This is a genomic window from Janthinobacterium sp. JF4 (assembly GCF_059617925.1).
In genome coordinates this window covers 1-52,779 of the sequence record NZ_JCAQAV010000038.1, presented here as the reverse complement: position 1 = coordinate 52,779, position 52,779 = coordinate 1, and the positions used below count along the sequence as shown (strand labels likewise).

40 protein-coding genes and 1 tRNA gene are annotated in these 52,779 nt (G+C 64.2%); 27 read left to right on the top strand and 14 right to left on the bottom strand.

Annotated elements, in window-relative coordinates; all coding sequences use genetic code 11:
- Positions 1-3: 3 nt before the first annotated feature.
- From AC54AF_RS21985 to AC54AF_RS21970, 4 genes are all read right to left on the bottom strand, one after another.
- Positions 4-80, bottom strand: a tRNA-Met gene (locus AC54AF_RS21985).
- Between the two features lie 46 nt (positions 81-126).
- Positions 127-1,305 (bottom strand): methyltransferase, encoded by a 1,179-nt coding sequence (locus AC54AF_RS21980; protein ID WP_496638228.1) that lies wholly within the window; start codon positions 1,303-1,305, stop codon positions 127-129.
- Between the two features lie 58 nt (positions 1,306-1,363).
- Positions 1,364-2,227: a hypothetical protein gene (locus tag AC54AF_RS21975; protein WP_496638227.1), complete on the bottom strand. Its 864-nt coding sequence runs from the start codon at positions 2,225-2,227 to the stop codon at positions 1,364-1,366.
- Between the two features lie 59 nt (positions 2,228-2,286).
- On the bottom strand, positions 2,287-2,496 hold the full coding sequence (locus AC54AF_RS21970) for a hypothetical protein (RefSeq protein ID WP_034755039.1): 210 nt from the start codon (positions 2,494-2,496) through the stop codon (positions 2,287-2,289).
- Between the two features lie 178 nt (positions 2,497-2,674).
- On the opposite strand from AC54AF_RS21970, the gene AC54AF_RS21965 reads away from it, so the two are divergent.
- Positions 2,675-2,842, top strand: coding sequence for a hypothetical protein (locus tag AC54AF_RS21965; RefSeq protein WP_496638226.1), 168 nt, complete (start codon positions 2,675-2,677; stop codon positions 2,840-2,842).
- 16 nt (positions 2,843-2,858) lie between these two features.
- On the opposite strand, the gene AC54AF_RS21960 is transcribed toward AC54AF_RS21965, so the two are convergent.
- The 3 genes from AC54AF_RS21960 to AC54AF_RS21950 all read right to left on the bottom strand — a co-directional run bounded on the left by AC54AF_RS21960 (position 2,859) and on the right by AC54AF_RS21950 (position 11,024).
- Positions 2,859-6,617 (bottom strand): AAA family ATPase, encoded by a 3,759-nt coding sequence (locus AC54AF_RS21960; RefSeq protein ID WP_496638225.1) that lies wholly within the window; start codon positions 6,615-6,617, stop codon positions 2,859-2,861.
- Positions 6,618-6,633: 16 nt separating this feature from the next.
- Entirely contained in the window at positions 6,634-7,860 is a 1,227-nt protein-coding gene (locus AC54AF_RS21955) for an exonuclease SbcCD subunit D C-terminal domain-containing protein (protein WP_496638224.1), read from the bottom strand.
- Between the two features lie 143 nt (positions 7,861-8,003).
- Positions 8,004-11,024, bottom strand: a complete 3,021-nt coding sequence (locus tag AC54AF_RS21950) for a sensor domain-containing diguanylate cyclase (RefSeq protein ID WP_496638223.1) — start codon at positions 11,022-11,024, stop codon at positions 8,004-8,006.
- Between the two features lie 282 nt (positions 11,025-11,306).
- Between AC54AF_RS21950 and AC54AF_RS21945 the strand changes: the two genes are divergently transcribed.
- Both AC54AF_RS21945 and AC54AF_RS21940 read left to right on the top strand, forming a co-directional pair.
- The gene (locus AC54AF_RS21945; RefSeq protein WP_034755042.1) at positions 11,307-11,678 is read left to right on the top strand and encodes a YajD family HNH nuclease; all 372 of its coding nucleotides are present in this window, start codon (positions 11,307-11,309) and stop codon (positions 11,676-11,678) included.
- Positions 11,679-11,698: 20 nt separating this feature from the next.
- Entirely contained in the window at positions 11,699-12,370 is a 672-nt protein-coding gene (locus AC54AF_RS21940; protein ID WP_496638222.1) for a response regulator, read from the top strand.
- Between the two features lie 57 nt (positions 12,371-12,427).
- Here the strand turns inward: AC54AF_RS21940 and AC54AF_RS21935 are convergent, their stop codons facing one another.
- Positions 12,428-14,572, bottom strand: coding sequence for a TonB-dependent receptor domain-containing protein (locus AC54AF_RS21935; RefSeq protein ID WP_496638221.1), 2,145 nt, complete (start codon positions 14,570-14,572; stop codon positions 12,428-12,430).
- Between the two features lie 343 nt (positions 14,573-14,915).
- Here AC54AF_RS21935 and AC54AF_RS21930 point away from each other — a divergent pair, with 343 nt between their 5' ends.
- From AC54AF_RS21930 to AC54AF_RS21895, 8 genes are all read left to right on the top strand, one after another.
- The gene (locus AC54AF_RS21930) at positions 14,916-16,199 is read left to right on the top strand and encodes a winged helix-turn-helix domain-containing protein (RefSeq protein ID WP_496638220.1); all 1,284 of its coding nucleotides are present in this window, start codon (positions 14,916-14,918) and stop codon (positions 16,197-16,199) included.
- Positions 16,196-17,188 carry a DUF2804 domain-containing protein gene (locus tag AC54AF_RS21925; RefSeq protein ID WP_496638219.1) on the top strand — a complete coding sequence of 331 codons (993 nt, stop codon included), beginning with the start codon at positions 16,196-16,198 and terminating at the stop codon, positions 17,186-17,188. The genes AC54AF_RS21930 and AC54AF_RS21925 overlap by 4 nt, the downstream gene beginning before the upstream one ends.
- Before the next feature lie 113 nt (positions 17,189-17,301).
- Entirely contained in the window at positions 17,302-19,968 is a 2,667-nt protein-coding gene (locus AC54AF_RS21920; protein WP_496638218.1) for a bifunctional acetate--CoA ligase family protein/GNAT family N-acetyltransferase, read from the top strand.
- A 289-nt stretch (positions 19,969-20,257) separates the two neighbouring features.
- A complete protein-coding gene (locus tag AC54AF_RS21915; RefSeq protein WP_496638217.1) occupies positions 20,258-20,914 on the top strand; it encodes a hypothetical protein in 657 nt (218 codons plus the stop codon).
- Between the two features lie 190 nt (positions 20,915-21,104).
- Positions 21,105-23,687, top strand: coding sequence for a DUF349 domain-containing protein (locus tag AC54AF_RS21910; protein WP_496638216.1), 2,583 nt, complete (start codon positions 21,105-21,107; stop codon positions 23,685-23,687).
- A complete protein-coding gene (moaE, locus tag AC54AF_RS21905) occupies positions 23,684-24,151 on the top strand; it encodes a molybdopterin synthase catalytic subunit MoaE (protein WP_496638215.1) in 468 nt (155 codons plus the stop codon). Before AC54AF_RS21910 ends, moaE begins: the two co-directional genes overlap by 4 nt.
- Positions 24,152-24,272: 121 nt before the next feature.
- Entirely contained in the window at positions 24,273-26,879 is a 2,607-nt protein-coding gene (clpB, locus tag AC54AF_RS21900; protein WP_496638214.1) for an ATP-dependent chaperone ClpB, read from the top strand.
- 279 nt (positions 26,880-27,158) lie between these two features.
- Positions 27,159-28,274, top strand: a complete 1,116-nt coding sequence (locus tag AC54AF_RS21895) for a polyamine ABC transporter substrate-binding protein (RefSeq protein WP_496638213.1) — start codon at positions 27,159-27,161, stop codon at positions 28,272-28,274.
- A gap of 69 nt (positions 28,275-28,343) precedes the next feature.
- Here AC54AF_RS21895 and AC54AF_RS21890 read toward each other — a convergent pair whose 3' ends face one another.
- The 3 genes from AC54AF_RS21890 to ppk1 all read right to left on the bottom strand — a co-directional run bounded on the left by AC54AF_RS21890 (position 28,344) and on the right by ppk1 (position 31,232).
- A complete protein-coding gene (locus AC54AF_RS21890) occupies positions 28,344-28,469 on the bottom strand; it encodes a hypothetical protein (protein ID WP_254926692.1) in 126 nt (41 codons plus the stop codon).
- A gap of 185 nt (positions 28,470-28,654) precedes the next feature.
- Entirely contained in the window at positions 28,655-29,113 is a 459-nt protein-coding gene (sixA, locus tag AC54AF_RS21885; protein ID WP_496638212.1) for a phosphohistidine phosphatase SixA, read from the bottom strand.
- Positions 29,114-29,138: 25 nt separating this feature from the next.
- Complete coding sequence (gene ppk1, locus AC54AF_RS21880) at positions 29,139-31,232, bottom strand: polyphosphate kinase 1 (protein WP_131687332.1); 2,094 nt, start codon at positions 31,230-31,232, stop codon at positions 29,139-29,141.
- A 271-nt stretch (positions 31,233-31,503) separates the two neighbouring features.
- Between ppk1 and pstS the strand changes: the two genes are divergently transcribed.
- The 14 genes from pstS to AC54AF_RS21810 all read left to right on the top strand — a co-directional run bounded on the left by pstS (position 31,504) and on the right by AC54AF_RS21810 (position 45,930).
- The gene (gene pstS, locus AC54AF_RS21875) at positions 31,504-32,553 is read left to right on the top strand and encodes a phosphate ABC transporter substrate-binding protein PstS (protein ID WP_131687331.1); all 1,050 of its coding nucleotides are present in this window, start codon (positions 31,504-31,506) and stop codon (positions 32,551-32,553) included.
- A 293-nt stretch (positions 32,554-32,846) separates the two neighbouring features.
- Positions 32,847-33,818 (top strand): phosphate ABC transporter permease subunit PstC, encoded by a 972-nt coding sequence (pstC, locus tag AC54AF_RS21870; protein WP_496638211.1) that lies wholly within the window; start codon positions 32,847-32,849, stop codon positions 33,816-33,818.
- Positions 33,815-34,711: a phosphate ABC transporter permease PstA gene (gene pstA, locus AC54AF_RS21865; RefSeq protein ID WP_496638210.1), complete on the top strand. Its 897-nt coding sequence runs from the start codon at positions 33,815-33,817 to the stop codon at positions 34,709-34,711. Before pstC ends, pstA begins: the two co-directional genes overlap by 4 nt.
- A gap of 38 nt (positions 34,712-34,749) precedes the next feature.
- Positions 34,750-35,532: a phosphate ABC transporter ATP-binding protein PstB gene (pstB, locus tag AC54AF_RS21860; RefSeq protein WP_010396817.1), complete on the top strand. Its 783-nt coding sequence runs from the start codon at positions 34,750-34,752 to the stop codon at positions 35,530-35,532.
- Positions 35,533-35,580: 48 nt separating this feature from the next.
- Positions 35,581-36,291, top strand: a complete 711-nt coding sequence (gene phoU, locus AC54AF_RS21855) for a phosphate signaling complex protein PhoU (RefSeq protein WP_034778131.1) — start codon at positions 35,581-35,583, stop codon at positions 36,289-36,291.
- 5 nt (positions 36,292-36,296) lie between these two features.
- The gene (locus AC54AF_RS21850) at positions 36,297-36,986 is read left to right on the top strand and encodes a response regulator (RefSeq protein ID WP_034755074.1); all 690 of its coding nucleotides are present in this window, start codon (positions 36,297-36,299) and stop codon (positions 36,984-36,986) included.
- Between the two features lie 11 nt (positions 36,987-36,997).
- Entirely contained in the window at positions 36,998-38,314 is a 1,317-nt protein-coding gene (phoR, locus tag AC54AF_RS21845; RefSeq protein WP_496638209.1) for a phosphate regulon sensor histidine kinase PhoR, read from the top strand.
- Between the two features lie 72 nt (positions 38,315-38,386).
- The gene (gene senA / locus AC54AF_RS21840) at positions 38,387-39,583 is read left to right on the top strand and encodes a selenoneine synthase SenA (protein WP_496638208.1); all 1,197 of its coding nucleotides are present in this window, start codon (positions 38,387-38,389) and stop codon (positions 39,581-39,583) included.
- 33 nt (positions 39,584-39,616) lie between these two features.
- The gene (locus tag AC54AF_RS21835; RefSeq protein ID WP_496638207.1) at positions 39,617-41,563 is read left to right on the top strand and encodes a UvrD-helicase domain-containing protein; all 1,947 of its coding nucleotides are present in this window, start codon (positions 39,617-39,619) and stop codon (positions 41,561-41,563) included.
- Between the two features lie 94 nt (positions 41,564-41,657).
- Entirely contained in the window at positions 41,658-42,572 is a 915-nt protein-coding gene (locus AC54AF_RS21830; protein ID WP_496638231.1) for an NAD-dependent epimerase/dehydratase family protein, read from the top strand.
- A 352-nt stretch (positions 42,573-42,924) separates the two neighbouring features.
- On the top strand, positions 42,925-43,308 hold the full coding sequence (locus AC54AF_RS21825; RefSeq protein WP_496638206.1) for a LiaF transmembrane domain-containing protein: 384 nt from the start codon (positions 42,925-42,927) through the stop codon (positions 43,306-43,308).
- Complete coding sequence (locus AC54AF_RS21820) at positions 43,298-44,107, top strand: LiaI-LiaF-like domain-containing protein (RefSeq protein ID WP_496638205.1); 810 nt, start codon at positions 43,298-43,300, stop codon at positions 44,105-44,107. Before AC54AF_RS21825 ends, AC54AF_RS21820 begins: the two co-directional genes overlap by 11 nt.
- Before the next feature lie 6 nt (positions 44,108-44,113).
- The gene (locus tag AC54AF_RS21815; protein WP_496638204.1) at positions 44,114-45,190 is read left to right on the top strand and encodes a sensor histidine kinase; all 1,077 of its coding nucleotides are present in this window, start codon (positions 44,114-44,116) and stop codon (positions 45,188-45,190) included.
- Positions 45,191-45,201: 11 nt separating this feature from the next.
- Entirely contained in the window at positions 45,202-45,930 is a 729-nt protein-coding gene (locus tag AC54AF_RS21810) for a LytR/AlgR family response regulator transcription factor (protein ID WP_496638230.1), read from the top strand.
- On the opposite strand, the gene AC54AF_RS21805 is transcribed toward AC54AF_RS21810, so the two are convergent.
- From AC54AF_RS21805 to AC54AF_RS21795, 3 genes are all read right to left on the bottom strand, one after another.
- Complete coding sequence (locus AC54AF_RS21805; protein ID WP_496638203.1) at positions 45,927-48,188, bottom strand: ATP-dependent DNA helicase; 2,262 nt, start codon at positions 48,186-48,188, stop codon at positions 45,927-45,929. The genes AC54AF_RS21810 and AC54AF_RS21805 overlap by 4 nt on opposite strands.
- Positions 48,185-49,837: a VRR-NUC domain-containing protein gene (locus AC54AF_RS21800; protein ID WP_496638202.1), complete on the bottom strand. Its 1,653-nt coding sequence runs from the start codon at positions 49,835-49,837 to the stop codon at positions 48,185-48,187. The genes AC54AF_RS21805 and AC54AF_RS21800 overlap by 4 nt, the downstream gene beginning before the upstream one ends.
- A gap of 84 nt (positions 49,838-49,921) precedes the next feature.
- Positions 49,922-50,626 (bottom strand): SMI1/KNR4 family protein, encoded by a 705-nt coding sequence (locus AC54AF_RS21795; RefSeq protein ID WP_496638201.1) that lies wholly within the window; start codon positions 50,624-50,626, stop codon positions 49,922-49,924.
- Between the two features lie 160 nt (positions 50,627-50,786).
- Here AC54AF_RS21795 and AC54AF_RS21790 point away from each other — a divergent pair, with 160 nt between their 5' ends.
- Both AC54AF_RS21790 and AC54AF_RS21785 read left to right on the top strand, forming a co-directional pair.
- Positions 50,787-52,004, top strand: a complete 1,218-nt coding sequence (locus AC54AF_RS21790; RefSeq protein ID WP_496638200.1) for an MFS transporter — start codon at positions 50,787-50,789, stop codon at positions 52,002-52,004.
- Complete coding sequence (locus AC54AF_RS21785) at positions 52,001-52,642, top strand: helix-turn-helix transcriptional regulator (RefSeq protein ID WP_496638199.1); 642 nt, start codon at positions 52,001-52,003, stop codon at positions 52,640-52,642. Before AC54AF_RS21790 ends, AC54AF_RS21785 begins: the two co-directional genes overlap by 4 nt.
- Positions 52,643-52,779 lie beyond the last annotated feature (137 nt).

The window sequence follows — 52,779 nt, the reverse complement described above, 5'->3', positions numbered from 1 at the left end:
TATTGGTTGCGGGGACAGGATTTGAACCTGTGACCTTCGGGTTATGAGCCCGACGAGCTGCCAGACTGCTCCACCCCGCAGGCGAATTATAGCGGGGTTTGCTGCAATGCGCAATGGCTGACTGGATTAGGCTGCCGCCAGGCGCCACAGCGACGTGATTTCCTTCGAGCGGGCCGCATGCAGGCTGTCCGTCGCATCCTGCGCGCGCGGGTGCGTGGGTTTCACGTCCAGGCGGTCGATCACTTTCAAGCCCGCTTGCGCTATCCATTCCAGCAATTGCGCGCGCGGGCGCAGGCCCAGGTGCTCGGCCAGATCAGACAAGATCAGCCAGCCTTCGCCGGCCGGCTCCAGATGATCGGCCAGGCCGGCGAGGAAACCGCGCAGCATGCGGCTGTCCGGATCGTAGACGGCGTATTCGATGGGCGAGCTTGGGCGGGCCGGCAGCCATGGCGGATTGCACACGACGAGCGGCGCGCGTCCCGCAGGGAACAGGTCGGCCTGCACCACGTCGACCTTGTCGATCAAATCGAGGCGGGCCAGGTTTTCGCGCGCGCAGGACAGGGCGCGCGGATCCTGGTCGGTGGCGACGATGCGCTGGACGCCGCGCTGCGCCAGCACGGCGGCCAGCACGCCCGTGCCCGTGCCGATATCGAAGGCCAGCTTGGCGCGCGCGGGCAGCGGTGCGTCCGCCACCAGGCCCACGTATTCGCCGCGGATGGGCGCGAACACGCCGTAATGCGGGTGGATGCGCTGGCCCAGGGCCGGCAGTTCCACGCCCGTGCGGCGCCATTCGTGCGCGCCGATGAGGCCCAGCAGCTCGCGCAGCGAGGCGACGAACGCTTCTTCGCCGCGGCCATACGCTTCGTTGCAAGCCAGTTTCACATCCGGCGCGCGGCGCAGCGGAATCGTGTAGTCGGCGTCAAAAGGCAGCAGCAGCATGGCCAGGGTGCGGGCGCGCTGCGACTGGGCCTGGCGGTGCAAGTGGAACGCTTCCGTGGCGGACGGTTCCGGCTTGGCCAATTTGGCAGCCTTGGCCTTCTTGCTCGGCTTGTCGTTCTTGTGGTCGGCGCGCCGCGCCAGCGCCTGCAGCAGCTGGCGCGCGTTCTGGAAGTCGCCGCGCCACAGCATGGCCGTGCCTTCGCAGGCCAGGCGGTAAGCCTGGTCGGCCGTCGTGCGGTCATCGGCGATGACGACGCGCTTGGGCGGCGGCATGCCGCTTTCCGAGCGCCAGCGGGCCGAATGCTCGGCGCCGTTTTCGCTCCAGTGGATCTGCGGATGAACGGTAGGGGAAGAAGTGTCGGACATGGGTTTCAATCGATAGAAGGGGGCGCGCGGCATGGTCGCCTGCGCAGGCCGTCTTCCATTATACGTCGCTGGCCGTGCCGTCAGCAGTGTCGGTGCCATAGGCGAGAGCCAGTGCGCGGGCGCGCGCCTGGTCTTCGGGCGTGGTTTCCACGGCTTTCCTGTCGACTTTGGCAGTCTCGGTGGCATGCTCCGGCTGCACCAGCTTGAGCAAACGCAAGCTCAGGCTGCCCGCCAGGTCGCCATCCTTGCCGCTGGCGCTGGCGCCATCGGACTGGTGATTGAAGATGCTGCTTTGCAATTGCTGGCCCAGCAGCTTGAACAGGTCGTGCAGATTGCCGCCGAAGTGGGTGGCGGGCAACTCCTTGGCGGGCAAGGCGGCGTCATCGGCGGAGATGGCTTCCTCGCCTGCCTCTTGCGTTTGCTCAAGGACGCCCGCGCTGATGTTCGATTGATATTGCACTTCCACTTCGAAGTCGAAGGTCTGGCCATCGGCCGTCGTGATCTTGCCCTTGCCGATGAAGTGCGCGTTTTCATCGAGGCTGAAGGCGGCCGCGCGGCTGCTGCCTTTGGCGCCCGAGACGCTGGCGCTGCCACCGCTGAAGCTGGAGCCGGCTTGAAGGTCGACCGAATCGAAAGCGACCGTGGCGCCGTCGCCAAACAGCTGGCGCGTCATGTTGCTCAGAAAATCCTGCGCCACGTCGATGGTGGCGTTGCCCAGCGCGTCGGTCCGTTGCGACAGCCCCTTGGCCGACAGGTCCAGGCCATTTTTCGACAGGGCCACTACGTCTTGCGCCGTGCGCTGCATCAGGGGCGAAGCGGCCAGTCCGGACGCGCCGGCGCCCGCTTTTTGCGGCGTTCGGCCTGCCAGGGTATTGGCGGCAGGCTGGCGCGAGCCGGAGGCGAGGGCGGGGAGCTGGGACATGGCAGGGTCAAATGGGGAAGATAAGCAATTAACGGCAATATCGCCCCATTCTTTAACCATTAGTGGTGGTGCGACCAGCTACCGTCTGCCGACTCCAGGTAAGACTTGACGGCATCGGCCTGGCCCGTGGCGTGGCGCTTGAGTTCGCCGCATGCGCAAATGCCCTGATACGGCTGGATATGCGAGCAGGCGGAGACCTTTTGCAGGTAGACCTGCATGGATTTGTGACATTTTACGCACTTGAAGGTGAGGCTGCGGGCGGCTTTCATGGGTTTCCTTGAACTGTTGCGGGGCGTAGGCGGTGCCTGCGCGAAGGCGGCGATTTTAACGTACTCCGGCCATCGTTACACGTTGTTGCATCTGCGCCACGCGCACGTCAACTGAATCCGCGCCATGACGTTGAGCGTATATAGGAGGTCGTCTGACCGCCATTGAAGAGGTAGCACCATGGACAAGCATGACAAGGAAAAGCCTGTACCGCCCGCCAAGGAGCTGGTCAGGAAGTGGCTGAAAGCGGAATTGGAACAGCGCCGGCCGCCGCCCGACCCCGAGCAGATTCGCCGCGAACTGGGCTGGGATTTGCTCAGGCTGGGACGGGAGCCTCTACCGCGCTGACGCCCTTGCCATGCCGTTAGCGCACCGTCACCACGCTCTTGCCGCCGGACCCGGGCTGCACGAGGATGCGGGTGGCGATGCGCTCCGTCATTTCCTGCACGTGCGAGATGACGCCCACCTTGCGGCCCATCGCCTGCAAGCCGTCGAGCGCATCCATGGCCACGCGCAGGGTTTCCGTGTCGAGGCTGCCGAAGCCCTCGTCGATGAACAGCGATTCGACGCGCACCCGGTTCGAGGACAGCGAGGCCAGGCCCAGCGCCAGCGCCAGCGAGACGAGGAACGATTCGCCGCCCGACAGCGAGTGCACGGAACGCAGCTCGCCGCCCATGTCCTGGTCGCGCACCATCAGGCCCAGCGACGGATTGTTCGGGTTGTCGATGCGTTCGAGCTGGTAGCGGCGCGCCAGGTGGTTCAGGTGCGCGTTGGCATAGCCGAGCAGCACTTCCAGCGTGAATTGCTGCGCGTAGTTGCGGAATTTCTTGCCATCGGCCGAGCCGATCAATTCATTCAGGCTGGCCCAGCGCCGCTCGATGACGGCTTGCGCCTCGATCTGCGCCAGCACCGCTTGCGCGCTGTGGCGCCGCGCGTCGTCCTGCGCGATGGCCAGGCGCAAGCGCGTCGCTTCCTGGTTGGCCGCCTGGCGTTCCTGCCCCAGTGCGTCGAGTGCCGACTGCAGCACGGCCACATCCATTTCCAGCGCCTGCGGCGGCTGCTGCACATGCGCTTCGAGTTGCTGCCGGCGCTCAGCCAGCACGGAAACGGCCGCCGTGTGGCGGTCGGCGATCACTTGCAGGGCGTCGCGTTCGGCGCGCATGGCTTCCGGCGCGATGGTCAGGCGCGCGCGCAAACCGGCCATGTCGGCGGGCGCGTGAGCAGGGTGGGCGTGCTGGAACTGGCGCAGCCAGTCGTGCAGGGATGCCGTGGCGCCGACTTCCTGCTCACGCAGGGCGGCCAGGCGCTGTGCCAGCTGCGCGCACGCTTCTTCCAGACGCGCGCGCTGCTGGCTGGCCGACTGCGCCGCCGTTTGCTGCTGCGCCAGCAGCTCTTTGGCTGCAGCGATGGCGCTTGCCAGGCTGCGTTCCACCTCGGCCACGCTCTGGCCTTGCCATAGCGCGTTGCGCTGCGCTTGCAGTGCCGTGCGCTGTTTGTCTGCGGCGGCAAAGGCGGCGTGGGTCTCTTGCGCCGTTTGCTGCGCCTTGCCAGCGGCCAGCAGCGCCGCTTCCAGCTGCGCGGCCAGGGTCGCCAGCGCGTGGCCGCGCCTGTCCTGGTCTGCCTGCTGTTTCAGCCATTGGCGGCTTTCCGCGTCGCGCGCCGCGCGGAAGGCGGCGGGGCCGGCGCGCCAGCTGTCTTTCCAGCCTTCGGCGCCTTCCACGTCGTCAAACGCGGCATCTAGCTGCGCCAGCAAGCCGTCAAGCGTGGCGCGCGACGTTTCCGCCTTGTCCAGACTGGCCGCCTGCTGCGCCTGCAACTGCGCCAGCCGTGTCTGCGTTTCGGCGACGGTGCTTGTGCAGCGCGCGTGTTCGGCGCCGGCCAGTTCGTGCGCCGCCTGCGCTTGCTCGCGCCGCGCGCTGGCCTGGCGCAGCGCCGCCTCCTGCTGCGCCAGCGCCTGCCGGGCTGCCGCATTGGCCGCCAGCTGCTGTGCGAACCAGTCCGCGCGCGGGTGTTCCGGCGGCAGCTGCAGGGTGTCGGCCTGCGGTTGCCATTGCGCGTGCAAGCGCTCGATGACGGGCGGCAGGGCTGCCAGTTCGGCTTCTGTTTGTGCCTGTTCGCGCGCATAGCCGGCCAGCGCAGCCTTGTGCGTGGCCAGTTGCTCCAGATTGCCGCGCGCCTGTGCGCGGCAAGCCAGGACGTCATCCTGCAAGCTGGCCAGCATCGCCTGCAGGGCGTCGTCGGCATGGCTATACGGGTGTTCCAGCGCGCCGCAGACAGGGCAGGGCTGCTCGTCCTGCAAGGTGGCGCGCAGCTGTTCGACGCTGGCCGCGCATGCCGCTTCGGCGCCTTTCAAGGATTTTTCCGCCTGCGCCAGGCGCGCTTCCAGCAGCGCCGTTTGCGCCGCATGCGCCGCCAGCGCCGTGCTTTCCGTGTGCGCGGCCTGGGCCAGTTGCGCGGCCCGCGCTTGCCCGTGCGCCAGCGCCTGCTGCTGGCGTGCCAGCTCCGTCCACGTCTTTTCCGCCGTAGTCAACTGGCGCGCTTGGTCTTCCAGCTGGCCGCGCTGTTCCTGCAGCAGTTGTGCGTCAATCGCTTGCACGGCGGACAGCGCCTCGCGCCGCTGCGCATCGTGCGCGGCGAGGGTGCTGGCGGCGGCCGTCAGTGCGGCTTGTGCCTCGTGGCCCGCTTTGCCCGCCGCGCGCACCAGCTGCGCCGCTTCGGCCACCCTGGCATCGGCCGCATCGGCTTGCGCGGCAGCCTGGCCGGCCTGGGCGAACAGCTGGTCCGACAATTGCCACGACGTGGCCAGCGCCTGCCAGTGCTGGTGCGATGCCAGCCACAGGCGGCCCGTTTCCTGCTCCGCCTGCATGGCGTGCTGGCGCTGCTGCAGATCGTGCAAGGTGGCGCGCGCCGTTTCGTTGGCCTGGTCTGCCGCCAGTGCCGCCTCCCTGGCCCGGCGGTGCGCCGGCAAGTGGGCTGCAATGCCGGCATCGAGCGCCTTGGCTTGATCGAGCAGGGGCGCCGCGTCGCGCTGTGCCGCTTCTCCTGCCTGCAAGGCCGCTGCCGCCAGCTGCACGGCCTGCGCCAGTTGCGTTGCGCTGGCCACGGCCTGCGCCGCCTGCAGGCGCGACGCTTCCAGCGCGGTGCCGCTGCTGGCGATGTCGCTCGCCAGGCGTGCCAGGTCATCGATCAGGGGCCGCGCCGGCTGCAGCAATTCCCACTGCGCCAGCGCCGCGCGGCGTTCTTCGGCAGCGGCCCGTTCGGTATCCGCGCTATCGAGCGTCTCCTGCGCCGCCGCTACCTGGCTTTGCAGCTTGTGCGTCTCCTGGTGCCAGCGCTGCTGCAGTTCCAGCACCGTCTTGCGCAAGTCGATGGTGTGCAGGGTGGTCTCGGCCGCGCCGCACAGCGCCTCGGTATCGGTCCGTTCTTCCGGCGACATGGGCCGCTGGTCGGCCAGTTTTTCGCCCAGGCGTTCGAGCACCTGCTTTTCCTTTTTCGCCCGCTCGAAGGCGCGCACGGAAATGTCGGTATAGATGCTGCTGCCCGTCAGGGTTTCCAGCAATTCGCCCCGTTCATTGTCTTCCGTCTTCAGGAAGGTGGAGAATTCGTTCTGCGCCAGCAGCACGGCGCGGGTGAACTGGTCGAAGGACAGGCCGATGCGCTTTTCGATCTCTTCCTTGACTTCCGTCTTGGTGCCGCCGATGGGCTGCAGCGCGGGCAGCTTGTGCAAGCTCATGGCGGTCGCCTGCAGCGCCCCTTCGGCGCGGGTGCGCGAGCGGCGCACGCTCCAGCGCGCGCGGTAGTGACCGCCGTCGTTGCCGACGAAGTCCACTTGCGCATAGCCGTCCGGCGTGCCGCGGCGCAGCAGGGTGCGCGTATCCTGGGCGTTGACGGTTTCCTTGCCCACGTCGGGCAGTGCGCTGCCCCGGCCCAGCACTTTCAGCAGGCGCGGCGTGGCGTCGTACAGGGCCAGGCACAGGGCGTCGAGCAGGGTGCTCTTGCCCGCGCCCGTGGGCCCGCTGATGGCGAACAGGCCTGCGGACGCCAGCGGCTCCTGCTGGAAGTCGACTTCAAATTCGCCGGCCAGCGAGGCCAGGTTCTTGCCGCTGATGTTCAGGATTTTCATGGTTTTTCAGGAGTGCTCAGGCGCCGGGCAGCAGCAGTTCGGCCAGGGCCGACAGTTGTTCGGGCGGTGCGGGCCGGCCGTATTTTTGCAGGTACAGGCGGCGGAAGATGTCGTCGGGCTGCAGCTGGCCTAATTGGTCGAGCGTCATGTTCTCGGTCGCGCTGCTGCGCGCGGCGCTCGACGTCTCGATCTTCGCCAGGCGCACGTGCTTGCCATCGAGCGCCGTCTCGATGCGCGCGCGCAGGCCCGGTTCGGGGGCATCGAGGCGCACGCGCACTTCCAGGAACGGTTGCGCTTCCGTGGGTGCATCGGGCACGTCGAGGGCGGCCAGCTGCGCCAGCACCTCGGTGATGGGCGCCGGCGCGGCGGGCACGCGCAGCAGGGGCACGGCGCGCGGCACGGCGATGGCGCGCACGGACTGCAGCGTGTCGCCATCGATTTCGAGGCACAGCACCTGGTGGCGGTAATTCACTTCCGCGAACGACAGGGGAATCGGGCTGCCGCAGTAGCGGATGCGTTCCTGGCCGCCCACGGCCTGCGCCTTGTGCAGGTGGCCCAGCGCCGCATACGCGATGGCGGTATCGAACATCCCCGATGGCAGCATCTCGGTGCCGCCGATGACGATGCGGCGTTCGGAGTCGTTCGACATTTCGCCGCCCACCATGTGGCAGTGGCCCATGGCGATGATGGCCTGGCCGGGCTGGCGGCGCGCCAGCGCCAGGTCCGCCAGCTGGCGGTACAGCAGGGCGATGCCGCCCAGGTAGGCGTCCTGGGTATCGCCGGCCGGCAGTTTCGGCACGTCGCCGGGGCGCAGGAAAGGCACGGCCAGGCACCAGGCCCGTACCTGGCCATCGCTGCCGGTGAGCGGCAGCAGCAGGCGTTCCAGGTCGATGTCGCCATCCTCGCCGCGCAGCAAATGGCCGATCACGTGCGTGCCATGCGCGGCCAGCAGGGGGCCGGGCGCTTCCAGGCGGCCGGCCGAATCGTGGTTGCCGGCGACGACGACCAGCTGCAGCCCGGGCAGGCGCGCGCGCGCCTGCTGCAGGAACACATACAGCTGCTTTTGCGAGGCGGCCGACGGGTTGGCGTTGTCGAACACGTCGCCGGCGACGAGCAGCACGTCGACCTGTTCGGCGACGAGCGTGTCGAGCAGCCAGTCGAGGAAGCGCTGGTGCTCGTAGCCCCGCTCATAATTGTGCAGGGTCTGGCCCAGATGCCAGTCGGAAGTGTGCAGCAGGCGCATGGTGGGGCAAGGGTAGGGGAGGACAGGCGCCAATATAGCAGGAATGATAGGGGGCAGACCCGTTGGGGGAAAGTTTCCAGGTAGGGAACTTGCCGATCGCGAAGCGACTGACCCCAGCCTTCAGTTGGGCTTGCCCTCAGCCATCAAGCCGTCAATGCGCCGGCTCTGTACGTATTGCGCCCATCCTGTTTCGCCTGGTACAGCAGCACGTCGGCCCGCTGCAGCAGCACGGCGGGCGAGATGTCTTCGTCGCGGTAGAAGGCCAGGCCGATGCTGGCGGAAATGCGCACGGTGATGCCATCGAGTTCGAACGGCTGCTGCATGGCGGCGACGATTTTTTCCGCCAGCACGGCCGCGTCGTCGGGCCGGGTGATCTGTTCCATGATGATGGTGAATTCGTCGCCGCCCAGGCGGGCGATGATGTCGGTGGCGCGCATGGTCTGCGTCAGGCGCTGGGCGAAGGCGCGCAGCAGGGCGTCGCCGGTGCCGTGGCCGTGCGTATCGTTGACGGGCTTGAAGCGGTCGATATCCATGTACATGACGGCCATCAGGTGCTGCTGCCGGCGGCTCGCGTGCATGGCGTCGCTGAGTTTTTGCTGGAAGCCGGCGCGGTTCGACAGGCCCGTCAGCACATCGACCTGGGCCAGCTTCAGCAGGCGCTGCTTCTCGCGCTTTTGCACGGTGATATCCTGGCGCATCACGTGAAAACCCACCACCTGCAGCTTGTCTTCGCCGATCTGCGGGATGTAGATCACCTCCATGCAGCGCTCGATGCCTTCCTTGTCGTCTTCTTCCTCGAAGCTCAGGGTTTCGCCGGCCAGCACGCGTTCGATATACGGCGCCACCGCGCGGTAGCGCGCCTCGCCCACCGTGTCGCGCACGCTCTTGCCCAGCGCCTGCTGGCCCGTCAGGCCGAATTCGCGCTCATAGGCGATGTTCAGGAAGCGGTAGACCTGGTCGGCGTCGATGTACGCGATCATGGCCGGCAAGGTGTCGGCGATGGTGCGCAGGCGCGCTTCGCTTTCCAGCAGCGCCACTTCCGATTCGCGCAAGGTGGTGATGTCGTCCAGGCTGCCCACATAGCCTTCGATCCGGCCGTCGATAAGGATGGGGGCAATCTTGACGGAGACCCAGGCCAGCCTGCCGTCGCGCTGCAGGCAGCGCAGGGTGGACTGGAATGGGGCATGGCTGCGCGTGAGCTGTTCCAGCGCCACGTGCATCAGCGGATAGTCGTCCGGGTGCACGGCGCTGGTCCAGCCGGCGCCCAGGGCGGCGGCGCGCGGCAGGCCCGTGATCGATTCGAAGGTGCGGTTGACGTAGGTGCAGCGGCGCTGGCGGTCCAGGCGCACCAGCCCGAGCGGCGAGGCGTCGTTGACGGCGGCCAGCTCGGCCTGTTTCTGGCGCAGTTCCAGTTCCTGCTGGCGGCGCTGCGAGATATCCTCGGCGATGCACAGGATATGTTCGATCTGCTGGCGCTCGTCGAACACGGGCACCGAGACGGCGCGCAGGTAGCGCAGGCTGCCGTCGCGCAGTCGCAACGGCTTTTCCGTATGGTCGATGACGCCGCGCTCGGCCAGGATGGCGCGGTCGTCCTCGGCGTCGTGCAGGCCGAAGCCGGGCGGGAAGGCCTGGCAATCGGTCTTGCCGATGACGTCGGCGGCCAGGTGGCCGGTGATGTCCTCGGCCGCCTTGTTCCACACTTCCATCTGGCCGAAGTTTTCCGGGCGCGCGCTTTTCACGTAGACCAGCACGGGCAAATGGTCGATCAGCGATTGCAGGAAGCTGCGGTTGTCCTGCAGCGCCAGTTCGTCGTGCTTGCGCGCGCTGATGTCGCGCGAAGTGACAGCCACGCCGTCGGCGATGGGCACCACCTGGTGGCGCAGCCAGCGCGTGCCGCCCGAGGCCAGCGGCAGCTCGAATTCATCTTCCAGCGGCTGGCCCGTTTCCATCACCAGCACGAAGCGCTTGAAGAAACGCTCGTCGCGCAGCAGCGGCACCCGCGGCAGCACGCGCTGGCCCAGCAGTTCGGAGCGTGGCTTGCCCAGCATGTCGGCGGCCCGCTCGTTGACGTCGGCGAAAATGAAGTCTTCCACGGGCTTGCCCGGCGCGGGACGCCAGGCTTTCAGCAGCAGCACGGCATCGAGGCTGCCCTGGTGCGCTGCGCGCAGCAGCGCCTGGGCTTCCTTGGCCTGGCGGATGCTGCGGCGCAGGCGCGCGCTCTGGCGCATCAGCATGGCCGTAAAGCTGGCAATGAGCACGCTGGCGGCGAGCAGTGCGCCGACATATACGAGGCGGCGGTGTTCGAAGCGCGCCAGGGCGACCGCGCGGTTCACGCCCACCACGGCCAGCAGCGGGTAGCGCGGCAGCTCGTGGTAGCTGTAGATGCGGGACGTCGCGTCGACGGGTGGTTCGATCAGCAGTTCTTCCGGGGCGTGCTGCGGCGGTCCCGGCATGCGGAAGTCGATGCGGTCGCTGAGGATCAATTGCTCGCCGATGCGCCCCACCGTCAGCCCGCTGTCGCGCGCCACCAGCATCAGCGCGCCCTGTTCATCGAGGTTCAGGCGGTCGTAGTCGTCGACAAAATACGTGGGGTCGACGAGGATGACGATGGCGCCGGCGAAGCGGCCGTGCGCGTCGTTCAGGCGGCGCGCCAGGCGGATGGCCCAGCGCTTGCTGCCTGCATCGAGCATGGGCGTGTCGACCAGGGCCGTGTCGGACGCATTCGCGGCCAGCGCCCTGAAAAATGGCTGCATGGCCAGGTTTTCCGGCAGATAGGCGTGGGCGCTGTCGAGCACATTGCCGTGCGCGTCGATGAGGGCGATCGGCAGTTCCAGCTTCGATGGCAGCACGCTGTCGAGCAGGCCCTGGCGGCGCGTGAATTCATTCAGGCGCAGGCCGCCGTCCGTTTCCTCGTATTTGAGCTTGAACAATTGCGTGGCGTGGTCGGTCTGGCGCAGGATGAAGCTGGTATGGTCGGCCAGGGTGCGGGCCAGCGACTGGCTGATGGCCACGGCGTCGCGCACGGCGCTGGCCCGTTCCTGGCCCACCTGGTAAAAGACGGCCGCCCACAGCGCCAGCAGCAGGATGAGCGCGAACAGGGGCACCAGGCTGAGAGGGTACAGGCGGCGGGCAAGGCGTTGCAGGGGTCTTGTTATCGCTATCACGGGCGCTTGCAGGCTATATTCATGGAAAAGGGGAGGGGCGGCGTGGCGCGCATGATAGCCGAAATCGGCCGCCTTGCGCGTCAGCGTGTTGCCGCCGCTGCCATCGTCTGTTCGCGGTCTGTCGCTGGGCTTATTTTGCGTTAAATCAAGTATTTGTGGTGCCGCGCACGCTAAAAAAAGCACGCCGGCGGCGACACGGGCGGGCGCCGTGGCAGAAAAAGTACAAATACGCGCCCATCCTCATTAAAATGGACACTTCTACCTCCCATATCGAAAGTTGTCATGCAGAGCAAAAAGCCCGACGCGGCAAGACTGGACAAGATTGTGGCCGAAGCGCGCCGCGCCGCCGACCAGCGCGAGAGCGGCTACCGCGAGCGCTCGCTGAAGATGTACCCGTGGGTATGCGGCCGCTGCATGCGCGAATTTACGCGCGCCAACGTGCAGCAGCTGACGGTGCACCACCGCGACCATAACCACGACAACAATCCGCCCGATGGCAGCAACTGGGAACTGCTGTGCCTGTATTGCCACGACAATGAGCACTCGCGCTACCTGGAAGCGGACCGTGGCGCCGGCCTGCTGTCGGCCGAGGTGGCGCCTGCCACGCACAATCCGTTTGCCGCGCTGGCGGGCCTGATCAAGAAAAAGGACTGAGCGGGCCGCGCCGCTTTTCCATGCGCATCCTGCTGACCGAAGACGACCCGCAACTGGGCCGCGCCACGCAGATCGGCCTGGAACAGGGCGGCTATGCCGTCGACTGGGTCACGAGCGCCGAGCACGCGCACACGGCCGTGCGTCTGCACGACTATGGCTGCATCCTGCTCGACCTGGGCTTGCCGGGGCAGGACGGCATGCAGGCGCTGGGCGTGCTGCGCGACAATGGTTACAGCGGCGCCGTGCTGGTCGTCACGGCGCGCGACCAGGTGGGCGAGCGCATCGCCGGGCTGGACGCGGGCGCCGACGATTTTTTGGTGAAACCGTTCGACCTCGACGAGCTGGCCGCGCGCATCCGCAGCGCCTGCCGCCGTGCCGCCGGCCGTCTGCGCGAACACCTCGTGCACGGCGAGCTGGTGCTCGATATCGCGCACCGGCAGGTGACGCAGGGGGGATTGCCCGTGATGCTGACGGTGAAGGAATTTCGCATCCTGCAGCTGCTGCTGGAACACGGCGGCCGGGTGCTGAGCCGGGAACAGCTGGAGAAAAACCTGTACAGCTGGGGCGGCGAAGTGGAAAGCAATGCCGTGCAAGTGCATATCCACCACCTGCGCAAGAAGCTGGGACGGGACGTGATACGCACCGTGCATGCGATCGGCTACTGCATCGACAAGCCAAAAGCCGCTGGATAAAAAACGGGCTACCGTGAGGCAGCCCGTTGCGGTCATGGCCGGCAGACCATCACATCATCAGAAATCGACAGTGGCTGACAGCCACAGGCGGCGGCCATCCAGGCTGTTGACATAGCGGTTGGCGTAGGTCAATGCCGGTGCGCGGTAAGGCTGGTAGTCGATGAAGTCCTTGTTGAGCAGGTTGTACACGGCCGCGTTCAGGGTCACGCGCTGGTTCAGCTGATAGCTGCTGCCCAGGTGCAGCATGGTGTAGCCCTTGTAGTCGCCCAGCGCGGCCTTGGCGGCGCGCGTGGAAGCCGAGGTGCCCGGATCGCGGAAGCGCTCGCTGCGGTACTCGGCGCGCAGCCAGCCGTTCCATGCGCGCGAAATATCCCACGACAGGCGCGCGTTGACGGCGTGCTTGGGCGTGTCGCTCAGGGGCTTGCCCGCGTTGCTGCCGCTCTTCTGTTCACTTTCCGTGTACGTGTAGTTGGCGCTGGCCGACAAGGTCTTGCCCAGCGGGAAGCGCGTGTTCAGCTCGACGCCGCGTGTGACGGCCTCATCTACATTGACCGACTGGCCGAACGCATCGACGTTGGGCCAGTTGCCGAAGCTGACGCAGCCGGGGCGGTTCGGGGACGGACGGTAAGCGCAGTTGATGAGGCCCGTGCCCGTGGTGATCTTGTCCTTGAACGCATTGTTGAACAGGGAACCGCTGGCCGTCCAGCCAGCCAGGTTGTCGAAATACGCGCCGATTTCCGTCGTCGTGCTCGTTTCCGGCTTCAGATTCGGACTGCCGACGAGGGGGATCGTGCCCTGGCCGCCGAAACCGTTGATGCCTGGCGACAGTTGTTCCACGCGCGGAGTCTTGTAACCCTTGCTGACGCCGCCTTTGATGGTCCAGCTTGGCGTCGCATTCCACACGGCATAGGCACGGGGGCTGGTCTGGCCGCCGAAGATGCTGTGATCGTCATAACGGGCGCCGAAGGTCAGCGCGAGATGCTCCAGCACCTGCCATTCGTCCTCCACGAACAGGGCTTTTTGCGTGAACTCGAATGTCTTTGGCGCCACGCCGTCCGTCATTTCTGCCTTCCACCATTGCGCGCCGACGGTAGCCATGTGTTTGCCCAAAGGCAGGACCAATTTGGTGTCAAACACCCGGCTTTCCACTTCCAGGGTGCGCGCGCTGCCGGCGACGGCGCCTGGCGTGCCCGGTGGAATCGTGCGGCCCAGGGTTTCCGTCTGGTTCACCATGTAGCTGCTGTCGAGCGTGCCGAAGCCGAAGCGGCCCGTGTGCGACAGGGTCCACTGGTCGCGGTTGTACTTCTGCTCGGGGCCGTATCCGCCCTGCAAGCCCAAGGTGCCCAGTTGCTTCTTCGAATTGTCGTAGGTCTGGCGGCCTGCGTCCGCGTCGAGGATGACGGTGTGGAAACGGTTGGGTGTGAACGCCAGGCGCGCGCCAAAGTTTTCAATGTCCGCGCGCACGGGGTTGGCGCCCATGCTGGCGGAAACTTGCTCGCCGGCCGCATTGCTGTGGCGGATGTCGGCCGCATCGCGGCGCTGCTTGCTGCCGCGCAGGGACAGGCCCAGCAGGTCGGTGGCGAGGGGGCCGCTCAGGTAGAAGCGGCCGTTTTTCACGTCGCCGAAGTCCGCTTCCTGCTGCAAGGTGTAGTCAGCCGCGACGGAACCCATCCATTGCTTGCCCACCTTGCGCGTGATGATATTGATCACGCCGCCCATGGCGTCCGAGCCGTACAGGGTCGACATGGGGCCGCGGATGATTTCGATGCGCTCGATGGCGGCCAGCGGCGGCATGAAGCTCGTCTGCGTGCCGCCGAAGCCGTTCGGCGTGACGTTGCCGGCCGCGTTCTGGCGGCGCCCGTCGATCAGCACCAGCGTGTAGTCGCTGGGCATGCCGCGGATGCTGATGTTCATGCCGCCCGTCTTGTCGCCCGCCGCGCCCACGTCGATGCCTTCCACGCTTTCCAGCGCCTGCGTCAGGTTGCCGAAGCGCTCCTTCGACAGCTCTTCGCGCGTCAGCACGGTGATCGAGGCGGGCGCCTGTTTGATATCCTGCTCGAAACCGGAGGCGGAGACCACTACTTCCGGCAGGCTGGCAGGCGCGCCCGTCTGGGCGTGAGCCGGCAGGCAGGACAAAGCGGCCACGGCCAGGGCCAGGGTGGTGGGGCGCGGCAGGCGCGCGCGGCGGGGGCTGTTGGACATGCAAACTCCTGGAGAATGGATCAGTGATTGGTCTGGACTGCATTGGTAATGGGAATCATGAAAATAATAAGAATCATTCACAATTACAGACATGGCTACCCAAACAATATTTCGCCGTGCAGCATGCGCAGAAGTTCTTAAGAGATTCTTAACAAGCGCGCCAGCATGCGAACGCGGCACCGGTCCCGCCATGCACCGTGTCTTCGGTGAAGACCGGCGGCCGCTTGCAGGGACGGCGGCTGGCCGTGACGGCCGTGTTGCCCCGGGTAGCGGCGCCAGCGGCGGCGCGCTCCGATAGCGAGAAAACGCACAAGGCAGGTGCGGAATGCGGTATCTTTCTGCTATGCACAGCCCACATCAGCCCCTTCCTCCCGACGCCCCTGCCTTGTCCCTGGCCGCCGCGCGCGCCTTGCACCTGGCCGCGCAGGGTTTGCTGCAGGCGCGGCGTAAAAAAGCCGTGAAGGCCGACGTGCTGGCCGCCGTGCGGCAGATGGGCGTGCTGCAGATCGACACCATCCACGTGGTGGCGCGCAGTCCGTATCTGGTGCTGTGGAGCCGGCTGGGCGACTATCCGCAGCCGTGGCTGGAGCAATTGCTGGCCGAGGGCGCGCTGTTCGAATACTGGGCGCATGAAGCGTGCTTCGTGCCCATCGAAGACTATGGCCTGTACCGCCACCGCATGCTCGACCCGGCCGCCATGGGCTGGAAGTATTCGGTCAAATGGATGGCCGAGCAGGGCGAGGCTGTAGCCACCGTGCTGGAGCATATCCGCGCCAATGGCGCCGCGCGCTCCGCTGATTTTGAGCGCACGGATGGCCAGGCGGGCGGCTGGTGGAGCTGGAAGCCGGAAAAGCGCTCACTCGAAGTGCTGTTTACATCGGGCGTGCTGATGATCGCCAAGCGCCATCAGTTCCAGCGCTATTACGACCTGGCCGAACGGGTGCTGCCGGGCTGGCACGACGGCTTGCTGCCGTCCGAGGAGCAGGTGCGCCGGCGCCTGCTGCTGGCCAGCGTGAAGGCGCTGGGCCTGGCGCGGGCCAGCTGGATCAGCGACTACTTCCGCACCAAACAGCCGCGCGCCAGCCTGGCGCACGATCTGCACATGCTGGTGGAAGAGGGCGCGCTGCTGCGCTGCGCTGTCGATGGCTGGGATGATGCCGTGTACGTGCATGCCGGGCATGGGCAATTGCTGCGCGACGCGGCGGACGGCAAGCTGGCGCCCACCCTGACGACGATCCTCTCGCCGTTCGATCCCGTCGTCTGGGACCGGCGCCGCGCCCTGGAACTGTTCGGCTTTGACTACCGGCTCGAATGCTATACGCCCGCTGAAAAACGCCGCTATGGCTATTTTACGCTGCCGATTTTGCGCCGCGGCGCGCTCGTGGGGCGCCTGGACGCCAAGGCGCACCGCGCGCAAGGGCGCTTCGAGATCAAGTCGCTGGCGCTGGAAGAGGGCGTGCGCCTCAGTGCCCGCCTGGTGCAGGACGTGGCTGGCGCCGTGCAGCGGCTGGCGCTCTGGCATGCGTGCCCGGATATCGAGATTGCGCAGGCGCAGCCGGCGCTGTTTGGCGCGCAGCTGGCCGAGGCGCTGCAAGACGGCGGCGCTGCCGCAAGGCGGGCCGCATGATGCTGCCGCCGGCGCCTGCCCACCTGCTCGACGCCGATGGTGTGCCATGTTTTGGCCGCTACACGGGACAATTGAGCGCCTTCGACTGGGCCGCGCTGGCGCCGCCGCACGCGCGCCGCGCCCTCTGGCGCCTGTTCCACCACAAGCGCTGGCATTACGTGGCCCTGTCCACGCCGACCCTGTTCTGCGGCGTGGCCATCGTCGACCTGGGCTGGACCAGCACGGCCTTCGCGTATGCCTTCGACCGCCACAAGGGCAAGATCGTGGCGGCCTTTTCGCAGGATGGCATCGCCGGCCTGTGCGCGTCGGTGGCGCCGCATGCGGGTGCCAGCAGCCGCTTCCGCTTCTTCTCGCAAGTGATCTCCATCGAGGCGCAGCCGCAGCAGCGCTACCGTTTGCGGCTCGATTGCGGCCATTTCGGCATCGATGCGGAATTCGGCCCGCCCGTGGCACCGACCTTGCTTGCCGTGGGGCCCGTGGGCGAGGGCGGCAGCGTGCATGCGACGCAAAAGTCGGGCGGCCTGCCCCTGTGGGGCAGCGTGCGCTGCGGCGCCATGGGCTACAGCTTGGACGACGGCGTGGCCAGCTTCGATTATTCGAACGGCTTGCTGGCGCGCGAGACGGAATGGCGCTGGGCCTCGGCGCACAGCCTGGATCTGGGTTTCAATCTGCAGGCCGGCTATTTCGGCGCGCATGAAAACGCGCTGTGGCTCGATGGCCAGCTATACGGGCTGGGGCGCGCGCATTTCGACTTCAATCCCGACAACCCGCTGGCGCCGTGGCATGTGTGGACGGACGACGATCTGCTGGACCTGCACTTCAAGCCGGAAGGGGCGCGCCGCGAGGATAAAAACCTGTGGATTGCCGCCAGCCGCTACATTCAGCCGATCGGCACGTTCAGCGGCTGGGTGCGCGCCAGCGCGGACTCTCCCAAGCGCATCGTGGCGCAACTGGCGGGGGTGACGGAAAGCCACCGCTCGCGCTGGTAGGCGCGTGCGGTTTTTTCGTGAAACGCTTCGCAAAGTCAAATTTTTTTGGCAACGCATCCTATACACTGGGATGTGACCAAGTAAGCCACTCCGGCAAACCATGAGGCCAGAACATGAGTATCCGAAATCTCGACAAGCTGTTCAAGCCGGCCTCGGTGGCCCTGATCGGCGCCACGGCGCGCGAACGCAAGCTGGGCGCCATCGCCCTGTACAACCTGCTGGGCGGTGGCTACCAGGGTGAGATTTGGCCAGTCAATCCCAAGTACGACGAGCTGATGGGCCTGAAATGCTACCGCAAGCTGGCGCACTTGCCGAAGGCGCCGGACCTGGCCATCATCTGCACGCCGCCTGCCACCATCACGGCGCTGATCCGTGAACTGGGCGCGCTGGGCACGCGCGCGGCCATCGTCATGACGTCGGGCCTCGATCCCGTGCGCGAGCAGTCGCTGCGCCTGGCCATGCTGAAAGCGGCCAAACCGCACCTGCTGCGCATCCTCGGCCCCAACAGCATGGGGCTGCTGGTGCCGAAGCTGGGCTTGAACGCCAGTTTCGCCCATGTCGGCGCCACGAGCGGCAAGATCGCCTTCGTGTCGCAATCGGGGGCGCTGGTGTCGGGCGTGCTCGACTGGGCCAACGCGCACGGCGTGGGCTTTTCCAAGTTCATTTCGCTGGGCGCCAGCTATGACATCGATTTCGGCGACCTGCTCGACTACCTGGCCGGCGACATCGACACGGCGGCCATCCTGCTGTACATGGAAGACATCCAGGCGGCGCGCAAATTCATGTCGGCGGCGCGGGCGGCTGCGCGCAGCAAGCCCGTCATCGTGCTGAAAGCGGGGCGCGAGGCGGAAGGCGCGGCCATGGCGGCCTGGCACACGGGTGCGCTGGCCGGTTCCGACGCCGTGTATGACGCTGCCATCCGCCGCGCCGGCATGCTGCGCGTGTATTCGGCCGAGGAACTGTTCGACGCCGTGGAAACGCTCACGCATATCCGCTCGCAGCGCGGCGAGCGCCTGGCGATTTTGTGCAATGGCGGCGGCCTGGGCGTGATGGCCACCGATGCGCTGGTGAGCAGCGGCGGCAAGCTGGCCGAACTGTCGCCCGATACCGTGATCGCGCTGGAAAAGGCGCTGCCGCGGGGCTGGTCGCACGACAACCCCGTGGGCTTGCCCGGCGACGCGGCCGTGCAGCGCTATGCCGACGCCATCAAGCCGCTGCTCGACGAGCCGCAGGCGGACGCCTTGCTGCTGCTGCACGCGCCCACGGCCATGGTCTCGTCGATCGACATCGCCGAAGCCGTCACGCCGTTGATCAAGGCCACCTCGCGCACGGTGCTGTCGTGCCTGCTGGGCGGCACCACCGTGGCGCCCGCGCGCCAGGTCTTCAACCGCGCCGGCATTCCCACCTACGACACGCCGGAAAAGGCCGTGCATGGCTTCATGCAGATCGTGCAGTACCGGCGCAACCAGGAAACCCTGATGCAGGTGCCGGCGCAGTTGCCCATGTCGGCCACGCCGCGCCGCGCGCGCGTGCGCGAAATCGTCGCCGCCGCGCTGGCCGCCGGCCAGACGGTGCTCGGTGAATGCCGCTCGAAAGAAATTTTGGCCGCCTACGGCATTCCCGTCGCCACCACGCGCATGGCGGCCGACGTGGAAGAGGCGCTGGCCGTGGCGGCGGACATCGGCTATCCCGTGGCGCTGAAGATCCATTCGCCCGACATCGCCCACAAATCCGACGTGGGCGGCGTGGCGCTCGACCTCGACACACCCGACATCCTGCGCACGGCGGCCGCCGCCATGCTCAAGCGCGTGCGCCGCATGCGCCCCGATGCGTTGATCGACGGCTTCACGGTGCAGCAGATGGCGCGCCGGCCGCAGTCGCATGAATTGATCGTCGGCGTGACCACGGACGCCGCCTTCGGCCCCGTGATATTGGTGGGGCAGGGCGGCATCGCCGTGGAAGTGACGGCCGATCACGCCATCGGCCTGCCGCCGCTGAACATGGTGCTGGCGCGCGACATGCTGGCGCGCACGCGCGTGTCGAAACTGCTGGCCGGCTACCGCAACCAGCCGCCGGCCGACATCGACGCCATCTGCTATACGCTGATCCAGGTGGCCGAGCTGGTGGCCGACATCGGCGAGCTGGCCGAACTCGACATCAACCCGCTGGTGGCCGATGCGGACGGCGTGATCGCCCTCGACGCGCGCATCCGCCTGCAGCCGGGCCAGAAGCGCGACCGCCTGGCCATCCGCCCGTATCCGCAGGAACTGGAAGAGCAGGTGACGTGGATGGACCAGTCCATCCTGCTGCGCCCCATCCGCCCCGAAGACGCGCCGCAGCACATGGATTTGTTCCACGCGCTGGACCCGGACGACGTGCGCCTGCGCTTCTTCACGTCCATGCGCGAGCTGCCCGTGTCGCAGCTGGCGCGCCTGACGCAGATCGATTACGACCGCGCCATGGCCTTCATTGCCACCCACACGGGGCCGGACGGCAAGCCGGAAACCCTGGGCGTGGTGCGCGCCGTGGCCGACCCGGACAATATCCACGCCGATTTCGCCATCGCCGTGCGCTCGGCCCTGAAAGGCAAGGGCCTGGGCCACATCCTGTTTGAAAAGCTGGTCGACTACTTCCGCAGCCGCGGCACGGAAGCGCTGGTGGGCGAGGCGATGGCGCGCAACAAGGGCATGCAGCGGCTGGTGAAAAGCTTTGGCGGCGAGGTCACGCCATCGGAAGAGCCTGGCGTCGTCAACCTGCATATCGGCTTGCGCGCGCCGTAAAAGAAAGCGCGGCTGGCTAAAGCAACCCCAATAAATTATTGTGATTTCTGACTTCCATAACCGGCGCTCTGCAAGGTGGCCGACGAGGCTTGCTCACTGCTAGCAGTGCCCGCACGGCGTCGCAGCGAGCGCCTTGCATAGCATCCGCTTCTGTTCGTCATAAATTCACACTCATTTCCCGAGGATTACTTAGCTGCGGGTTTGTGCAGGATCAAACCCGCCCCTGTCGGTAGTCTTTACACTTTCACTTCCAGGATCAGACATCCAGCGCGTTTTCGGGAGTGAGTGCATGCTTACGGCAACATACATATTGGTTTCCCTGTCGGTGGAACAGGCCAGCATCCGCATGAGCTTGTTAGCTTTTCAAAAGTACATGCATGTGCAGCTGCGCCAGCAGAGCCGGCTCAGCCTGGCGCAACTGCAATACGCGGGCGACTGGCTGAGCCGGCTGTACCAGGGCGGCTACTGGCGCAAGGTGGAGATGTATCTGATCCCCGCCATTCGCCAGGCCGCGCCGCATGCCGACGGTTTGCTCAATGAGCTCAATGGCTTGAACCACGCGGCGCTGGAAAGCATCAATGTCGTGCAGCAGCGCGCGGGTGCCGCCATCGACCATTCCGAATTGCAGGCCGAGCAGCTGTGCGCCGCCATCGACGCCTTTTGCGCGGCCTTGCTGCAGCGCCTGGAAAAAGAAGAGCGCGAGCTGTTTGCGCTGGCGTGCAAGGTCATCGTCGGCGAAGCGTGGTTTGCCATCGCCTACCAGTTCCTCGCCCACGATGCGCGCGCGCAGGAAGCGCGCCGTGGCAAGGCGCAGGTGCTGCCCTTTGTTATGCCAGTGCCTTTGCCGGCGCCCGGTACGCCTGACGGCACCGTCGCTGCCACCGGCAACGCTGTCGCCGCAGACGCCTTGCCGGTCGAGCCACAGCCGCTGCGCGCGCGGGCTTGAACGGGGAAGCGAGCGCCCACCCCATCTCCCGTTTGCGCCTGGGGCGCCGCCCCGATTTTGTGCTGGCGCTTTCATGGGGGAAATGCGATGCTACTCACGATGTTACTCATTTCGTAACTTGTACAGACCTGTCCGATGCAATACCCCGGGCTTTGTTATGATGGTGGTTTTGATCCACGCGAAACCCGTCATGTTCGAATTTCTCTTCAAGCGTTCTGCCAGCAAGACTGCCGTCCCCGATCCTGTCGTGGCAGAACAGGCCGCCGCCTCGGCGCAGAGCGCATCGCGCCGCGCCGAACAGGTTGCGCGTGCCCATGCCGTGGCGGGCGACGAAGCCGCCGCCGTTGAATTCATTGTGTCCAGCGAATTTGCCGATGCCCGTCTGATCGCGGCCGAACACGTCCATGCCTTGCCCCTGCTGGAAAAAGTCCACCACGCCATGCGCAACACGGACCGCCGCGTGGCCAAGCTGATGCAGGGCCGCATTGACCTGATCCGTCATCAGGCCGCCGAGACGCAACGCGCCCAGGCCAGCATCGATACGGCCCAGCGCCTGTTGAACGATGAAAAGCTGAGCCCCAACCAGGTAGCCGAGCTGGACCGCCAATGGCAAGTCATCAAGGCCACGCCCGAGCTGGCGACCGTTTTTGCCGCCGCGCGCGCGGCGCTGGCCGCCCGCCTGGAAGCGCAAGTGGTGCTGCAGCGCGCCGTGATCGACGCCGTCGCCGCCGCGCGCGCGCTGGCCAGCAATGGCCAGGGCGCCGGGGAGCTGGCGCAGGCGCTGGCCAGCCTGGACGCGGAGCATGCGCTGCATGCGCACTCGCCCGAGCGCGCATCCTTGCCGAAACACCTGGAGAGCGATTTTCTCCAGGCGCGCGAGCAGGCGCAGTCGGCCTTGCAAGCCCTGCTGCAACACCAGGCCGTGTTCGATGCGCGCCAGGCCGCGCTGGCCGAATGGCAGGCGCTGGACGCCGCCACGCTCGACGTGGATGTCTTGAAGCGCGCGTGGCAAGCCCTGCCGCGCCTGCCCGAATCCGCTTTGTCCGACAGCTTGCAGCAGCAATTTGCGGCCCTGCTGGCCAGCGCGCCGGTGCCCGTGCAGGCGGCGCCGGAGGCCGCACCGGCCCATGCCGACCCGATGCCTGTACTGCGCAAGCCGCGCCAGGAACACGCACCCGTGTCGAAGGAAGCGACGCAGCAATTCTTCAAGACGCTCGACGCCATGGAGGCGGCTCTGCAGGATGGGTTATTGCACGTGGCGTCCGAGCACGACAAGACCTTGCGCGACAGCAAGCACGGCCGGCTGACGCCTGCGCAAGCGGACCGCCTGGCCCACGTGCGTGCGGAATTCAAACGCCTGGCCGACTGGGCGCGCTGGGGCGGCAACGTGTCGCGCGAGGAGCTGGTCAAGGCGGGCGAGGAATTGCCGGCGCAAGAACTCCCAATGGCCGAACTGGCCAAGAAAGTGGGCAGCCTGCGTGAGCGCTGGAAGTCGCTCGACACCTTGTCCGGCCCGGCTCCGAAATCCCTGTGGGAACGTTTTGACGCGGCCTGCAGCGTGGCGTATGCGCCGGCGGCCCAGCATTTCAAGCAACTGGCCGAAGAGCGCCACGGCAATGCGGCCAAAGCCCAGGAATTGATCGCGGAAACGGCGGCCCTGGCGGCCGAAGAAAGCACCGACTGGAAACATGTCGCGTCAAGCTCGCAGCGTTTGCGCCAGGCGTGGACGCGCCTGGGCACCATCGACCGCAAGGAAAAGAAACGCCTGGACGCCGAGTTCGGCGCCGCGCTGGACGCCCTGTCGAAGCCGCTGGACACGCAGCGCCAGATCGAGACGGCGCGCCGCGAACAATTGATCGTCGAAGTGGGCTTGCTCAAGCCATCGGAGCGCAACACGGTCGACATGCTGAAAGCCTTGCAGGATAAATGGCAGGAACTGGCGAAAGCCCTGCCGCTGGAACGCCGCGCGGAACAGGCGCTGTGGCAGCGCTTCCGCGCCGCCTGCGACGATATCTTTGCCAAGCGCAAGGAAACGGCCCATGCGGCCGACCACGAACGCCGCGAACACCTGCATGCGCGCGTAGCGCTGTGCGCCGCGCTGGAAACGGCCGTCGTGCCCGAGGGCGATGACAAGGCCCGCACGGCCTTCATCCACCACTTGCTGCGCGACACGCGCGCCGCCTGGAACGCCACGGGCCCCGTGCCGCGCGCCAGCGAAGCGAAGATCGAACAGCGCTACCAGGCGGCCGTGGCCGGCGTGCAGGCGCAGGCGGACGCCATCGCCGAACGGGCCGGTGCGGCGCAGGCCAACGCCTTGCGCGACAAGCTGCGCCTGGCGCAGGCGCTGGAAACGGCCCTGATCGAGGGCGATGCCAGCGCCGATGCGGCTACCTGGTCCGAACGGTGGAGCGCCTTGCCGCCGCTGGACACGCAATATGAACGCAGCCTGCAGCAGCGCTTTGCCGCCGCCCAGGCCGCGCTGGGCGAGGGCGCCGGCGCCTACGTGCAGCAATTGCAGGCCAACCACGAGCGCTTGCGCGATGAAGTCTTGCGCCTGGAAATCGTCGCCGGCGTTGACAGCGGCGCCGAATTTGCCCGCGACCGCCTGAAAATGCAGGTGGAAGTACTGCAATCGTCGCTCAAATCCGGCCAGAAGCCGCTCACGCAAGTGTCGCAGCTGATGCAGCTATGCGCGATTGCCGCCGCCACCGATGCGCGCACGGCCAGCCGCATCGAAACGTTGCTGCGCCGCATCGGAGGCCACGCCAAATGACCACTTCCGTCCGCGTCCAGCACGCTGATTTTGACTTGAGTCAAGAAATTGCACAATTGCGTGCAGGCAACCCCAAGGTGGGCGCCGTCGTCGGCTTTGTCGGCACGGTGCGCGACATGAACGAGGGGCAGGACGTGGCCGCCATGGAGCTCGAGCATTATCCGGGCATGACGGAAAAGTCGATTGAAGCCATCGTCGAGCAGGCGCGGGGCCGCTGGCCCCTGTCCGGCGCGCTGGTGATCCACCGCGTGGGCCCCCTGCTGCCGCAGGAGCAGATCGTGCTGGTGGCGGTCTCGTCCGCCCACCGGGGCGAGGCCTTCGCCGCCTGCGAGTTCATCATCGACTACCTGAAGACGGAAGCGCCATTCTGGAAGAAGGAAGACACGCCCGAAGGGGCGCGCTGGGTCGATGCGCGCGACAGCGACGAGACGGCACTGGACAAGTGGACGGCACGCCCCACCTGAGGCGCCTCTGCCGCGCACGTTAGCATTTTCTAAAGTGCATCGATTCCTTGCATTGTGTATCCTTGAAAAGCACTGCCTCACCCCAATTTGGTTAACAACTAATTAACCGGGAGCGCTTTTCATGCGACAAGACAAACTCACTACCAAATTACAGGAAGCCCTGGCCGATGCGCAAAGCTTGGCCGTGGGCAACGACAACCCCTATATCGAACCAGTCCACCTGCTGACGGCCCTGCTGAACCAGGACGACGGCGGCGCCCGCTCGCTGTTGCAGCGGGCCGGCGTCAATGTGGGCGGCCTGTCCAAGGCCCTGGGCGCCTCGCTCGAACGCTTGCCGAAGGTGTCCGGCACGGGCGGCGACGTGCAGGTCAGCCGCGAATTCGTGGCCTTGCTGAACCTGGCGGACAAGGAATCGCAAAAGGCGGGCGACCAGTTCGTGTCCAGCGAAATGGTCTTGCTGGCCATGACGGACGACAAGTCCGATTGCGGCAAGCTGGCGCGCGAAAACGGCCTGACCCGCAAGGCCCTGGAGGCGGCCATCGACGCCGTGCGCGGTGGCAACAAGGTCGATTCGCAAGAGGCCGAAGGCCAGCGCGAAGCCTTGAAAAAATACACCTTGGACCTGACGGAACGGGCGCGCAAGGGCAAGCTCGACCCTGTTATCGGCCGCGACGATGAAATCCGCCGCACCATCCAGATCCTGCAGCGCCGCAGCAAGAACAACCCCGTGCTGATCGGCGAACCGGGCGTGGGCAAGACGGCCATCGTCGAAGGCCTGGCGCAGCGCATCGTCAATGGCGAAGTGCCGGAATCGCTGAAAGGCAAGCGCGTACTCTCGCTGGACATGGCCGCCTTGCTGGCCGGCGCGAAATTCCGCGGCGAATTCGAGGAGCGCCTGAAATCCGTGCTGAAGGAACTGGCCATGGATGAGGGGCAAACCATCGTCTTCATCGACGAGATGCACACCATGGTGGGCGCGGGCAAGGCCGAAGGCGCGATGGACGCCGGCAATATGCTCAAACCGGCGCTGGCGCGCGGCGAGCTGCACTGCGTGGGCGCGACCACCCTCGACGAGTACCGCAAGTACATCGAGAAGGATGCCGCGCTGGAACGCCGCTTCCAGAAAGTGCTGGTCGATGAGCCGACCGTGGAAGCGACGATCGCCATCCTGCGCGGCTTGCAGGATAAATACGCGCTGCACCACAAGGTGGAAATCACGGACGCTGCCATCATCGCCGCCGCCGAGCTGTCGCACCGCTACATCACGGACCGCTTCCTGCCGGACAAGGCGATCGACCTGATCGATGAAGCGGCGGCGAAGATCAAGATCGAGATCGATTCGAAGCCGGAAGTGATGGACAAGCTGGAGCGCCGCTTGATCCAGCTGAAGATCGAGAAGGAAGCCGTCAAGAAGGAAAAGGACGAGGCATCGTTGCGCCGCCTGGCCCTGATCGACGAGGAAATCGTCAAGCTGCAGCGTGAGTACAACGACTTCGAGGAAATCCTGAAGGCGGAAAAAGCCGTGGTGCAGGGCAGCACGCACATCAAGGAAGAGATCGAGAACGTCAAGCTGCAGATGGAGCAGGCCACGCGCGAGAGCAACTGGCAGAAAGTGTCGGAGCTGCAGTATGGCAAGCTGCCGCAACTGGAAGCCCAGCTCAAGCAGGCTGACAGCGGCATCCCGAAACGCGACCCCGATCAGCCGAAATTGCTGCGCACGGAAGTGGGCGCCGAGGAAATCGCCGAAGTGGTGTCGCGCGCGACGGGCATCCCCGTGTCGCGCATGATGCAGGGCGAACGCGACAAGTTGCTGCACATCGAAGAGAAGCTGCATGAGCGCGTCGTGGGCCAGGATGAAGCGATCACGGCCGTAGCTGACGCCATCCGCCGTTCGCGCGCCGGCCTCTCCGACCCGAACCGTCCCTATGGTTCCTTCATGTTCCTGGGGCCGACGGGCGTGGGCAAGACCGAGCTGAGCAAGGCGCTGGCCACCTTCCTGTTCGATACGGAAGAATCGATGATCCGCATCGACATGAGCGAGTTCATGGAGAAGCATTCCGTGGCCCGCCTGATCGGCGCGCCACCGGGCTATGTCGGCTACGACGAAGGCGGTTACCTGACGGAAGCCGTGCGCCGCAAGCCGTACAGCGTGATTTTGCTCGACGAAGTGGAAAAGGCGCATGCCGACGTCTTCAACGTGCTGTTGCAAGTGCTCGACGATGGACGCATGACGGATGGCCAGGGCCGCACGGTGGACTTCAAGAATACCGTCATCATCATGACCTCGAACCTGGGTTCGCATAAGATCCAGGCCATGGAAAGCGATGATCCCGGTGTCGTGAAGCTGGCCGTGATGGCCGAGGTACGCTCGCACTTCCGTCCCGAGTTCGTCAACCGTATCGACGAAATCGTCGTGTTCCATGGCCTCGACGAGAAAAACATCGGCGCGATCGCGAAGATCCAGCTGAAGATCCTCGAAGAACGCCTGGCGCGCATGGACATGCAGCTGAGCTTGACGGACGCGGCCTTGCAGCAAATCGCCGAAGCGGGCTACGACCCGGTGTATGGCGCCCGTCCTTTGAAGCGGGCGATCCAGCAGCAGATCGAAAATCCGCTGTCGAAGCTGATCCTGGAAGGCAGGTTCGGCCCGAAAGACGAGATCCGCATCGACGCCCAGAACGGCAACCTGGTATTTACGGGCGCGCAGGTGGGGCTGGACAAGGTGTAATGTTGACAGGTCAGTCCCTGCGGGATTGGAAGCTATTCCATTGGGGGTAGCTTCCCCCGTCGAAGATTTGCGAGGTCTAACAAAACCGTAGCCAGCGGCAGTGATTTGTGGCAGAGAAGCGCAACCGTACTCTAGTACGGTGAGCATCGCAGGCCGCAAAGCGCGACGCGCAGTAGGTTTTGATAGACGTCCTCAGGCAGGGCGCGATCAGGCTAGACCTGATCGCGCCCTTCTTGTTATGATCGTCACTATTTTCTGACTAATTCCGGAGGCGGTACGATGGCAAACACATGGCAAGCAGGGCGGCGCATTGGAGTGGGATTGACCTTGGTGGCAGCCGTGCTGGCCTTGCCTGCGCACGCCCAGGAAGAAAAAGTCCTGAACATCTATAACTGGTCGGACTATATCGGCGACGATACGATCAAGAATTTTGAGAAGGAAACGGGCATCAAGGTCCGCTACGATGTTTTCGACAATAACGAAATCCTCAATGCGAAACTGGTGGCGGGCAAGTCCGGCTACGACATCGTCGTGCCGACGGCCCAGTGGGCGCGCCTGCAGATCGATGCGGGCCTGCTGCGCAAACTCGACAAGAGCAAGCTGACGAACCTGGGTAACCTGGACCCCAGCCTGCAGGCCAAGCTGTCGAAGATCGACCCGAACAACGATTACCTGGTCGACTGGCTGTGGGGCTACACGACGGTGGGCATCAACGTCAACAAGGTCAAGGCCGCACTGGGCGGCATGCCCATGCCTGACAACGCCTGGGACCTGATCTTCGACCCGAAATACGCGGCAAAGCTGAAATCGTGCGGCGTGTCCTTCCTCGACTCGCCGTCGGAAGTGCTGCCGGCCGCCCTGCAATACCTGGGCAAGCCCGCGTATTCGAAAACGGCCGCCGACTACCAGGAAGCGGGCAAGGTGCTGCAAGCGATCCGTCCCTACGTGACCCTGTTCAGCTCGTCCGGTTACATCAATGACATGGCCAATGGCTCCGTCTGCGTGGCGCTGGGCTGGTCGGGCGACATCAATATCGCGCGCCAGCGCGCCATCGATGCGAAGAACGGCAATGTGATCCAGGTGCTGGTGCCGAAGACGGCGGCCCTGATGTTCGACACCATGGCCATTCCTGCCGATGCCCCGCATCCGAACAATGCGCACCTGTTCATCAACTACATTTTGCGTCCGCAAGTGCATGCCAGCCTGAGCAACAAGGTGTTTTACGCGAATCCGAATCTGGCCAGCATCAAGTATGTACGCAAGGACATCGGCGAGAACAAGGCCATCTTCCTGTCGGATGCCGACAAGCAGCGCATGGCCGCACCGGAAGCGACTACGGCCGATATCCGCCGCCTGATGACGCGCATCTATACGAAGTTCAAGACGGGAGTGTAAATACGATGATGGCGCGAGAGACGGGCTGGTGGCCGTCGCTGGCGCCATGCGATAGTGCCGAGGTGAACACTACTCGTGGTAGCGGTCCATCAGCTTGTGGTGACTGCCGCGCATTTCTTCGATCAGTTCAAAGGCGACGAAGCCGATGATGGCGGCGAAGATGGCGATGAAGAGAAAAACGAGGAAGGTTAACATGGTCTTTCAGCCGCCGTTGGACGGCTGTCCGCTGGGTTGCTCAAGGTGCCAGAGCAGCGCTCCGACACGTAGTTGATGCAATTAAACTCTAGCAGATCGGCAGCGCTTTGCAAGGCTGCCGAGTTGTAATTCCTGCCAGTATTTGTCCCAGCGCACTTTTTGCGCATTTCCCTGCTTGACCACCCTTATTTCACCACAAGATCATGCGCCATCACGGCTTTCAAATAAACGCTGATCGGGTCGCCCGGTTCGCGTTGCGAGAACCACCACGCGCTGGCCTTGCGCATTTCCCATTCCTGCTCTTCGCCCGTCAGCAGCAGGGCGGCCGCCTGCCCCAGGGTGGGCTGGTGGCCGACGATGAGCACGGTTTCCTTGCCGGCGGGCCAGTTGGCCGCCTTGATGATATCTTCCGCCTCGGCGCCGGGCGCCAGTTCCGGCATCAGCTTGAACTTGCGGCCCAGTGCTTCGGCCGTTTGCAGGGTACGCAAGGCGGGGCTGACGAGGATACGGCAATTTTCAGGTAGTTGCGAAGCGAGCCATTCGCCCATGCGGCGCGCCTGTTTCTGGCCTTTGACGGTCAGGGCGCGTTCGAGGTCGGGGACGCCCGGCTCGGCTTCTGCGTGTCGCCACAAGATGAGGTCCATGCTGTGCTCCTGTGTGTAGAGTTGCCTATTCGCCGACCTCCGCGCCCGGCGTGCCCAGTGTATGCATCAGGTATTGCTGGGCGCTGAACGGCGTCTGCTTGCCGCGCGGCTTGCGGCGCGCGTAATGGCCCGTCGGCTCCAGTTCCCATGCATTGGTATTATCCTTCAAATACGGGTTCAGGCCCTCGGCGATCACGCGCCGCTTCAGCGCCCGGTCCAGCACGGGGAAGGCCACTTCCACGCGGCGGAACAGGTTGCGGCTCATCCAGTCGGCGCTGGCCAGGTAGACATCGTGCGCCAGGTCGTTGCGGAAATAGTAGATGCGGCTGTGTTCGAGGAAGCGGCCGATCACGGAGCGCACCTTGATGTTTTCCGACAAGCCAGGCACGCCTGGCTTCAGGGTGCAGGCGCCGCGCACGATCAGGTCGATCTTCACGCCATCGGTCGAGGCCGCATACAGGGCGCGGATCACGGATTCGTCCACCAGCGCGTTGACTTTCACGATGATGCGCCCGCGCCGGCCGGCACGGGCGATCTTCGCCTCGTTGCGGATGGCCTTGATGATCTCGCTTTGCAAGCCGAACGGCGCCAGCCACAGGTGGTTCAGGTTGTGCGGCTTGGTCAGGCTGGTCAGGTGGATGAAGACTTCATTGACTTCCACGGCCAGGTCCTGGTTGGCCGTCAGTAAACCAAAATCGGTGTACAGCTTGGTGGTGGTGGGGTGGTAGTTGCCGGTGCCCAGGTGGGCGTAGAAGCGCAGGGCGCCTTCTTCGCGGCGGATGACGAGCGCCACCTTGGCGTGGGTTTTCAGTCCCACCACGCCATACACGACTTGCGCGCCCGCTTGCTCGAGCTTGTCAGCCCAGTTGATATTGGCTTCTTCGTCGAAACGCGCCATCAATTCCACGATGACGGTCACTTCCTTGCCCATCTTCGCCGCCGTAATCAGCGACTCCATCAAGTCCGAGTTCATGCCCGTGCGGTAGATGGTTTGCTTGATGGCCACGACGGACGGGTCGTAGGCGGCACTGCGGATGAAGTCGATTACCGTCTGGAATGACTGGTAGGGATGGTGCAGCAGGATGTCGTGCTTGTTCAGCGCGGCAAAGATGTCGTTGCCGATGGCTTTATGCGCGAGACCGGGGAAGAAGGGCGGAAAGCGCAGCTCGGGCTGCTTGACGTGGTCGATCATTTCCGACAAACGCACGAGATTCACGGGGCCATTGACGCGGTAGAGGCGGCTTTGGTCCAGGCTGAACTGGTCGAGCAGGAATTGCGACAATTCTGGCGGGCAATTGCGCGCCACTTCCAGGCGCACCGAGGTGCCGAACTGGCGACCCACCAGTTCGCCTTTCAGGGCCTGGCGCAAATTCTTCACTTCGTCCTCGTCCACCCACAGGTCGCTGTCGCGCGTGACGCGGAATTGTGAATAGGCGATCACTTCGCGCCCGGCGAACAGGTCGGAGATGTGCGCGTGGATGACGGACGACAATAAACAGAAGGACACGCCATCGCCGGAAATCTCGTCCGGCAGCTTGATGACGCGCGGCAAGACGCGGGGGGCCTTGACGATGGCGATCGCCGTGCCGCGGCCGAACGCATCCTTGCCGCTCAGCGAGACGATGAAATTGAGGCTTTTATTCACCACTTGCGGGAAGGGGTGGGCCGGGTCGAGGCCGATCGGTGTCAGCAGGGGGCGCACTTCGCGGTCGAAATACTGCTTGACCCACGCGCGCTGCGCCTCGTTGCGGTCGCTGTCGCGCAGCAAATGCACGCCCGCTTCGCGCAGGGCCGGCAAGACGTCGTTATTCAATATCTCGTACTGGCGTTCCACCAGCGCATGGCATTCCTTGCCGATGCGCTCCAGGTTGGCCGCCAGGGCAGGGTGGCCGGCCAGCGAACCGCCGATGCTGCCGGCCGCCAGCAGGCTGGCCACGCGCACTTCGAAGAACTCATCCATGTTACTGCTGACGATGCACAAGTAGCGCAGGCGCTCGAGCAGCGGAATGTTCGGGTCTTCCGCCTGGGCCATCACGCGCCGGTTGAAAGTCAGTTGCGACAGCTCGCGGTCAAGCAGGATGCCCGATTTGGTCACTTCCGTGTGCAGTTCAGGTTTCATATTCTTTTGTCTTTGCAGATAGTTAATTCTAGCCGTATTTCATCATGTATGACGCGCTGTGAGTGTAATCATGAAATATGACATAAGCGTGACATATACTGTCATAAAGCGGCGCCCACCCTGTCATTTTTCGCGGAGGAAATGGCACTTCCCGGGGCGTAGGCAAATATTTCATGAAATCTGGCGCATGTCATAAAGCTGTCATATTCGCTTGCTAGACTGCGCAGCATTCAACCGGGACTTTGAGCCCTAACAACCCTGAGGACTTGATATGCAAATGAAGCAAATGTTCAAATTTATCGTCGTGGGCGCTTCGGCAGCGATGGCATTTTCTTCCGCTTCCGTCATGGCGGCAGATATGACAGGTGCTGGCGCAACTTTCCCGTACCCGATCTACGCCAAATGGGCTGAGACGTACAAAGCCAACACCGGCAACGGCCTGAACTACCAGTCCGTCGGTTCCGGCGCCGGCATCAAGCAAATCAAGGCCAAGACTGTTGAATTTGGCGCCTCGGACATGCCTTTGAAGGCAGAAGAGCTGGAAGAAGCGGGCCTGATGCAGTTTCCGGCCATCATGGGCGGCGTGGTCACCATCGTCAACCTGGACGGCGTGAAGCCAGGCCAGCTGAAAATGACGGGCAAGGTCGTTGCCGACATCTACCTGGGCAAGATCACCAAGTGGAGCGCGCCGGAAATCGCCGCACTGAACACGGGCGTCAAGCTGCCAGACACGGAAATCACCGTGGTGCACCGCGCCGACGGTTCGGGCACCTCGTTCCTGTTCACCGACTTCCTGTCGAAAACCAACCCGGAATTCAAATCGAAAATCGGTGCTGGCTCGGCTGTGAAATGGGCCGTGGGCGTGGGCGGCAAGGGTAACGAAGGCGTCGCCGCCAACGTACAGCGTATCAAGGGTTCGATCGGCTACGTCGAGTGGGCTTACGCCAAGAAAAACAAGATGTCGCACACCCAGCTGCAAAACAAGGACGGCAACTTCCTGCAACCTGACGACGAAAATTTCAAGGCAGCAGCCGCTTCGGCACCTTGGACGCAAACCCCAGGCTTCGGCGTGGTCCTGACCGACCAGGCTGGCAAGAACAGCTGGCCTATCACTGGCGTGTCGTTCATCCTGATGCACAAAGTCCAGGCTGACGCAGCCAAGGCAAAAGAAGTGCTGAAATTCTTCGACTGGGCCTACAAGAACGGCGGCGCCGCTGCCGTTGAACTGGACTACGTGCCAATGCCGGCATCGGTCGTGAAACTGGTGCAGGAATCGTGGAAAGCTAACCTGAAAGACGCATCGGGCAAAGCCATCTACTAATAAACCTACTGCGCGGCGCTATTTGCGGCCTGCGATGCTCACTGTGCTAAAGCACGGCTCCGCTTCTCAGCCACAACTAGTTGCCGCTCGCTACGGTTTATTCAAGCAAGAATGTCCTTGTCCCCGCCAGCAGCACGGCGGGGCAGGGAGTTAGCCAGGACCGCCCGCAAGCCTTTGCAGGCGTTCCCGGCTAAAAGAGCAAGATAAAAATAGCAGTACCTGCAGTACCACCCATATGGCACACTATGAGCGCACAATCTACCTCCTCCACGATCCCCATGCCAGGCGGCACCATGACCGATTCCATCAGTCACGCGCAAATGCTTTCCACCATGCGCAAGCAGCGCTTCCAGGATTTCATGTTCCACAAGGTGACGATGCTGTTCGCCCTGTCGGTGCTGATCGTCCTGGTCGGCATCATCATTTCGCTGATCATGGAATCGATACCGGCCTTCAAGACCTTCGGCCTGCATTTCATCGTGTCGGCGGAATGGGACCCCGTCAATGACCAGTACGGCGCCCTGATCCCCATCATCGGCACCCTGGTGACGTCCGTTATCGCCTTGCTGATCGCCTTTCCCGTCAGCTTCGGCATCGCCCTGTTCCTCACGGAAATCTGCCCGGTCTGGCTGCGTCGCCCGCTGGGCACGGCTGTCGAGCTGCTGGCCGGCGTGCCATCGATCATTTACGGCATCTGGGGCCTGTTCGTGTTTGCGCCCCTGTTTGCCGACCACGTCCAGCCTGTCCTGAAAGCCACGCTGGGCAACGTGCCCGTCATCGGCCAGCTGTTCAGCGGCCCCATGATGGGCATCGGCTTGCTGACGGCCGGCCTGGTGCTGGCCATCATGATCATCCCCTTCATCGCGTCGGTGATGCGCGACGTGTTCGAGATCGTTCCTGCCGTGCTGAAGGAATCCGCATACGGCCTGGGCTGCACGCGCTGGGAAGTCGTGCGCAAGATCGTCTTGCCATACACCAAGACCGGCGTCGTCGGCGGCGTCATGCTGGGCCTGGGCCGCGCGCTGGGCGAAACCATGGCCGTCACCTTCGTCATCGGCAACGCGAATAAACTGTCGTGGTCGCTGTTTGCCGCCGGCAACAGCATCACCTCCTTGCTGGCGAATGAATTTGGCGAAGCGCAATCCGAGCTGCATGTGTCTTCCCTGTTCTCGCTGGCCCTGATCCTGTTTGTCATCACCTTTATCGTCTTATCCGCCGCCAAGCTGATGCTGGCTGGCATGTCCCGCAAGGAAGGCACGAAATGAGCCAGCTCAGCCAAGTTAGCACCCACGAAGCGCCGGCCAAGCCGGCCATGAATCCCGTCTACCGCAAGCGCCTGCTGATGCACCGCATCGGCATCGCCCTGTCGGTGGCCGCCATGGCCCTGGGCCTGGCCGTGCTCGTGTGGATCCTGTTCACCCTGGTGATCAAGGGTTTCGGCGCCTTGTCCGTCGACCTGTTCACGCAAACGACGCCGGCTCCCGGCAGCGAAGGTGGCGGCTTGATCAATGCCATCGTCGGCAGCGCCCTGATGGTCGGCCTGGCCACCGTGGTCAGCACCCCGATCGGCATCCTGGCCGGCATCTACCTGGCCGAGTACGGCGAAGAAAACAAGCTGGCGCAAGTGACGCGCTTCGTCACCGACATCATGCTGTCGGCGCCATCGATCGTCATCGGCCTGTTCGTGTATGCGCTGTACGTGGCGCATGTGAAACACTTCTCCGGCTATGCGGGCGCCATCGCCCTGTCCCTGATCGCCGTGCCGGTGGTGGTGCGCACGACGGACAATATGCTGCGCCTGGTGCCGAACAGCCTGCTGGAAGCCGCGTTTGCCCTCGGTGCGCCGCGCTGGAAGGTCGCCACCCTGGTGCGCTTGCGCGCCGTCAAGGCCGGCGTCATCACCGGCGTGCTGCTGGCATTGGCCCGCATCGCCGGCGAAACGGCGCCGCTGCTGTTCACGGCCCTGAATAACCAGTTCCAAAGCTTCAACATGAATGCGCCGATGGCCAACTTGCCGTCCGTCATCGCATCGTTTGCGATGAGCCCGTACGACAACTGGCGTTCGCTGGCATGGGGCGGCGCACTGCTGATCACCTTCAGCGTGCTGGCCTTGAATATCCTGTCGCGCACCGTGTTCAGCCAAAAAGTCCCTAATTAAACAGATACCGAGCGAAGCGAACCCATATGAATACGCAAATGAATCCAGCCCAAGACCTGGCACCAAAGAAAAAAACCATCGAGATTTCGGGCCTGAACTTTTTTTACGGCAAAACGCAAAGCTTGCATAACGTCAACCTGGACATTCACGAAAAGAAGGTCACGGCTTTCATCGGCCCGTCCGGTTGCGGCAAGTCAACCCTGCTGCGCACCCTGAACCGCATGTACGACCTGTATCCGGGCCAGCGCGCGGAAGGCTCGATCCTGTATCGCGGCCGCAACGTGCTCGACGCCGACCAGGACGTCAACATGCTGCGCGCCAAGGTTGGCATGGTGTTCCAGAAACCGACGCCGTTCCCCATGTCCGTGTACGACAACATCGCCTTCGGCGTGCGCCTGTATGAAGACTTGTCGAAAGGCGAGATGGACGAGCGCGTCGAGTGGGCCCTGAAAAAGGCTGCGCTGTGGGGCGAGGTCAAGGACAAGCTGAGCAAGAGCGGCCTGTCGCTGTCGGGCGGCCAGCAGCAGCGTCTGTGCATCGCGCGCGGCGTGGCCGTGAAACCGGACGTCTTGCTGCTCGATGAGCCGACCTCGGCGCTGGACCCGATCTCGACCTCGAAAGTGGAAGAGCTGATCAGCGAACTGAAACAGGATTACACGATCGCCATCGTGACGCACAATATGCAGCAGGCGGCGCGCTGCTCCGACTACACGGCGTATATGTACCTGGGCGAGCTGGTGGAATTCGGCGAAACGGACCAGATCTTCATGAATCCGGCCCGCAAGGAAACGCAGGATTACATCACGGGCCGCTTCGGCTGATCCGCGCCGCATCGCTATACACAAGACAACTGAATACGGAGAGACAGCATGATAGGCGAACATTCATCCAAGCAATACGACAACGAACTCGAAGCGATCCGCTCGAAAGTGCTCCTGATGGGCGGCATCGTTGAGACCCAGTTCCTCGACGCGATGACGTGCTTTCGCATCGGCAATCCGGAACGCGCCGACCGCGTGATGCGCGAAGACGACGTCGTCAACCAGCTCGAAGTGTCGCTGGACGACGCGTGCAGCCACCTGATCGTGCGCCGCCAGCCGGCCGCGAACGACTTGCGCACCATCATGGCCACCATCAAGGTGATTACCGACCTCGAGCGCGTAGGCGACGAGGCGACGAAAATCGCCCGCGTGGCGAAGAATCTGCACAAGCGCGGCAACGGCGTCGTCAACCATTACGAGATGGTGCGCGGCATTGCCAACACGGCCACCGACATGCTGCACGACGCGCTCGACGCATTCGCGCGCAACGATGGCAAGCAGGCCTTACAATTAATTGCACAAGACGCCATCATCGACCACGAGTTTCGGTCTATCATGCGCAACCTGATCACCTTTATGATGGAAGACCCGCGCACGATTTCGGCGGCGCTCGATACCCTGTGGGTGGCCAAAGCCATCGAACGGATCGGCGACCATGCGAAAAACATCGCCGAATACGTGATTTACGTGGTTGAAGGCAAGGACATCCGCCACACCAAGGTGGCTGCTCCCGCCATTTCCGAGGAGCTCCCTGAGTAAGCTTTATGGCATCTGATAAAACCACGGTATTGATTGTTGAAGATGAGCCGGCCATCGTTGAACTGGTGACCTATTCGCTGCGCGAATCCGGCTGGAATTGCTGTTCTGTACAAAATGTCGCCGATGCCTGGGAATTCATCCAGCACCGCACGCCGCACCTGATCCTGCTCGACTGGATGTTGCCGGACCAGACGGGCTTGCGCCTGCTGTCGCGCATCCGCGCCGACCGCAATTTCGCCGCCATCCCCGTCATCATGCTCACCGCCAAGAGCATGGAAGAAGACAAGCTGGCCGGCCTGAACAGCGGGGCCGACGATTACGTCACCAAGCCGTTCTCGCCGCGCGAGTTGCTGGCCCGGGCCAAAGCCTTGCTGCGACGCAAGAGCCCGGAACACGCGCAGGCGCCCATGCGCGCTGGCAACGTGGCTCTGGACCCCGTCAGCTGCACGGTGATGATGGATGAACAGAAGATCGATATCGGCCATGCCGAATACAAGCTGTTGAAATTCCTGCTGGCCCATCCTGAGCGCGTGTTTTCGCGCAGCCAGCTGCTCGACAAGGTGTGGGGCGACCATGTGGTGATCGAGGAACGCACGGTCGACGTCCACGTATTGCGCTTGCGCAAAGCCTTGAAAGAGGCGGAAAGCCTGATCAAGACGGTGCGCAGCGTCGGCTACATGTTGTCTGAAAAGTAAAGCCTGACTCTATGAATCCGAAATTGCTGTTCTGGGTGCCGGCCGCCTTGCGCATGGTGCTGGCGCTGCTGGGCGTGGCCGTCGTCTGGTATCTGTTCGGCGCCACGTATGCGCTGGGCATCGCCTTCGTGCTGATGGCCATGATGGTGTTCGTGCAGCTGTCGTATCTGTTCCAGCTGAGCAACTGGCTGGACAATCCGCAAAGCGCCAAGCTGCCCGACGGCTGGGGCGCCTGGACCAGCATCTTCGCGCGCCTGTACCGCATGCGCCGCGACGACGAGAAAAACCAGGCCGAGCTGACGGAATGGCTGGCGCGTTTCCGCCAGGCCATGCATCTGCTGCCCGACGGCGTCGTCATCATGGACGACGTGCTGTTCCTCGAATGGTGCAATCCGGCCGCCGAGAAACACCTGGGCCTCACGCACGAGCGCGACAAGGGCATGCGCGTGACGAACCTGATCCGCAGCCCCGAGTTCATGGATTACATCATCCTGGGCCGCTACGACCAGCCGCTGACGATCACCTTCCGCAACCGCAAGCTGATCGTGCAGATCATCCCGTTTGAAAACCGCCGCCAGATCCTCGTCACGCACGATGTGACGGAGACGGAACGCATCGAAATGATGCGCCGCGACTTCATCGCCAATGCCTCGCACGAACTGCGCACGCCGCTGACGGTCATCGTCGGCTTCCTGGAAATCGCGTCTGCCGAGCTGGACCTGGATGCCGCCACGCGCGCCGCCCACCTCAAGCTGATGACGGAGCAGGGCCACCGCATGCAGCATCTGATCGAGGACATGCTGACCCTGTCGCGCCTGGAATCGGTCGACTATCCGCTGCGCCCCGAGCCCGTGGACATCAAAAAGCTCATGCAACAAGTCGTGCGCGACGCCAAGGGCTTGTCGGCCGGCAAGCACGAGATCAAGATGGAATGCAACGGCCCCGACGTGCTGGGCAGCTACGACGAACTGTACAGCGCGTTTGGCAACCTGGCGTCGAATGCCGTGCGCTACACGCCGGCCGGCGGCTGCATCACTCTGCGCTGGCAGGATGGCCCGGCCGGACCGCAATTCATCGCGCAAGATACGGGCATCGGCATCAGCCCCGAGCATATCTCGCGCCTGACGGAACGTTTCTACCGCGTCGACAAGAGCCGCTCGCGCGAAACCCAGGGCACGGGCCTGGGCCTGGCCATCGTCAAGCACGTGCTGCTGCGCCACGGGGGAACTCTGGCCATCCAGTCCGTGGCCGACAAGGGCAGCAGTTTTATCGTCAGCATGCCCAAGTCCGTCGTCACGCCGCTGCAGGGCGAGTTGCTGGTCAAGTAGGCGAGGGGGCATGCGCCCCCTTGTTTCCTGTGCGACTAGTGCGATGTTGGCATAAGTCGTTACAATCAGGCCATGACTTTAATCAATGCCTCTTTTCGCCACGCCGGCGCGCAGCAACTGGCCCAGTCGCTGCAGGCTGCGCGCCAGGATACGCTTTCCCTGTTCGACTGTTACGTCACTGCCGGCCTGGACGTGGTGGCCGGCTTGCCCCGCCATCCACGGCTCAATCCGCCCTTATGGCAACTCGCGCAGATCGCCTGGTTTGCCGAGTGGTTCATCCTGCGCGAAGCCGCGTCCAGCCATCCGGCCGACGCCATTTATAACTCCCTGCTGACGCGCGGCGACGACCTGTTCGACGCCAACATGGTGGAGCATCGCGCGCGCTGGAAGCTGGAACTGCCCAGCCCGGGCGCCGTGAAAACGTATTGCCGCGAAGTGCTCGACAGGGTGCTCGATAAACTCTCGCGCGAAGCCAATGCCGACGGCGCCCTGGCGCCATACCGGCTGGCCTTGGCGCACGAAGACTTGTGTGGCGAGGAAATGCTGGCCGGCTTGCAATGGCTGGGCCTGGAAGCGCCGGAATCCCTGGCGGCCAGCCCGGCCTTGCCGCCAGGCGCGGGGCAGATAGCGTTTGCTGGCGGCGCCATCGAACTGGGCTCGCCGCGCGGGGCCGGTTTTGCCTTCGACAATGAATCGCCGCCCTACAGTTGTTACGTGGCGCCGTTTTCCATCGATGCCTGCGCCGTATCCAACGCCCAGTTTGCCGACTTTGTCGCCGACGGCGGCTACCAGAACCGCCAGTTCTGGAGCGCGGCCGGCAGCGCCTGGCTGATGCGGCAGGAGCGCTCGTCGCCTTTGTACTGGCTGCGCGAAGCGACGCAGTGGCGCACCATGCGTTTCGGCCAGCGCACGACCTTGCCGCCGAATGAAGCCGTGCGCCACATCAATCTGTATGAAGCGCAAGCGTACTGCGCCTGGGCGGGGCGCCGCCTGGCGACCGAGGCGGAATGGGAGTATGCTGCGCTGTCCGGCCATCCCCGTTTTCACTGGGGCCAGGTGTGGGAGTGGACGGCGACGCCGTTCGAGCCGTATCCTGGCTTTGCGGTGGACGCCTGGCGCGAATATTCGGCGCCGTATTTCATGCAGCACCAGGTGCTGCGCGGCGCCGCCTTCGCCACGCCGCCGCGCCTGCATTCGGCGCGCATGCGCGCCTTCCATGCGCCCGAACGGGGCGACATCTTTGCCGGCCTGCGCACCTGCGCCTGGTAGCGCGCCGAGAACAGACATCATTTCAGGATACCCTTGAGTACAGACAACGCCCCGCAGTTCATTCCCAAACGCATCACGCCCACGCCGGAGCAGGTGGCCATCCAGACGGCGCAAAAGAAAGTGGTGCTGATCGACGCCAATGCCGGCGCGGCCAAGACGACGACCCTGGCCCTGCGCCTGGCCGAGGCGTTGCACCGGGGCCGCGCGCCCGAGCGCATGCTGGCCCTTGTGTTCACGGAAGCGGCGCGCGTGGCCCTGCGCCAGCGCCTGCTGGAAGTGGGCGTGCCGCTCGGCGTCGTCAAGCGCCTGACCGTCGATACCTTCGACGCCTTTGCCGCCAAGGTGCTGCTGCAGCTGGAAAACATGCAGGTGGCAAGCATGCGCAGCGATGAAGAGTTGCGCCCGGTGGCCTGGGAAGCACTGGAAGTCGTGTCGGAAAAGTACGCCCACCGCTACCCGCTGGAAATCAACACGACCAACGGGGCCATCGCCGAATTCCTGAAGTTACAATTGCGCACCAAGGCGCGCCTGGATTTCCAGAATCCTGACTTCGAGAGCAACTCCCTGGACGACAATCTGGAACTGCTGGGCATGTCGCGCACGCACTATCTGTGGCTGCGCGAATACGAAGGCTTGCGCGGCGCCGACACAGGCGATATCCAGTTCCGCGCGCCATTCGATGCCACCTACGACCTGGTGCGCATGCTCGATGGCGACGAGCCGTTGCGCCAGCAATTGCCGGCCTTCCAGATCATCGTGGCCGATGAATTGCACGATTTGAACGAAGCATCGTTCCGCCTGCTGACCATGTTGATACGCCGCGGCAATGCGTTTTTCTGCGGCGCCGGCGACAAGGATCAAGTCATCTACACGTGGTCGGGCGCCGACCACCGCTTCCTGCGCCAGCGCTTCGAGCAGGAGTTCCCCGCCTTGCAGCGATTGCCGCTGACGGCTTCCTATCGCTACGGCCCGCAGCTGGCGCAGGCAGTGGGCGTGCTGAAAAACAAGGCCAGCGTGTCGGCCCTGTCGCGCGCCACCCACATCGAACTGCTGGAATATGACCATGCGCAGCCGCAAGCGTGCAGCGCCCAGCTGATCGCCGCGCTCGAACACGCGCATGCGGGCACGACGGCCATCTTGCTGCGCGACCGCGACCAGGCCATCCGCGTGGAAACGGCGCTGTTCCAGAGCGGCATCGCGTATGGCCTGGTGGACATGAACAGCTATCTGCTGAGCCTGGAAGTGCTGATGCTGCGCGGCATGGTTGCCATCGCCCGCAAGGATTTACATGCGATCAAGAGCGGCCCGCGCCGCGGCGACATCCTCGAAGCGCTGGTGGCCTTCGCGGAAATCCCGTTTACGCGCGCGGAATTGCAGCAAGCCAAGGCCGACGTGGCCAATTACCCGGACTTGCTGGAAGGCTTTTTGACGAACCAGCTGGCCAAGTCGCACAACCAGGACAAGGCGGCGCTGACCCTGGCCGCCGTCGATTACCTGCGCGCGCTGCCCGCCGATGCCTTGGCGGGCGACGCACTGCAGCACATCTTCGGCCTGATGCAGCTGGAACAGACGGCCCGCCGCATCTATGTCGACCCGGCCCAGGCGCGGGTCGTCGCCCGTTCCCTGCACGGTTTTATTGCCGTGTGCCGCGAAGCGGGCGTGGCGCTGGGCGGCTTTGCCGGCTGGCTGGGCGAGATGGAAGAAGCCGTGACGGTCTCGACGGGCAAGGCCAAACTGGTGATCGCCTGCATCGACCAGATCAAGGGCCTCGAATACAACCACGTGATTTTGCCCTACCTGGCCGTCGATGAATTCCCGCGCAGCAAGACCGACCCGCTGGAAGAGGAGAACCGCTTCTATGTGGCCGCCACCCGCGCGCGCGACCGGCTCACCCTGCTGACGCCGGAAGACCCTGCCTACCGGAGCCGCTACATCGCCGCCCTGCAGCTGAAAAACAAGACTGTTGCGCCCAAGTCATAAATCCTTTGCTGCGCGGCCGCTTTTTGCGAAAGATGAAAGCGGGCATACTTTGTCGGACTGATCACAATTGATCTGAACTTACAAAGGAGCAATGATGCGAGTATTTTTGACAGGCGCAGCAGGTTTCATCGGCAGTTCCGTCGCGGCGGGTCTCGTGCGCGCCGGCCATCAGGTGACGGGTCTCGTGCGCAAACAGGAACAGGTGGCCGAACTGGCGACCATAGGCGTGCTGGGTATCGTCGGCACCCTGAACGACCGCGCATTGCTCATCGAGCAGTCGAAGGCGGCCGATGCCGTCATCAATGCGGCCAGCAGCGACCACCGGGGCGCCGTCGAAGCCATTCTTGAAGCGCTGGCCGGCAGCAACAAGCCCTTCCTTCACACCAGCGGCTCGTCCATCGTGGGCGACGCGTCGGGCGGCGAAGGCACGGAGCAGATTTACTTTGAAGACAAGTTGCCGGCCCCCACGGCCGACAAGGCGGCCCGCGTCGCCATCGATGACTTGATACTGGCCAGCGCACGCCAGGGCGTGCGCGCGAGCGTGTTGTGCAATACCTTGATCTACGGCCATGGCGCCTTGCCGCGCGACAGCGTGCAACTGCCCCGTTTGCTGAAACAGGCGCGCAAGAGCGGCATCGTGCGCCACGTGGGGCCGGGCCGCAACATCTGGTCCAATGTGCATATTGACGACGTCGTCAGCCTGTATTTGCTGGCGCTGGAAAAGTCGCCGGCAGGTACGTTTTACTTTGTCGAGTCGGGCGAGGCGGCCTTCCGCGACATGACGGCCGCCATCGCCCAGGCACTGGACATCGATCCCGCGCAGGACTGGCCGCTGCCCGAGGCGATCGCCGAGTGGGGCTACGAGATGGCGTCCTACGGCCTCGGCTCCAACAGCCGCGTGCGCGGCGAACGGGCGCGTACCCAGCTGGGCTGGCAGCCGCAGGGGCCATCGGTGCTGGAGTGGATCAGAAACGACATGCTCCATCCGCCGCACGCCGTCGCCGTTTGATATAGCGCAGCAAAACCGCATCGGTGTGCGCTAGCGAACGGTGCTATGTGGCGATCAGGAGTATGATGGCCTTGCTTGGTTGAGACGCACTGCCGTGAGGTTGGCGGCATGTTCGATCTTCCAGCAGGTCAGCCGGTCGCCTCGAGGATCGGCACCAGATTTCTGCCCGCGTTTGCGCCCTGCGCCACGCGGCTGTGTACTGCAAACCCCTTCGAGGCCGGCCTAGCCGGCCTTGCCTGTCGTTTCCGCCGCCGCGCCATTCACCGCCACCTGTCCGCCATTCGCCGAAGCGGTGTTTTCCCCTCCCCGAAATCCGCGTATCTTTACGATCAACCAACTTCAAGGGGGGACCGTGAAACCTGAGCCAGCTTATTGCCGCCGTACCCAGCTGCTGTGGGGCGTGCTGCTGATCGCCATCGGCGTCATTATCCTGCTGGACCGGCTCGATGTGATCTATCTCCACGACTACTATTCACTATGGCATTATTGGCCGGTGATACTGGTCGTCTTCGGCCTGAACAAGCTGCTCACGCCCGTCTCCGCCAAGCAGGTGCTGAGCGGCCTGTGGCTGATCTTCTTCGCCGCCTGGTGGTATGTGTCGTATGAAGAACTGTGGAATCTGAGTTTTTATAACAGCTGGCCCGCCTTGCTGATCGCCTGGGGCGTGGGCCTCGTGCTGGAACCGCTGTTGAACAAACATTTTATTGCCTACCGGGAGTCCGAGCATGAAAAATAGACCGCCGCTGCACTCGCCATCGCAGATCGTGCTGGGCGTCATCGTCATCGGCCTGGGGCTGCTGTTTCTGCTCGATAACCTCGGCTTCATCAATGTGCGCTATACCTTCCGTTTCTGGCCCACCATCCTCATCATTTTCGGCTTGCTGAAAATATCGCAAAGCCATACCCGCTCCGGCTACATCCTCGGCGGCGTGATGGTCTTGCTGGGCCTGAGCTGGACCTTGAAAGCCATGGGCTTGTTCTATATCAACTGGAGCATGCTGTGGCCGCTGCTCATCATTGCCGCCGGCGTGGCCGTGGTGGCGAAATCCTTGCCCGGCGGGCAGCAGCGGCAGCGACGCCGGCACTTTGCCGCGCCGCCCGATGGTAGCGCTGCGCCTGACGCATTCGGCCAGCCCAGGAATGGCGCCGTGTCGCTGGACAAGGAAGCAGTGTCGGCAGCGCCCGGCGCCAGCGGCCAGGCGGACGACGACAGCATCATCGAGGTGACGGCCATCCTCGGTGGCTATGTGCGGCGCGTGTCATCGCAGCGCTTCAGGGGCGGCGATATCAATGTCATCATGGCCGGCTGCGAAATCGACTTGCGCCAGGCCTCGATCGAAGGCGAAGCCGTGCTCAATGTGTTCGCCCTGTGCGGCGGCGTCACCATCAAGATTCCGCCCGACTGGAGCGTGGTGCTGCAGGGCACGCCCATCCTCGGCGGCTTCGAAGAAAAAACCATCGTGCCGCCGAACCAGGCCAAGCGCCTGTACGTGACGGGCTACGCCATCATGGGCGGCCTGGAAATCCGCAACTAGGCGCGCATGTCGGGGCCCTTGTCGAAGCGGCGCGGCGCCGTGGTGGTGTTCCTGGTCTGCATCGCGCTGGGCCTGGCCCTGGCCTTTATCTTGGCCAGGGTGGCCCACGCGCCATGGCTCAATGCTATCTTGCTGGTGGTGCCCGCCACGCTCGTGTATGCGATCGGTTCGGGTTTTTCCGCGTTCTACCTGTGCCGCGCCTATCCCTTGCACGCCCGCCATCCGCTCGCCATCGCCGGCGTGATGGGTGTGGCGGCCCTGTTCGCGGGCTTGCTGTGGGCCACCCTGCTGCAATTTTTGAACAGCGTCAGCCTGTTGCTGGAGCTGCGCTGGCTGGGCGTGAACCTGACGCCATCGCTGCTGGCCCTGTTCTTCGGTTTGGGCGTGCTGCTGTATTGCCTGGCCGCCGCCGTGCATTATCTGTTGCTGGAATTCATGCGCGCCAGGATGGCCGAGCAGCGGGGGCTGGAAGCGCAACTGGCGGCGCAGGAAGCGCAATTGCGCATGCTGCGCACGCAGATCGATCCGCATTTCCTGTTCAACAGCCTGAACTCCATCAGCGCCTTGACGTCTATCAATGCGCCGGGCGCGCGCCAGATGACGGTGCAGCTGGCCAGTTTCTTTCGCCAGAGCCTGAGCCTGGAAGCGCACAAGCACATTACCGTGGAACAGGAACTGGTGCTGATCCGCCATTTTCTCGCCATCGAGCAAGTGCGTTTCGGCGAACGCCTGCAAGTGGCGGAAGCCATCGACGCCGCCGCGCTGGCATGTTTTCTACCGCCGATGCTGATACAGCCGCTGGTGGAAAATGCCGTCAAGCACGGCATCTGCGGCTTGACGGAGGGCGGCCTGATCGGCATCGAGGTGCGACGCGCGGGCAGCCTGCTGCAGATCGCCGTGCGCAACCCGGTGGATGCGGATCAGGGGCCTGCGCGCGGCAATGGCGTGGGCCTGGAGAATGTGCGCCAGCGGCTGGCCGGCGCCTATGGCCACGAGGCCAGCGTGCACTGGGGCCGGCGTGATGGCCATTTCGAGGTGATGATTTCCATGCCGGCGCAGACCGGCGACACGGAGGAAGCATGATGCAGGCAAGAATGCGGGTGGCCATCGTCGATGATGAATTGCTGGCGCGCAGCGTGCTGCGCGAATACCTGGCGCGCCACGACGATATCGATATCGTGGCCGAGTGCGCCAACGGCTTCGACGCCGTCAAGGCCATTGCGGAGCTGGAACCGGAACTGGTGTTCCTCGACATCCAGATGCCGCGCCTCGATGGTTTTGAAGTGGCCGAGCTGATCGGCGCCAAGACGCGCCTGATCTTTGTCACGGCCTATGACCAGTACGCCTTGAAGGCGTTCGAATGCCATGCGCTGGACTATCTGCTCAAGCCGTTCAGCGAACAGCGCTTCGAGCAGGCGCTGGCCCATGCGCGCGCCAACCGCAGCACGCCCGACACTGTGCACACGCTGGCGCGCGAGGCGGCCACGCGCGCCGCGCCTTTGGCCCGCGTGCTGATACGCGACGGCGCCAAGGTCCACGTGATCGCCAGCGCGCGCATCGACTACATCGAGGCGCAGGACGACTACATCAGCATCCGTTCCGAGGGCAAGTCCTACCTGAAAAGTCAGCGGCTGTCGGAGCTGGAAACCCAGCTCGACCCCGCCAAGTTTCTGCGCGTGCACAGGTCGTATCTGCTCAATATCGACGGCATCCGCCGCATCGAGGCGGCCACCAAGGACAGCCACGTGGCCATCTTGCGCGACGATACGCGGATCCCCGTGAGCAAGGCGGGCTATCAGAAGCTCAAATCACTGGTTGGCTAGCTGGCCAGCTGCACATCCCACCACGTCGGCAAGAGCTGGCGGATTTCCGGGCGCGAAAAACGGTCGTCGATCAGGTACACGACGCCCTTGTCCGACTGGGTGCGGATGACCCTGCCTGCCGCCTGCACCACCTTCTGCATGCCCGGATATAAATAGGTGTAGTCGTAGCCGGCGCCGAAGATGTCGCCCATGCGCTGGCGGATCTGCTCGTTGACGGGGTTGATCTGCGGCAAACCGAGGGTGGCGATGAAGGCGCCGATCAGGCGCGCGCCCGGCAAGTCGATGCCTTCGCCGAACGCGCCGCCGAGCACGGCAAAGCCGATGCCGCGCGTGTCCAGGCCGAAGCGGCCCAGAAATTGCGCGCGCGCCCCGTCATCCATGCGGCGCGGCTGCTGCCAGATGGGTACGTCCGGGTAATGCTGGGCGAACAGCGTGGCCGTCTTTTCCATGTAATCAAAACTGCTGAAGAAGGCCAGGTAGTTGCCCGGCGTTTCCGCATACTGGCGCGCCATCAGCTGGGCGATGGGCAGCAAGGACGCGGCGCGGTGCTGGTAGCGCGTGGAAATCGTGTCGGCCACGCGCACGGACAATTGTTCCGCCTGGAACGGGGACTCCACGTCGACCCAGGCCGTGCCGGCTGGCATGCCCAGGGTGTCGCTGTAGTAATGCCACGGACTCAGTGTGGCGGAAAACAGGGCCGTGCTGTGGCTGGCCGCGAAGCGTTCCTGGAGGAAGGGCGCCGGCACGATGTTGCGGATGCAGACGGTGGAACCGGTGTCCGTTTTACTGACGTCGAACAGCGAATGCGTGCCGAAACTCTCGGCCAGGCGGTTGATCAGCAGCACGTCAAAGTAAAAGCGCTGCAAGTCCTCGTCCAGCGCGGCCGCATGCTCGGCCATATAGTCGCCGATGGCCGTGGCCACGCCTTGCAGGGCGCCAAAGAATTTGTCCGGCAAGGCGGGATGCACGTGATATTCGCCATCCTGCTCTTTTAATAAGGCCGTCCACTGGCGCGAGAGGCGGTCCAGCGGCTTTTTCAAGGCTTCGGGCGCGAACTTGCGCAGCATTTTCAGGTCGATCTGCGCCAGCTCGGCCGAATACATGCCGCGCGCGCGCGACACCATATTGTGCGCTTCGTCGACCAGCACATTGACTTTCCAGTCGTGGGCCAATGTCATGCCGTACAGCATGGCGCTGAGGTCGAAGTAATAATTGTAGTCGCCGATGACGACGTCGCTCCAGCGCGCCAATTCCATGCCCAGGTAGTAGGGACAAATACCCTGCTGCAAGGCGATGGCGCGCACGGCTTCCTTGTCGAGGATCAAGCCGCTGGCCAGCGCCACCTCGCGCGCCAGCGGCAAGCGGTCGTAAAAGCCCTTGGCCAGCGGGCATGATTCACCGTGGCACGCCTTGTCAGGATGCTCGCAGGCGCTGCTCTTGGCGCTCAGCTCCAGCACGCGCAGCGGCAGCAGCGGCGCGCTGTCCTTGAGGATGGCGCAGGCGTCGAGCGCCATTTGGCGTCCCGGCACCTTGGCGGCGAGGAAAAACAGTTTATCGAGGCCATGCGCGGCCGTGGCCTTGAGCATGGGGAACAGGCTGCCCACCGTCTTGCCGATACCGGTCGGCGCCTGCGCCAGCAAGCCGCAGCCGCGGCTGCTGGCCTTGTACATGGCTTCGGCCAGCTGGCGCTGGCCCGGGCGAAAATCCGCATGGGGAAAGGCCATGGCCGTGAGCTGCGCGTCGCGGCTGGCGCGGTGCGCCATTTCCTGCTCGGCCCAGTCGAGGAACAGCGCGCAATGCTGTTCGAAGAACAGACGCAGCGCCTCGGCCGTGCATTCCTCGTGCATGACGCTTTCCTTCTGGCTGGCGATGTCGAAATACACGAGCGCCACGCGCAGCATGGGCAGGTTCAGCTGCTGGCACAGCAAGTGGCCATAGATGCGCGCCTGCGCCCAGTGCAACTGGCGGTGGTTGGCGGGCATCTTGTCGAGCTCGCCCCGGTAGGTCTTGATTTCTTCCAGCTGGCGCCGCGCCGGATCGTAGCCATCGGCGCGGCCGCGCACGTGCAGGGGGCCGAAGTCGCCGCACAGGCTGATTTCGCGCTGGTAATCGTCATCGCGCCGGCTTGTCACGGTGGCGTGCCCGGCCATGCCTTCCTGCGCCGTGGGCGAGGGCGTGAAACGCAAGTCCAGGTCGCCCACCTTGGCCGTGAATTCGCACAGGGCGCGCACGGCGATCGTGTAAGTGTTGCTGCTCATGTGGCCACCTGCCACTGCAGGTAGCAGACGCTGACGGGCATGGCGTGCTCGGCGCAATACGCGATCCAGCGCAGCTGGTTGTCTTGCAGGCGGTCGCCCGGACCCTTGACTTCGATCATGCGGTAGCGCTGTTCGGCCGGCCAGAACTGGATCAAATCGGGAAAACCGCTACGGTTGCTTTTGATGTCGAGCAAGATGCGCTCGAACGCTTTCTTCAGATGAAAGGCCGGGATGCAGGCCAGCGCCAGGTCCAGCAAGCCATCGTCCAGCACGTCCCAGCTCACAAACGGCGAGACGATGCCGTGCTTGGCGGCATGCGTGGCGCGGATGGCTGCGTGATAGCTGCCGTCGTCCAGCTGCGCCAGGCAGGCGGCAAAGTCCAGGCTGCGGCGCTGGTAAAAATCGGCGCTGTGCAAGTCGGCCGGCCCGCGGTGAAACGGGTGGAAGAAGGCGCCCGGCATGGCCTTGAAGATGGCGGGCCAGCACAGCAGGCCGAACAGCGAGTTGATCAGGGTGTTTTCCACGTAATACACGGGAGAGTCGTCCTGCATCAGGTGCTGCTGCACCACTCCTTCCACGTAGCACGCTTGCTCAGGATAGGGCAGCCGCAGGTCGATGCGCTCGACGGCGGCCGCCACACTGGCCGCCTGCTTTGCGTGGCCCAGCTTGCGCCGCAAACGGGGCGCCATGCGCCGCAGCAATTGCTGTTCCGCTTCGCTTTCCGGCGCGGCCAGGGCAATGAGCAGTCTGTCATAGGCAGCCTGCGGCTGTTCATCTTTTTCCAGCACGCGGATGGCGCGGCCACGCGCACCGGGATAGCGGCAATCGGCGTAGGCGCGGTAGGCGGTGGGCCAGTCCTGGCATTTTTCCAGGTGCTGGGCGATCTGGAAGCGCAGTTTTTCGCGCCGGCTGGCCAGCCAGGTGTTGTCTTCGGACAAGGGCAGCGCAGCCAGTTCCTGCAGCACCTCGTCCACTAGCCCGCTGTCGTTGTAGCGTTCGCGGCACTGGTGCAGCACTTCATAGTGCTCGATATCCTGGCGCGTGCGAAAGCCGCGCGACTGCGGCGAGAATTCCACTTTTTCGTATTGGTACACGCCCAGGTCGGACAGCACGAATTCCGACCAGTCCTGGTGATAATTGCCAAAGTAAATCAGGCGCAGGCGGTCGCACAGCGCTTGCAGGCCGATGCGGTACAGCACGTCGCTGGAGGCCGGATACCAGGCGGAAAACGCTTGATTTTCCGCATGCTGCTCGCGCAAAGCTTCCAGCTGCTCGGCCTTGCGGGCCGCCTTCAGGGGCGCGGCGAGGTCGAAGGCCCGGGCGATTTCCCCTTTCAGCAGTTGCTCGAACAGTTCATCGAGCGAGATGACGGGATCGGCGACCACCCAGCCCGTGGCCAGCAAGGGCAGGGCGGCCGCGCGCGTGTCGCCGATTTCCGGGTAATTGAGCTTGCTGGCGCGAAACAGACAACCCTTGCGCATGACGAGGCGCACGAACAGGGCGCGCGACGGCTGCGGCAGTGCGCCGAATGCAGCGATGAACTGCGTTTCTTCAGTACTCAGCAGATCGGCATAACGCGCGCTGATCCAGCTCAGCACATCCTGGAAATTATCCAGATAGTACAGGGGATTTTCCAGGACTCTCAACATGGGGACAATAGGGCAAGGTGATCGGTTTACTGTGTTTATATACAGTTTAAACCTTCAGCCGCCGCTTGCCCAGCGATTTTATGTTCAGTCAGCCGCGCTGTAGGCAAAACAGTGGTCGAACTGATCGTAGGGAATCAGTTCCTCGCGCAGGCCGGCCAGTTCGATATCGGTCAGCAAACCCCGGTGCGCTTCTTTTCTGCCCTTCGGCAGCGCCACGTCGTAATCGATGATGTCCCTGGCCAGCAGCGTTTGCAGCACCTCGGCTTGCCGCGCCGTCAGGTAGCGCGCGTGGGTGGCCAGGGTCTTTGCCAGCTGATCCTTGAATTCCTCGTCGCTGACCTCGTTGTAGGTATCCTGGTCGGCCATGCTGTTGAGCAGCATCTGAAACAGGAAGTCCTGCAGGTTTTTCGCCAGGTACTGGGCTTCATTCTGGTCGTGCCACAGCAGCACGACGGGCAGTTCGCCATCGTGCTGGCTGGCCGCGAAAAAGCAGTAGTGGTCGCCGGCGCCCGTTTGCGCGAACGGGATGAAGCGGAAGGCGGGATCGACTTGCCGGTAGTCGTCGGGATCGGCCAGTTCTTCCATGGCTGCCGCTACGGCCTTGACGCTCAGCAACTCGAAATCGTCGGCATGCAGGAGCAAGGTGGGCCGGTCCTTCAATGTGGGATACACCAGCTTGTACCAGTCGGGGCCATATTCACCCACGCCGAGCATGCCGTCGCGTTCCAGTTGAAGATACAGTGAAGGGTAGGTGAAGCCGTGTTGCCGTTCCATTTCTGACAGTGTCATGTTTGTCCTGTTAAACGTGATTCATGGGGGCATGATAGCCGAGGCGATGGTGCGCACGTTTCGCGTCATGGCGGCAACGCCTGGCGCAATTAATAAACATTATGGTTTACTTATGTGGCATGGTCACGTAGTCTGGCCAGACACTATCCATCGAGTCCGCATGAAAAACATCATCCTGATTTCCGCCGCCTGCCTGCTGGCGCTGCTGTCGACCATCGGCGCCTCGCTGCCGTATCCGATCCTGCCACCGTTGTTTGCGGCCGAGGCGCCGAATGCCTTCAATAATTTCCTCGGCTTGCCGTCGAAATTGCTGTTCGGCCTGGCGCTGACTATCAATCCGCTGGGCTTGCTGATCGGCTCGGCTCTGCTGGGCCCCTTGTCGGACCGCTATGGCCGCCGTCCCTTGCTGATGCGTACGGCCGTGGGCGCCGCCATCGGCCACGCGATTACGGCCTGGGCGCTGGTGATCCAGTCTTATCCCCTGTTCATCGTCGCCCGTTTCATCACGGGTTTGCTGGAAGGGAACGGCGCCGTGGCGCGCGCCATGCTGGCCGACCAGCTGACGGGGCCGCTGCGCCTGCGCGCCATGTCGTGGCTGAACGGCGCATTTTACCTGGGCTGGCTGGTGGGCCCGATCCTGGCGGGCGCCACCCTGCATTGGGGCGTGACGGTGCCATTCTGGATCGCCGCCGCCGCCCTGATGCTCGTCGCCGTGCTGGTGGCCGCCGGCTTGCCGCGCGAAACGCCTTCGCTATTGACGACGTCGTGGTGGCAAGTGGCGCGCGACCGCCATTCGCTGAACCTGCTGCGCCATGACGAGCTGCGCACCCTGTTCATCGTGCAACTGGCGCTGACGTGCGGCGTGGCCAGTTTCTACGAGTTCTATCCGTTGTGGCTGGTCGAGACGGCCAACTACCATGCGCAGGAGATTGCCTGGGTGAATGTGGGCCTGTGCGGCACGATGACCATCACCTCGCTGCTGGCGGGCGGTCCCAGCCGCCATGCGCCGTTGCTGCGGGCCAGTTGGTATGCGTGCGGCGTGGCGCTGGCCGTAGGGATATTGGCACTGGGTAACATCTGGGTGGGCATCGCCGCCATCGTGCTGTTCGGCATTCCGAATGCGCTGTACAACACGGTGATCCAGGGCTGGTGCGCCGAGCGCTTCAGCGCGCACGGGCAGGGCGCCGTGATGGGCTTGCTGGCCACCACTTTTTGCATCGCCAACATCGTCGTCGCCCTCAGCGGCTCCGTGCTGACCCTGATCGACACGCGGCTGATCCTCGTCGCGGGCGCCGTGTGCGCCGCCTGGGCCGCCTGGCGCATGGCGGCCTGGCGCCGCCAGCTGGACGGCGCCGTCGACGCCAAGGCAGCGGCATGAACACCTCCGAGCAGACGCTGTTCCTGCTGAAGATGCGCGGGCCGCAAACGGCGCAGCAACTGGCGGCCTTGCTCGATATCACCTCCATGGGCGCGCGGCGCCAGCTCGAAGCGGCGCACGAGCGTGGCCAGGTGGCTTTCGAAGACGTGGCCGACAAGGTGGGGCGCCCGTCGCGGCGCTGGCAGCTGACGTCAGTGGGCCACGCGCGCTTCCCCGACCGCCATGCCGACCTGACCCTGGAATTGATAGCGCAAGTCAAAGCCCTGTTTGGCGACGAGGGCCTGGATAAACTGATCGGCGCGCGCGAGCGCAGCAGCGAAGCCGCCTACGGCAAGCTGGTCGACCCGCAGGATGATCTGGCGCAACGGGTCGACAGCCTGGCGCGGGCGCGCGATGGCGAGGGCTACATGGCCCATGCGCAGCCGCAGGACGATGGCAGTGTCTTGCTGGTGGAAAACCATTGCCCGATTTGCGCGGCGGCCACGGCGTGCCAGAATTTCTGCCGCTCGGAGCTGGCCATCTTTCAGCGGGTACTGGGGGGCGATTGCACGGTGGCGCGCAGCGAATATCTGCTGGAAGGGGGGCGGCGCTGCGTGTACCGGATTGTGCCGGTGGATGCGTCGTCGGCCGGGTTGTAGGTCGGGTCAGCGCTGCGCGCGTAACCCGACATCACCATAGGCGCCAACAATGCGTCGGATTACGCGCGGCGTTGCCGCGCCTCGGCTGCGCCGCTAATCCGACCTTGTATTATTCCTCTCATGCGGTTGGTGGTGTT

Coding starts and splice junctions, on each gene's coding strand:
- AC54AF_RS21980 (WP_496638228.1), bottom strand. CDS start 1,305: ATGTCCGACACTTCTTCCCCTACCGTTCATCCGCAGATCCACTGGAGC.
- AC54AF_RS21975 (WP_496638227.1), bottom strand. CDS start 2,227: ATGTCCCAGCTCCCCGCCCTCGCCTCCGGCTCGCGCCAGCCTGCCGCC.
- AC54AF_RS21970 (WP_034755039.1), bottom strand. CDS start 2,496: ATGAAAGCCGCCCGCAGCCTCACCTTCAAGTGCGTAAAATGTCACAAA.
- AC54AF_RS21965 (WP_496638226.1), top strand. CDS start 2,675: ATGGACAAGCATGACAAGGAAAAGCCTGTACCGCCCGCCAAGGAGCTG.
- AC54AF_RS21960 (WP_496638225.1), bottom strand. CDS start 6,617: ATGAAAATCCTGAACATCAGCGGCAAGAACCTGGCCTCGCTGGCCGGC.
- AC54AF_RS21955 (WP_496638224.1), bottom strand. CDS start 7,860: ATGCGCCTGCTGCACACTTCCGACTGGCATCTGGGCCAGACCCTGCAC.
- AC54AF_RS21945 (WP_034755042.1), top strand. CDS start 11,307: ATGCAGAGCAAAAAGCCCGACGCGGCAAGACTGGACAAGATTGTGGCC.
- AC54AF_RS21940 (WP_496638222.1), top strand. CDS start 11,699: ATGCGCATCCTGCTGACCGAAGACGACCCGCAACTGGGCCGCGCCACG.
- AC54AF_RS21935 (WP_496638221.1), bottom strand. CDS start 14,572: ATGTCCAACAGCCCCCGCCGCGCGCGCCTGCCGCGCCCCACCACCCTG.
- AC54AF_RS21930 (WP_496638220.1), top strand. CDS start 14,916: ATGCACAGCCCACATCAGCCCCTTCCTCCCGACGCCCCTGCCTTGTCC.
- AC54AF_RS21925 (WP_496638219.1), top strand. CDS start 16,196: ATGATGCTGCCGCCGGCGCCTGCCCACCTGCTCGACGCCGATGGTGTG.
- AC54AF_RS21920 (WP_496638218.1), top strand. CDS start 17,302: ATGAGTATCCGAAATCTCGACAAGCTGTTCAAGCCGGCCTCGGTGGCC.
- AC54AF_RS21915 (WP_496638217.1), top strand. CDS start 20,258: ATGCTTACGGCAACATACATATTGGTTTCCCTGTCGGTGGAACAGGCC.
- AC54AF_RS21910 (WP_496638216.1), top strand. CDS start 21,105: ATGTTCGAATTTCTCTTCAAGCGTTCTGCCAGCAAGACTGCCGTCCCC.
- moaE (WP_496638215.1), top strand. CDS start 23,684: ATGACCACTTCCGTCCGCGTCCAGCACGCTGATTTTGACTTGAGTCAA.
- clpB (WP_496638214.1), top strand. CDS start 24,273: ATGCGACAAGACAAACTCACTACCAAATTACAGGAAGCCCTGGCCGAT.
- AC54AF_RS21895 (WP_496638213.1), top strand. CDS start 27,159: ATGGCAAACACATGGCAAGCAGGGCGGCGCATTGGAGTGGGATTGACC.
- AC54AF_RS21890 (WP_254926692.1), bottom strand. CDS start 28,469: ATGTTAACCTTCCTCGTTTTTCTCTTCATCGCCATCTTCGCCGCCATC.
- sixA (WP_496638212.1), bottom strand. CDS start 29,113: ATGGACCTCATCTTGTGGCGACACGCAGAAGCCGAGCCGGGCGTCCCC.
- ppk1 (WP_131687332.1), bottom strand. CDS start 31,232: ATGAAACCTGAACTGCACACGGAAGTGACCAAATCGGGCATCCTGCTT.
- pstS (WP_131687331.1), top strand. CDS start 31,504: ATGCAAATGAAGCAAATGTTCAAATTTATCGTCGTGGGCGCTTCGGCA.
- pstC (WP_496638211.1), top strand. CDS start 32,847: ATGACCGATTCCATCAGTCACGCGCAAATGCTTTCCACCATGCGCAAG.
- pstA (WP_496638210.1), top strand. CDS start 33,815: ATGAGCCAGCTCAGCCAAGTTAGCACCCACGAAGCGCCGGCCAAGCCG.
- pstB (WP_010396817.1), top strand. CDS start 34,750: ATGAATCCAGCCCAAGACCTGGCACCAAAGAAAAAAACCATCGAGATT.
- phoU (WP_034778131.1), top strand. CDS start 35,581: ATGATAGGCGAACATTCATCCAAGCAATACGACAACGAACTCGAAGCG.
- AC54AF_RS21850 (WP_034755074.1), top strand. CDS start 36,297: ATGGCATCTGATAAAACCACGGTATTGATTGTTGAAGATGAGCCGGCC.
- phoR (WP_496638209.1), top strand. CDS start 36,998: ATGAATCCGAAATTGCTGTTCTGGGTGCCGGCCGCCTTGCGCATGGTG.
- senA (WP_496638208.1), top strand. CDS start 38,387: ATGACTTTAATCAATGCCTCTTTTCGCCACGCCGGCGCGCAGCAACTG.
- AC54AF_RS21830 (WP_496638231.1), top strand. CDS start 41,658: ATGCGAGTATTTTTGACAGGCGCAGCAGGTTTCATCGGCAGTTCCGTC.
- AC54AF_RS21820 (WP_496638205.1), top strand. CDS start 43,298: ATGAAAAATAGACCGCCGCTGCACTCGCCATCGCAGATCGTGCTGGGC.
- AC54AF_RS21815 (WP_496638204.1), top strand. CDS start 44,114: ATGTCGGGGCCCTTGTCGAAGCGGCGCGGCGCCGTGGTGGTGTTCCTG.
- AC54AF_RS21810 (WP_496638230.1), top strand. CDS start 45,202: ATGCGGGTGGCCATCGTCGATGATGAATTGCTGGCGCGCAGCGTGCTG.
- AC54AF_RS21805 (WP_496638203.1), bottom strand. CDS start 48,188: ATGAGCAGCAACACTTACACGATCGCCGTGCGCGCCCTGTGCGAATTC.
- AC54AF_RS21800 (WP_496638202.1), bottom strand. CDS start 49,837: ATGTTGAGAGTCCTGGAAAATCCCCTGTACTATCTGGATAATTTCCAG.
- AC54AF_RS21795 (WP_496638201.1), bottom strand. CDS start 50,626: ATGACACTGTCAGAAATGGAACGGCAACACGGCTTCACCTACCCTTCA.
- AC54AF_RS21790 (WP_496638200.1), top strand. CDS start 50,787: ATGAAAAACATCATCCTGATTTCCGCCGCCTGCCTGCTGGCGCTGCTG.
- AC54AF_RS21785 (WP_496638199.1), top strand. CDS start 52,001: ATGAACACCTCCGAGCAGACGCTGTTCCTGCTGAAGATGCGCGGGCCG.